This window comes from Bordetella hinzii LMG 13501 (assembly GCF_001548475.1).
GTDB lineage: Bacteria > Pseudomonadota > Gammaproteobacteria > Burkholderiales > Burkholderiaceae_B > Bordetella > Bordetella hinzii.
Genome location: NZ_LRUJ01000018.1, coordinates 1 through 56585 on the forward strand (window position 1 = coordinate 1; position 56585 = coordinate 56585).

The 56585-nt window shown below is 65.4% G+C and carries 54 protein-coding genes and 1 tRNA gene (1 of these 55 running past the window's edge); 33 read left to right on the top strand and 22 right to left on the bottom strand.

Features of this window, described 5'->3' with window-relative positions; all coding sequences use genetic code 11:
- The first annotated feature begins 85 nt into the window (after nt 1–85).
- The 5 genes from AXA74_RS13140 (at nt 86) to AXA74_RS24185 (ending at nt 5365) form a co-directional block, all read left to right on the top strand.
- Nucleotides 86–170: transfer RNA gene (locus AXA74_RS13140), tRNA-Leu, on the top strand.
- A gap of 134 nt (nt 171–304) precedes the next feature.
- Nucleotides 305–1432, top strand: coding sequence for a site-specific integrase (locus AXA74_RS13145; protein ID WP_032979503.1), 1128 nt, complete (start codon nt 305–307; stop codon nt 1430–1432).
- 61 nt (nt 1433–1493) lie between these two features.
- Nucleotides 1494–2120, top strand: coding sequence for a hypothetical protein (locus AXA74_RS24390; protein WP_012416083.1), 627 nt, complete (start codon nt 1494–1496; stop codon nt 2118–2120).
- Between the two features lie 249 nt (nt 2121–2369).
- On the top strand, nt 2370–4322 hold the full coding sequence (locus tag AXA74_RS13155) for an ATP-dependent nuclease (protein ID WP_032979504.1): 1953 nt from the start codon (nt 2370–2372) through the stop codon (nt 4320–4322).
- 272 nt (nt 4323–4594) lie between these two features.
- The gene (locus tag AXA74_RS24185; protein ID WP_126623653.1) at nt 4595–5365 is read left to right on the top strand and encodes a hypothetical protein; all 771 of its coding nucleotides are present in this window, start codon (nt 4595–4597) and stop codon (nt 5363–5365) included.
- A gap of 316 nt (nt 5366–5681) precedes the next feature.
- On the opposite strand, the gene AXA74_RS13165 is transcribed toward AXA74_RS24185, so the two are convergent.
- Both AXA74_RS13165 and AXA74_RS24190 read right to left on the bottom strand, forming a co-directional pair.
- The gene (locus AXA74_RS13165) at nt 5682–6056 is read right to left on the bottom strand and encodes a metallophosphoesterase family protein (protein ID WP_060833213.1); all 375 of its coding nucleotides are present in this window, start codon (nt 6054–6056) and stop codon (nt 5682–5684) included.
- Nucleotides 6008–6214: a metallophosphoesterase gene (locus tag AXA74_RS24190; RefSeq protein ID WP_157993221.1), complete on the bottom strand. Its 207-nt coding sequence runs from the start codon at nt 6212–6214 to the stop codon at nt 6008–6010. The genes AXA74_RS13165 and AXA74_RS24190 overlap by 49 nt, the downstream gene beginning before the upstream one ends.
- 112 nt (nt 6215–6326) lie before the next feature.
- On the opposite strand from AXA74_RS24190, the gene AXA74_RS23930 reads away from it, so the two are divergent.
- From AXA74_RS23930 to AXA74_RS24200, 5 genes are all read left to right on the top strand, one after another.
- Nucleotides 6327–6614 carry a hypothetical protein gene (locus tag AXA74_RS23930; RefSeq protein WP_223850483.1) on the top strand — a complete coding sequence of 96 codons (288 nt, stop codon included), beginning with the start codon at nt 6327–6329 and terminating at the stop codon, nt 6612–6614.
- A gap of 651 nt (nt 6615–7265) precedes the next feature.
- On the top strand, nt 7266–7499 hold the full coding sequence (locus AXA74_RS23935) for an antitoxin VbhA family protein (protein ID WP_052097482.1): 234 nt from the start codon (nt 7266–7268) through the stop codon (nt 7497–7499).
- Nucleotides 7500–7601: 102 nt separating this feature from the next.
- Complete coding sequence (locus AXA74_RS23940) at nt 7602–8504, top strand: ParA family protein (protein ID WP_081093939.1); 903 nt, start codon at nt 7602–7604, stop codon at nt 8502–8504.
- Nucleotides 8501–8962 (top strand): hypothetical protein, encoded by a 462-nt coding sequence (locus tag AXA74_RS24195; RefSeq protein ID WP_126623651.1) that lies wholly within the window; start codon nt 8501–8503, stop codon nt 8960–8962. Before AXA74_RS23940 ends, AXA74_RS24195 begins: the two co-directional genes overlap by 4 nt.
- 6 nt (nt 8963–8968) lie before the next feature.
- Nucleotides 8969–9661, top strand: a complete 693-nt coding sequence (locus AXA74_RS24200; protein ID WP_126623650.1) for a hypothetical protein — start codon at nt 8969–8971, stop codon at nt 9659–9661.
- A gap of 419 nt (nt 9662–10080) precedes the next feature.
- On the opposite strand, the gene AXA74_RS13170 is transcribed toward AXA74_RS24200, so the two are convergent.
- On the bottom strand, nt 10081–11304 hold the full coding sequence (locus tag AXA74_RS13170; protein ID WP_032979507.1) for a glycosyltransferase: 1224 nt from the start codon (nt 11302–11304) through the stop codon (nt 10081–10083).
- 65 nt (nt 11305–11369) lie between these two features.
- Here AXA74_RS13170 and AXA74_RS13175 point away from each other — a divergent pair, with 65 nt between their 5' ends.
- Nucleotides 11370–11984, top strand: a complete 615-nt coding sequence (locus AXA74_RS13175) for a TetR/AcrR family transcriptional regulator (protein WP_032979508.1) — start codon at nt 11370–11372, stop codon at nt 11982–11984.
- Here AXA74_RS13175 and AXA74_RS13180 read toward each other — a convergent pair.
- From AXA74_RS13180 to AXA74_RS13215, 8 genes are all read right to left on the bottom strand, one after another.
- Nucleotides 11967–13919, bottom strand: a complete 1953-nt coding sequence (locus tag AXA74_RS13180) for a sigma-54-dependent Fis family transcriptional regulator (RefSeq protein WP_032979509.1) — start codon at nt 13917–13919, stop codon at nt 11967–11969. The genes AXA74_RS13175 and AXA74_RS13180 overlap by 18 nt on opposite strands.
- A 152-nt stretch (nt 13920–14071) precedes the next feature.
- Nucleotides 14072–15646: a GMC family oxidoreductase gene (locus AXA74_RS13185; protein WP_032979510.1), complete on the bottom strand. Its 1575-nt coding sequence runs from the start codon at nt 15644–15646 to the stop codon at nt 14072–14074.
- A gap of 37 nt (nt 15647–15683) precedes the next feature.
- The gene (locus AXA74_RS13190; RefSeq protein ID WP_197700140.1) at nt 15684–16268 is read right to left on the bottom strand and encodes a twin-arginine translocation signal domain-containing protein; all 585 of its coding nucleotides are present in this window, start codon (nt 16266–16268) and stop codon (nt 15684–15686) included.
- Nucleotides 16269–16345: 77 nt separating this feature from the next.
- Complete coding sequence (locus AXA74_RS13195) at nt 16346–17050, bottom strand: lipoate--protein ligase family protein (RefSeq protein ID WP_029578043.1); 705 nt, start codon at nt 17048–17050, stop codon at nt 16346–16348.
- On the bottom strand, nt 17047–17736 hold the full coding sequence (locus AXA74_RS13200) for a 2-oxo acid dehydrogenase subunit E2 (RefSeq protein ID WP_029578042.1): 690 nt from the start codon (nt 17734–17736) through the stop codon (nt 17047–17049). Before AXA74_RS13200 ends, AXA74_RS13195 begins: the two co-directional genes overlap by 4 nt.
- A 4-nt stretch (nt 17737–17740) precedes the next feature.
- Complete coding sequence (locus tag AXA74_RS13205) at nt 17741–17986, bottom strand: lipoyl domain-containing protein (RefSeq protein ID WP_032958390.1); 246 nt, start codon at nt 17984–17986, stop codon at nt 17741–17743.
- A gap of 1 nt (nt 17987) precedes the next feature.
- Entirely contained in the window at nt 17988–19013 is a 1026-nt protein-coding gene (locus tag AXA74_RS13210) for an alpha-ketoacid dehydrogenase subunit beta (protein ID WP_230586898.1), read from the bottom strand.
- A 69-nt stretch (nt 19014–19082) separates the two neighbouring features.
- Nucleotides 19083–20090, bottom strand: coding sequence for a thiamine pyrophosphate-dependent dehydrogenase E1 component subunit alpha (locus AXA74_RS13215; protein WP_029578039.1), 1008 nt, complete (start codon nt 20088–20090; stop codon nt 19083–19085).
- 508 nt (nt 20091–20598) lie between these two features.
- Between AXA74_RS13215 and AXA74_RS13220 the strand changes: the two genes are divergently transcribed.
- Nucleotides 20599–21585 (top strand): Bug family tripartite tricarboxylate transporter substrate binding protein, encoded by a 987-nt coding sequence (locus tag AXA74_RS13220; RefSeq protein WP_029578038.1) that lies wholly within the window; start codon nt 20599–20601, stop codon nt 21583–21585.
- A 4-nt stretch (nt 21586–21589) separates the two neighbouring features.
- On the opposite strand, the gene AXA74_RS13225 is transcribed toward AXA74_RS13220, so the two are convergent.
- The gene (locus AXA74_RS13225) at nt 21590–22528 is read right to left on the bottom strand and encodes a LysR family transcriptional regulator (protein ID WP_029578037.1); all 939 of its coding nucleotides are present in this window, start codon (nt 22526–22528) and stop codon (nt 21590–21592) included.
- Nucleotides 22529–22661: 133 nt separating this feature from the next.
- Between AXA74_RS13225 and AXA74_RS13230 the strand changes: the two genes are divergently transcribed.
- From AXA74_RS13230 to gspN, 12 genes are all read left to right on the top strand, one after another.
- Nucleotides 22662–23453, top strand: a complete 792-nt coding sequence (locus AXA74_RS13230) for a class II aldolase/adducin family protein (RefSeq protein ID WP_029578036.1) — start codon at nt 22662–22664, stop codon at nt 23451–23453.
- A gap of 5 nt (nt 23454–23458) precedes the next feature.
- Entirely contained in the window at nt 23459–24445 is a 987-nt protein-coding gene (locus AXA74_RS13235) for a D-2-hydroxyacid dehydrogenase (RefSeq protein ID WP_032979533.1), read from the top strand.
- A 19-nt stretch (nt 24446–24464) separates the two neighbouring features.
- Nucleotides 24465–25667 (top strand): aspartate transaminase, encoded by a 1203-nt coding sequence (locus AXA74_RS13240; RefSeq protein ID WP_032958394.1) that lies wholly within the window; start codon nt 24465–24467, stop codon nt 25665–25667.
- 91 nt (nt 25668–25758) lie between these two features.
- A complete protein-coding gene (locus AXA74_RS13245) occupies nt 25759–26196 on the top strand; it encodes a type II secretion system protein N (protein ID WP_032958396.1) in 438 nt (145 codons plus the stop codon).
- 109 nt (nt 26197–26305) lie between these two features.
- The gene (gspG, locus tag AXA74_RS13250) at nt 26306–26731 is read left to right on the top strand and encodes a type II secretion system major pseudopilin GspG (protein ID WP_029578032.1); all 426 of its coding nucleotides are present in this window, start codon (nt 26306–26308) and stop codon (nt 26729–26731) included.
- The gene (gene gspH, locus AXA74_RS13255; protein WP_312026064.1) at nt 26700–27191 is read left to right on the top strand and encodes a type II secretion system minor pseudopilin GspH; all 492 of its coding nucleotides are present in this window, start codon (nt 26700–26702) and stop codon (nt 27189–27191) included. Before gspG ends, gspH begins: the two co-directional genes overlap by 32 nt.
- The gene (gspI, locus tag AXA74_RS13260; RefSeq protein WP_029578030.1) at nt 27178–27561 is read left to right on the top strand and encodes a type II secretion system minor pseudopilin GspI; all 384 of its coding nucleotides are present in this window, start codon (nt 27178–27180) and stop codon (nt 27559–27561) included. The genes gspH and gspI overlap by 14 nt, the downstream gene beginning before the upstream one ends.
- Nucleotides 27558–28160: a prepilin-type N-terminal cleavage/methylation domain-containing protein gene (locus AXA74_RS13265; protein ID WP_032979511.1), complete on the top strand. Its 603-nt coding sequence runs from the start codon at nt 27558–27560 to the stop codon at nt 28158–28160. Before gspI ends, AXA74_RS13265 begins: the two co-directional genes overlap by 4 nt.
- Nucleotides 28157–29071 (top strand): type II secretion system minor pseudopilin GspK, encoded by a 915-nt coding sequence (gspK, locus tag AXA74_RS13270; protein ID WP_029578028.1) that lies wholly within the window; start codon nt 28157–28159, stop codon nt 29069–29071. The genes AXA74_RS13265 and gspK overlap by 4 nt, the downstream gene beginning before the upstream one ends.
- Nucleotides 29068–30045: a type II secretion system protein GspL gene (gene gspL / locus AXA74_RS13275; protein ID WP_032979512.1), complete on the top strand. Its 978-nt coding sequence runs from the start codon at nt 29068–29070 to the stop codon at nt 30043–30045. The genes gspK and gspL overlap by 4 nt, the downstream gene beginning before the upstream one ends.
- A complete protein-coding gene (gene gspM / locus AXA74_RS13280; RefSeq protein WP_032964228.1) occupies nt 30042–30602 on the top strand; it encodes a type II secretion system protein GspM in 561 nt (186 codons plus the stop codon). The genes gspL and gspM overlap by 4 nt, the downstream gene beginning before the upstream one ends.
- A gap of 1 nt (nt 30603) precedes the next feature.
- Nucleotides 30604–31380 (top strand): type II secretion system protein N, encoded by a 777-nt coding sequence (gene gspN / locus AXA74_RS13285; protein ID WP_029578025.1) that lies wholly within the window; start codon nt 30604–30606, stop codon nt 31378–31380.
- 15 nt (nt 31381–31395) lie between these two features.
- Here gspN and AXA74_RS13290 read toward each other — a convergent pair whose 3' ends face one another.
- From AXA74_RS13290 to gspD, 3 genes are all read right to left on the bottom strand, one after another.
- Nucleotides 31396–31956, bottom strand: coding sequence for a fimbrial protein (locus AXA74_RS13290; protein ID WP_048940441.1), 561 nt, complete (start codon nt 31954–31956; stop codon nt 31396–31398).
- A 235-nt stretch (nt 31957–32191) separates the two neighbouring features.
- Nucleotides 32192–33616 carry a type II secretion system ATPase GspE gene (gspE, locus tag AXA74_RS13295; protein ID WP_032979513.1) on the bottom strand — a complete coding sequence of 475 codons (1425 nt, stop codon included), beginning with the start codon at nt 33614–33616 and terminating at the stop codon, nt 32192–32194.
- Complete coding sequence (gene gspD, locus AXA74_RS13300; protein WP_032964274.1) at nt 33613–36204, bottom strand: type II secretion system secretin GspD; 2592 nt, start codon at nt 36202–36204, stop codon at nt 33613–33615. Before gspD ends, gspE begins: the two co-directional genes overlap by 4 nt.
- 137 nt (nt 36205–36341) lie before the next feature.
- On the opposite strand from gspD, the gene gspF reads away from it, so the two are divergent.
- The 4 genes from gspF (at nt 36342) to AXA74_RS13315 (ending at nt 41023) form a co-directional block, all read left to right on the top strand.
- Complete coding sequence (gspF, locus tag AXA74_RS13305) at nt 36342–37535, top strand: type II secretion system inner membrane protein GspF (RefSeq protein WP_029578021.1); 1194 nt, start codon at nt 36342–36344, stop codon at nt 37533–37535.
- 4 nt (nt 37536–37539) lie between these two features.
- Entirely contained in the window at nt 37540–38184 is a 645-nt protein-coding gene (locus tag AXA74_RS13310; RefSeq protein WP_032979514.1) for a prepilin peptidase, read from the top strand.
- 937 nt (nt 38185–39121) lie between these two features.
- On the top strand, nt 39122–39802 hold the full coding sequence (locus AXA74_RS24205; RefSeq protein ID WP_126623647.1) for a hypothetical protein: 681 nt from the start codon (nt 39122–39124) through the stop codon (nt 39800–39802).
- Nucleotides 39803–39805: 3 nt separating this feature from the next.
- A complete protein-coding gene (locus AXA74_RS13315; protein WP_029578019.1) occupies nt 39806–41023 on the top strand; it encodes an MFS transporter in 1218 nt (405 codons plus the stop codon).
- Here AXA74_RS13315 and kch read toward each other — a convergent pair whose 3' ends face one another.
- From kch to AXA74_RS13350, 7 genes are all read right to left on the bottom strand, one after another.
- Nucleotides 41024–42190 carry a voltage-gated potassium channel protein gene (gene kch / locus AXA74_RS13320; RefSeq protein ID WP_048939743.1) on the bottom strand — a complete coding sequence of 389 codons (1167 nt, stop codon included), beginning with the start codon at nt 42188–42190 and terminating at the stop codon, nt 41024–41026.
- Nucleotides 42191–42272: 82 nt separating this feature from the next.
- Nucleotides 42273–44627, bottom strand: a complete 2355-nt coding sequence (locus tag AXA74_RS13325) for a TonB-dependent siderophore receptor (protein WP_048939742.1) — start codon at nt 44625–44627, stop codon at nt 42273–42275.
- Between the two features lie 94 nt (nt 44628–44721).
- Nucleotides 44722–45675, bottom strand: a complete 954-nt coding sequence (locus tag AXA74_RS13330) for a FecR domain-containing protein (RefSeq protein ID WP_029578016.1) — start codon at nt 45673–45675, stop codon at nt 44722–44724.
- Nucleotides 45672–46172 carry a sigma-70 family RNA polymerase sigma factor gene (locus AXA74_RS13335; protein ID WP_029578015.1) on the bottom strand — a complete coding sequence of 167 codons (501 nt, stop codon included), beginning with the start codon at nt 46170–46172 and terminating at the stop codon, nt 45672–45674. Before AXA74_RS13335 ends, AXA74_RS13330 begins: the two co-directional genes overlap by 4 nt.
- A gap of 99 nt (nt 46173–46271) precedes the next feature.
- Nucleotides 46272–47039 carry a phytanoyl-CoA dioxygenase family protein gene (locus tag AXA74_RS13340; RefSeq protein WP_032979515.1) on the bottom strand — a complete coding sequence of 256 codons (768 nt, stop codon included), beginning with the start codon at nt 47037–47039 and terminating at the stop codon, nt 46272–46274.
- An 80-nt stretch (nt 47040–47119) separates the two neighbouring features.
- Nucleotides 47120–48229, bottom strand: a complete 1110-nt coding sequence (locus tag AXA74_RS13345; RefSeq protein ID WP_029578013.1) for an AI-2E family transporter — start codon at nt 48227–48229, stop codon at nt 47120–47122.
- 91 nt (nt 48230–48320) lie between these two features.
- Complete coding sequence (locus tag AXA74_RS13350) at nt 48321–49346, bottom strand: LysR family transcriptional regulator (protein WP_029578012.1); 1026 nt, start codon at nt 49344–49346, stop codon at nt 48321–48323.
- Between the two features lie 246 nt (nt 49347–49592).
- Between AXA74_RS13350 and AXA74_RS13355 the strand changes: the two genes are divergently transcribed.
- The 5 genes from AXA74_RS13355 to AXA74_RS13375 all read left to right on the top strand — a co-directional run.
- On the top strand, nt 49593–50780 hold the full coding sequence (locus tag AXA74_RS13355) for an efflux RND transporter periplasmic adaptor subunit (protein ID WP_029578011.1): 1188 nt from the start codon (nt 49593–49595) through the stop codon (nt 50778–50780).
- Between the two features lie 25 nt (nt 50781–50805).
- On the top strand, nt 50806–53991 hold the full coding sequence (locus tag AXA74_RS13360; protein ID WP_029578010.1) for an efflux RND transporter permease subunit: 3186 nt from the start codon (nt 50806–50808) through the stop codon (nt 53989–53991).
- A gap of 14 nt (nt 53992–54005) precedes the next feature.
- Nucleotides 54006–55484: an efflux transporter outer membrane subunit gene (locus AXA74_RS13365; protein WP_032958410.1), complete on the top strand. Its 1479-nt coding sequence runs from the start codon at nt 54006–54008 to the stop codon at nt 55482–55484.
- A 51-nt stretch (nt 55485–55535) separates the two neighbouring features.
- A complete protein-coding gene (gene thpR / locus AXA74_RS13370) occupies nt 55536–56066 on the top strand; it encodes an RNA 2',3'-cyclic phosphodiesterase (RefSeq protein ID WP_032979516.1) in 531 nt (176 codons plus the stop codon).
- A 63-nt stretch (nt 56067–56129) separates the two neighbouring features.
- Nucleotides 56130–56585: the 5' portion of a 5'-3'-deoxyribonucleotidase gene (locus tag AXA74_RS13375; RefSeq protein ID WP_029578007.1), read on the top strand. Its footprint extends 105 nt past the window's final position; the window shows 456 of its 561 coding nt (coding positions 1–456); the start codon lies at nt 56130–56132; its stop codon lies off the right edge, out of view.

Genomic DNA, 56585 nt, shown 5'->3' on the forward strand with positions numbered 1-56585 from the left:
CCCGCCTGGCAAACTCGCCCGGATCACGTATAATGGCGGACTTTCTTGCCAGCCTGCCCTGAACCCTCAGGACAGCGCATCCCCCGCCCGGGTGGTGAAATTGGTAGACGCAGGGGACTCAAAATCCCCCGCCGCAAGGCGTGCCGGTTCGATTCCGGCCCCGGGCACCATCTCCAAATCTTCTGCTAATTCAAGCCATTAGAAGATTTCGCAGTACAAGCCCCGCACCGGGGGATTTTCCTAAAATTGTGGTCAGGTACAGTTTCGGTACAGTGATGCGGCGCTAGCCCCATACGGAGTACTCATGGCTACGATTGTTAAGACGTCCTCGGGCACTTGGAAAGCCCTCATTCGCAAGACCGGCTGGCCGGCCACGGCCAAGACGTTCCGCACCAAGCGGGACGCCGAAGACTGGGCGCGTCGTACCGAAGACGAGATGGTACGCGGCGTATACATCCAGCGGGCGCCGGCCGAGCGCATGACCGTCGAAGCGGCGCTGACCCGCTACCTCAAGGAAGTCACGCCCACCAAACGGGCCTCGACCCAAGCCGGCGAACACAAGAAGGCGCAGGTCATCATCCGCCATCTTGGCAAGTACTCGCTGGCCGCCCTGAACGCCGAGATCGTGGCGCAGTTCCGTGACATGCGACTGGCCGGCGACCCGGACAAGAATGGCAAGCTACGGCCTCGTAGTAACAACACGGTACGCTTGGAACTGGCCCTGTTGGGCCACCTGTTCACCGTCGCGATCAAGGAATGGGGCATCGGCCTGCCCTTCAATCCCGTATCCAACATTCGCCGCCCCGCCCCCGGCTCGGGCCGCAACCGGCGATTGACGCACGAAGAACAGACCCGCCTGCTGCAAGCCGTCGATAAGCACTCGAACCCGATGTTCGGATGGATCGTCCGCATTGCCGTCCAGACCGGCATGCGACTGTCGGAGATTGCGACGCTGCGCATACGGCAAGTGGACATCGAGCGGCGCGTCGTTCGACTGGAGCACACCAAGAACTCTTCACCTCGCACCGTCCCACTGACTGCCGAGGCAGCGCGCGTGTTCACCGAGGCACTTGCCAACCCCTTGCGACCTGCCGAAACCGAACTGGTGTTCTTCGGCGAACCCGGCCGGGATGGCATACGACGCCCCTACCTGTTCGACAAGGCATGGACCGATGCCAAGCGAGCAGCGGGCCTTGAAGACTTCCGCTTTCACGACCTGCGACACGAGGCTGTCAGCCGGTTCGTAGAAGCCGGCTTGAGCGATCAGGAGGTGTCGGCCATCAGCGGCCACAAGTCGATGCAGATGCTCAAGCGCTATATGCACCTGCGGGCCGAAGACCTGGTGCAGAAGCTGGACCGCCTCGCGCAGCGAGCGCCGTCCACTTCTAAACAACGTAGTGAGACCGACTCCCAAACAGAGAACAACGCATAATCGCTCCATCGCGTTGCCATAATGAATAACCGATTGTCTTAACCTACGGAGGAAGCTAGTTTTGCATACCGCTATCAAGATCGTCGCCATCAGCAGCCTTGCCCTTACCCTTGCCGCGTGCGGGAGCGCCAAAGACGCCAACAAGAGCAACTTCAGCAAGGCCATACAGGCATACCTGGATACTCAAAAGGGCCTGTGCGCTGCGATTCCTGCAAAGGGCTTGCCGTTCACCCTGGCGAATCAAGACATGCTGGGCGGTCAAAGCAAGAAGCGCGCCGACGCGCTGGTCGATGCCGGGCTGCTGACGAAGCGAGACACCGAAGTCAAAGCCATGTTTGGCAACAAGATGGAGCCGGCCACCGAGTACCAAATCACTGACACCGGCAAGAAATTCCTCGTCGCCAATGGTGCCAACACGATGGCTGGACAAGACGCCTTCTGCACCGGCAAGTACACCGTTGTGGAAGTGAGCAACTTCACTGAACCCAGCGACATGATGGGCGTAAAGCTGTCGCAAGTGAACTACCGCTACAAGGTAGAAGGTGCAGATGACTGGGCCAAATCGGAAAGCATGCGTGCCAATTACAAGAATTTTGCGGAACAGACGCAGGGAGATATACAGGGTAAGGCGGCTGTCATCCTGACCAACGATGGATGGATGCACGAGCGTCTATTCAAGCGTGGATAAACCACCCTGAGTCAGTTCCAAAACAAAAAGGCCTTTCACCTATGAGTGAAGGGCCTTTTCTTTGGTTCTACGCCGATCTACGCGGTGTCGGGGTCGCAGAACGACCCGAAAGAGACTTCACTACTCGTATCTCGTTGCCGCGGCGTCTTCCTCCTCCCTAGAAGCGTTCTCGCTGGTTAAATACAGTGAATGCAAGTTGCCTGCTGAATCAGATAATATATTCAGTAACAACTCTGCGAGGAGGCCGACTTGAAGCTCACGAAAGCGCATATAACGAACTTCCGAAGCGTTCTAGACACAGGCGAATTCACGCTATCTGGTGTGACCTGCTTGGTGGGCAAGAATGAATCAGGGAAAACAACCGTTCTCCAAGCACTCGAACGCATCAATCCGGTCGATGCATCAAAGAAGAAATTCGACAAAGATCTTGAGTATCCGCGTGGCTACTTAGCAGAGTACGAAGCGCGTCATCCATCGGATGAGGCAACAGTCATAACCACGACCTGGACGCTGGATTCGGACGATGTCGCGGCGGTGGAGGCTGAATTAGGTGAGGGTTGCCTTAAATCCCACGAAATCGTCGTCTACAAGAAGTACGGTGAGGACGCCACGAGCTGGACCGTTCCGCTTGACGAACCTCAGATCGTTATCTCTCTCCTTACACGGTTCGGGGTTAAGGCGGCTGAGAAGAAGCAGCTTTCCGTCCCGACGGTTACCGACCTCGTTGCCAAGATCGCGGCACTTGAAGAAGCGTCGGACGAGGCCAAGGCAGCTGCAGCCGAGGTTGAAAAGTTCAGAAAGGGTAGCGCCGTCCTCAAGGCCATTGATGTCCTCTATGTACGAATGCCTGAGTTCCTCTACTTCTCCAGCTATGACCGCATGGACGGTCGTGTCCAGCTTGAGGCACTAGAGACAGCGAGAGCCAATAAGACACTCAATGCTGGGCAGCAAATCTTCCAAGACTTTCTCGACTTTGCCGGGACAAGCGCACAGGAGCTGCAAAGCGCTACTACATTCGAGAAGCTCAAGGCGAAGGTGGAGGCGGCCTCAATATCAATCTCGAAGCAGGTTTTCGCCTACTGGTCTCAAAACAAGAACCTGAAGGTCGAATTTACCCTTGAGGCGGGCAGGAGTGGTGACCCAGCGCCGTTCAATTCCGGCCATGTCATGCATACACGCATTCGAAACAAGTTGCATGACATGACTGTCCCATTCGATGACCGAAGCGCCGGCTTCACCTGGTTCTTCTCGTTCCTAGTTAAATTTTCCCAGGTCCAGAAGCGCCAGGGAAACGTGGTCATCCTTCTTGATGAGCCAGGATTGAATCTCCATGCTAAGGCCCAGAGTGACCTGCTTCGGTATTTCAAGGAGAAGCTGGAGCCCAAGCACCAAGTCATTTACACGACGCATTCCCCGTTCATGGTACCAACAGATAACATCATGTCGGTGAGAACGGTTGAGGATGTTGTCGTTTATCGTCAAGGAGAAGAGCCGGAGGTATTCGGGACCAAGGTTGGTGATGAGGTCCTAAGCACTGACCGCGATACGCTGTTCCCTCTTCAGGGTGCGCTTGGTTATGAATTGAGCCAATCACTGTTCGTCGGCGAACACACCCTGCTCGTGGAAGGGCCTTCGGACGTTTTGTACCTTCAGGCATTCTCCAATGCGCTGAAAGCCCTTGGTCGCGAGCACCTTGACCCACGGTGGACGCTTTGCCCCGCTGGTGGAGTAGATAAGGTCTGGGCCTTTGTTTCACTGTTCGGCGGCAACAAGCTGCACGTCGCAGCACTCATCGACTACGCGAACGGACAGAAGAACAACGTTGAGAAGTTGCGCAAGAGCCAGCTGCTGCGCGACGGGCACGTACTCCTGGCAACTGATTTCTGCAACCAAGCCGAGGCCGACACCGAAGACTTGCTGGGCGAGGAGCTCTTCTTGGAGCTCGTAAATAGTGCGTATTCGTTGCCCGAGGCGCAGAAACTGGTAGCTGGCTCGTTACCAGCTGGCCCAGGTGCGAACCTGCGGGTCGTGCCCAAAGTCGAAGCTGCTATGAGGCTGGTGCCGCTCGCTCAAGAGTTTGACCACTTCCAGCAAGCATCGTGGTTGATTCAGAACCCGAACGTGCTGGATGCCAAGCGGCACGCCATGGCCTTTGACACCTTCAACCATTTGTTCGTTGCTCTCAACAAATTGTTGACGTGAGAGGACGATAAGCCGGTTGGCGGTTAGGTCGGTTGAGAACCGCAGACCTGTCGCCCTCAACTTTCGCTTCTGGCCGCGAGCCGACCTTGTCGAAAGACCGAGGACGGCCCATCGCCGACATTCACCAGATGTATTTCCACAGGCCACCGAATCCGATTGAGAACCGGCTTGTTGACCTAGCCGGCGCACACTAAGATCCAGCCGTATCACAGCGCGGCGCGCCATGGGCGGTGCGTTGTAGGTAAGGTCGGATTAATTAAAGGGTAACAATCATGTCAACCATTTCGATCGCGGAAGCTATCCTAGAGCATTGGGGGGCAACGGTTGAATCAATACCGACTTCGCAGAAGGAGGAGTCGGACTGGCTAGCAGTTCTAGATGGATTCCGCCTTTTGATCGAAGAGAAGACGAAGCTGGAGAATCCAGAGAGCGCGGCAGCTCGGATGGCATCAATACAGAGCGGTCAAGTTTACGGTTCGACTACTCCTCTAAGCCCCAACAATCGCGTCTCAGGAATCATCGGAAAAGCCGCAAAGCAGTTGAGATCCACAGGCGCAGATGTACAGCACGACGCTCGCGTCATTTGGTTCACATCGGTTGGGTTTGACCGGGAGACTAAGGACCATCAGGCTTACAGCACGCTATACGGAGCAACAAAGACATTCGACGTAGACCGGAGATCTTCGCTTCAGGATTGCTTCTTCTTTTACAACAGCGAGTTCTTCCGGCATCAGGACATTGATGGTGCTTATCTGGTGGTAGCAGACCAAGACACTGCCACGGTTCGCCTCTGCCTCAACCCTTTCTCAACTCGCTGGACGAGTCTGCGTGATAGCCCGTTTGCTAAAAGGTTAGTCACGGGCCTCGTTGATCCCGTCGCTCAGGAGGCTGCGGCCGAGGCGATGCTCGTAGATGGTCCTGTAGATCGCCGAGACAGTGGGGCTGTGTTGAGTTACTTGCGCGCTAAATACGGCATCCAAAAGCTGATGAATATGGATATGAACATGGCGTCGGCTGTGGTTGCGGTACCACATGAGCATTAGCAATTCACTCGGGCCGACGCTGCTTCGCGGCGAGGCTTAGTTGAGGCGCGACCCGTGTCCGCTCCTGGCCGAATTCGGCTGTATGTCTTTATCAGAGAATCATCCCCGCCTACGCAGTGACCGAATGACGCGCACGATCATTAGGTCCTCGCGCTGGCTGCTACTGCGCAATCTCAAGAAAACGTCACGCGAGAAACCTTCCCCGGAAATCGGCGATGAACCTCTTCTTTTTTGCCCTATCTAATCACTTCTCTCATCTGCCCGTTTGGCGGGCCTTTAAGGGCTGCGCCATGTATTCAGAGGCAGGAGAATGGAATTAGCGCGGCCACGACTTAAGCGTATGCAAGTCCAGCAACGTAAACCTCCCCGCATCCTGCCATCCACCTGTATCGATGTAGTAAACGTTGCCAAGCTGTGCAGGCTGACGCAGCGTCATATGTCCATGGACCACCGCACGTACATTGCGGACAGGCTGGGAATACTGCATTCGATAGCGATCTACGGACCATAGGCAGGCGTCCTCATCCTCCGGGCTGAAAGTAGCGCCATGAATGGCCTGCCAATCGTCATAGGGGAAGTCGGCGTGAACCATACCCACTACACCACTCGGCGTTTCCACCTCGATAGCCAGCGGCAAGGCACTCAAGCAGGCCGCAATGCGTTCACGAACCTCACCAGCACAGGCATCCAACCATCCGCCGCCGTGGACGCGATGATCGACGTCCGGAATCGGATTGCACGTCGCCACGTCATCAGGTCGTGGTTCCCACAGATCGCGTGAAACCACGGGCGCTCCAACCATTTCAGAACATCGGCTGACTCAGGACCTCGGTCCACAAGGTCCCCCACGGAAAACAATCGTCCTTTTCTGGCGAGAACTTTACGGCAGCCAGCGCGGCCTCAAGCCGACCAAACAACGGACAACCTCATCAGTTCGTTTGTGCGAATCTTTGTTCTTGCCTTGATCATCTTCTTCGCGCAGGAAAAAAATGGTTTAAGCGCGAGACGGGCTGGTGGCATCGCCTTTGACGCTGTGAGATTCAGGAGCATGGCGCAGGGTATTGGCAACGTGGTGAATCCTAAGACGACTCGCCGCGATATGCAGTCGGGCATGATGGTTACTGCTGGCCGAACCAACCACATGATTGCAGGCAACACCATGTGGAATCCAGCCTATCGGCAACACGTCTTGCATAATATGGGCAAGAACTGGGGACCGGCAACGGGCGGCTCCGTCAACGGCAAGTGATGTGCATGTTGCGTCCGCATCGGCCTCGCCATCAGCGAGGCCTTTTCATTTATGGCCGCACATATCTCCGCGCTACGCTTGGGCAACCCCTTCGGTTGCATCCCGCGTCCGTTCTTGCCGGACTGGCCGCGGGGGCAGGCCCAGCGGCTTCGCCTTGTTCCTCCCCCCGGCCGACAGGCTGCATAGCTTCCAGAGGCATCAAGGGTAAAGGCTTCGCCCGGAATCCTCACCCGTTCCCTGCGCTGCGCTTCGGGCTGCGGCTTCCGGTCCCGCCCTTGACGCCTCTTCCTGCCAAACGGCGTCAGTAGCGGTGCTGTCAAGCGGATGACGGGTCAAGGGGTTGGTGCGGCCCGCAGCCCACAGGGCGAGGACACGGCCCCTTGACGCGGCAGGAGCGCCCCAACGCTATGCCCGGGGGCAGGAGTTCCGGGCCAAAGGCCCGCAACCCCTGCTCCCGAGGCTCCCGCCGGCGAGGGTGGAGAGTCCAGAGAGGCAAAGCCTCTTTGGAAACTACGGCTAATACGCAGCCGATATTGGCGTCCATAGCAGGTAAAACAAGACACTCAGCGCACCACCTCTGTGGCTACGTGTACCTAAACCAAATTACCCATACTTCTTGTAAGATCGAGTTACCTACGGCAAGGAGACACCATGGCTGGCAAGGGTAAATGCAGGCAACAGCCCCGCAAAACCATATCGGATACCGAACGCAGCCGCCGGCAATCGGCGGTTAACTATGCGCGGGCCTCCGTCGGTCTAGAAGGTTTCTCGCTCAGTGAAGCAGATGAGGCCCACGCTCAGCGTTTCGTCGATGGTCAGATAAGCCTGCAAGAGTTTGTGCAGCCGCGCGCTGACGCATTAGCACTCCCAAAGTCTTCGTCATGACGAAGAAATTAAGGATTTGGGGACTAGTGCAGGATAGGCTGTCGCCGGTTTTTGTCTTACCGCTATTAATAACCAATAATTTTCTTTTTTTTAATACCATTCATGCGCACAGGAGAGAACATTGGCAACAAAACAAAAAACAAGGCATGTCCAGTGGTTGCGGTTTTAAACATGAAGGGAGGCGTTGGAAAAACCACAATCTCTTCCCATGTTTTCCGTCATCTTTATTCTCACTTAAAGAAGCGCGTATTGTTGATAGACTTTGACCCGCAGTTCAATCTCACACAAGCAGTAATCGCACAGACGAGATATGAAGCGCTCAAAGCCGCAGGAACTACAATCTTCAGTGTGTTAGAAGACAATAATTCACCATCCATATTCAAAATCAGCAATAACCTTGGCCCATCACCTCCGCTGGATCAAGTGGCGGTCAAGCTGCGCGGATTCTCCAATACCACCCCAGAAATAAATCTGATGCTTATTCCTGGAGATTTTGACTTAGTTAAATATTCAATGATTGGCGACGGAAAAATTTTGGAGCCGGTTAAAAAGAGATTCCTTTCATTTATTGAAAAAACCCGTCTTGAACGAGATTTAATTTGTATAGACTGCAACCCGAGCAGTTCTTTCATGACCATATGCGCTCTCCAAGCTGCTACGCACGTACTGGTTCCTGTACGACCTGATCGGTATTCAATGCTAGGTCTAAAAATGCTCAGCCGTTTTATTTCCGATCTGCCGCAGATTGCAAAAAAACCTGAATTAATCGTGTTGCTTAATGGCGTCAAATCATCGGACTATGATCCCACTGTCGAAAACGCGCTGCGCAGCGATCCAGATTTCGGTCCTATAACGCTAGCCAACAGCCTGAATATTTCAAAAGTTCTAGAGGCCACTGCAAGCTACACGGGCTTCGCCACTGATAGAAAAGGACAGGGCTGGCGAGTGACGCCACGCATAACGGCAATTGTTAATGAACTTGGCGCAGCACTGGGATTGAAATGAAAAATTCTTACATCAATATATGCCGTCTTATTGCCTCATCGGGCTACTCAACAAATGAAATCTTTGAGTTCTTAGATGAACTTATTATCAAAGATCCTAGCGCAGCGATGAAGGATATTCACTCAATAAGAAAGACACTTCAAAATTTAGAACTAAGAAATTTTTACGACATACCTAGAAGTCAATTTCACTCTGCTCACAGCGACACAATAACCAAAATCGAGCATCTTCTTATTGATGAAGCTGGCATACCAAAATTTGTCGCTATCCAACTAATTACTGAGGAAATAAAACTAAGACATCCAAATATTGATATTCCACCTGAATCCAGAAAAGGATTTCGATATTGGATCCAAAGGCTAACCTCATATATACCTGAAAAAGAGCTACTTCACATTGCAATGAACATACGAAATCGCTCCGTTCATGATTCACCATCCGATTGGCGGCTGAAATAGATTGCTATGCACCAAGAACAAACCAGAGATCTTCGCACGGCAACAAATGATTTTTCCGTGGCGCATGGCGCACGCATATCGAGCGCTATTGAAGAAAATTCAACACTATTAGTTAGCTGGTTATCTTATTTGAATGCCTTCCATCGGACACAAGTCGCCGATTCTTTGCTCGATGCCGTTAGCTCATCAATCAGGGAAGTTGCAGGAGTCGCATCACTGGGGTTAGGAAGACACGCTCTATTTTCTCTTCGAAGCCAAATAGACCTACTACTGGCGTGGCTTTATTTTAAGGATCATGCTATTGAATGGCAGCATGTGAACCAAACTGCAGATGGATTTAAACTTAAAAAAGATATATTGCAATACCTGGAACAACATGTTCCGAGGTTCTCTCACCGCATGGGAATTTTACGGGAAATTGCCTCACGCAAGGAAAGTGACCCGTACAAATTCCTTTCTGCACACGTACACTCACAAAGCGACCCAGTATTGCCGGTCATAAAAAACTTAAAAGACCTTGTTTATCCGGAGAGGGTATGCGCGGAATCCGCATTAGTCGCATATGAGGTCGCAGAGTATATTAATGACATTCTTCTATCTTTTTACCTTTCAAGTTGGGCTTCATTTCCATCCAACATTAAATCCGCATTGAACCTTAGATTCCAATCCCCGGCTCAAAGAGAATCTTTTTTTTCCTAGATTTAGCCATAAAAACCGATGAAGCCCAATATTCATAGACCTCTACAGCATACTTCATCGATCTGTACTGTACCGAAATTTCGGTACAGTACAGGTACAGCGACCAGTTTTCATCATTTCGGTTAAAATACGCTAACCTACTGATTTAAAACTGGTTTTACTATTTCAACCTACGCTAGAATTCGCGCCATTTCCCTGTAGAAACACTGTAAATTACCGACTCAAAATCCCCCCACCACAAATCGTGCCGTTTCGCCTCCAGCCACGAGCACTCTCCGCAAAACTCAGGCATTCCGCAGCGCCCATGGGCGCGCGATTCCGTCTTGCTTGCCCCCCGCCGTTTTTCATCCCGCCCTTCCCGGCACAAATACCGCAGGCGGTAGATCCCTCTCCCAGCAATACCGCTTCAACGACGCGATTCATCTCGCTGCACACGCAGCAAGCCACTTCTCCATCCGCTCCACCGCCACCGCCAAGCCGTTTTCCCGGGCCATGGCCTGGCCCAGCTGGGCCGCGCGGGCGTTGACCGCGGGCTGTTCCACGAAGGCGATTGCCTGGGCCAGGGCCTTGGCGTGCAGGCGTTGGGGGGAGACGGCGGGCGCGGCGACGCCCAGCCGGTGCAGGCGATCGGCCCAGAAGGCCTGGTCTCCGGCGAAGGGCAGGATGATGGAGGGCCGGCCGGCGCTTGCGGCGGTGTGCGAGGTGCCGGAGCCGCCGTGATGGATGATGGCGGCCATTTTGGGGAATAGCCAGTCGTGGGGGGTGGCGTCGATGCGCAGGATGTTGGGCGGCAGTGTCATCGTGCCCATGTCGCTCCATCCGGGCCAGACGACGGCGCGGCGGCCGTCCAGGGCTTGGATGACGGTCTGGAGCATGCGCGGCAGGTCGATGCCGGTCATGCTGCCAAAACCCACGTAGATGGGCGCAGGGCCCGCGTCGAGAAACTGTGTCAGTTCGGCCGGGGGGATGAAGCCGCTGTCCGGCGGCGGGGTCCATTGGCCGCAGAGGACGGCGTTGTCGGGCCAGTCCCGGGGCGTCGGCAGGAGGGTGGGCGAGATGCCGTAGAGCATGGGGTGGGTGGTCCAGAGCTTGTCCCTGGGCGGCAGGCCGAGCACGTCGGCCCTGGCGCGATTGAGGGCTTTGCGCAGGCCGAGCCAGAGGAGTTGGTTCGTGAGCCGCAGGCTGGCCCGGTTGAGCGGGGCGGGGACCCGGGCCGGGGCAAGAAAGGGCGAGGGGAATTCGTTGGAGGGCGTGAGGGGGATCATGCCGGCGCCGATGGCCGGGATCGCGAGGCGTTCGGCCACGGATAGTCCCACGAAGCCGGCCAGCCCTGATACGAGGATTGCGTCGCAACCCTGGGCGGTTTCCAGGGCCTGGGCCATCCATGCCGCGCTCTGTGCATTGGTCAGTTCCACGAGCGCCTTGGCGGTGCCGCGCGCGCCTGATTGGCCCCAGCGGGTGAAGAGTGTCCGGATATCCCCGGACAGGGGCCGGACGGGAACCGACAGCCGGCGCGCCGATCCCAGGGAGCGGGCTTCGCCCAGGAGGATGGTTTCATGGCCGGCCTGGATCAAGGCGTGGCTCAGCGCGATCAGCGGGCGGGTATCCCCTTCGGTGCCGTATGTCAGGACGACGATTTTCATGGGTGTCCGAGACAAAAGTAAACGTCGTATACTTTAGCACGCCATTCGCTATTCCCATACCGAGCATGCCCCGCCAGTTTTCCCGACCCGACCGCCGCGCGGATCTCCCCGCCCATATCCTGCGGGTGGCCCAGCGTCTTTTTCAGTCACAGGGCTATGCCGCGGTGACGATGGAAGAGATCGCCGGCCAGGCCGCTGTCTCCAAACGCACGCTGTACAAGTACTTCCCGGCCAAGGAAGCGCTGTTGGAGCGGGTGCTGGAGGAGGCGTTGGCAAGCGACCTCGCACAACAGGATTTCCGGCTTGATGGCCAAGCCGGTTTCCAGGAGGGCGTGCGGCATTTGCTGCACGGTTCCGCGCAGTGGTGCGAGCAGCACAGCGACTACTTGCTGCCCTATATCCGGCACAAGTTCGCCACTTTCGATCCAGGCGCCGCGGCCGGGCAGGACCAGGGGCTGCTGCCCGTCTGGCGCGGGTTGATCGCCGCCGCGCAGCAGGGCGGAGAGCTTCGCCCCGACCGCCCCGCCGAGCAGCTGGCAAGCTATTTGCATTACCTCTATCTGGGCGCCCTGATGCGCTGGCTCACCGAGCCCGGCCTGGACCTGCGCCAGGAGTTCGATATGGTGCTGGCCCTGTTCATCGATGGCGCGGGGCGCTCCCCCCTATTGCGGGCGGGATGAGGGCGCGATGCCCAGTTTTTCCATGCGCCGGTAGACTGTGGCGCGCGCCAGGCCAAGTTCCTTGGCCACGGAGGGCACGTGCCATCGGTGCCGGTGCAGCAGCGCCAGCAATGGCCCGGCCTCGCCGCTGGCTTCGCCGGCAGGCGGTGCCTCGGCGGCGCCCCGCGGCGCCGGGGCGCCGCCGCCGGCGACGTGCTCGAACAGCTCGGGCGGCAACGTCTCCAGGGTCAGGTTTCCATCGTCGCTCATCGCCAAGGCGAAACGCAGCATGTTGCGCAACTGGCGCACATTGCCGGGCCACGCATAGCCCAGCAGCGCCTGGCGCGCCGCGCCGTCGAAGCATGGCGTCACGCCCAGTTCGCGCGCTTCCTGGCCGGCGATCAGGTCGAGCAGGTAGTCGCGGTCTTCGCGGTCACGCAAGGCGGGCAGATGCAGCGTGGCGCCGCTGAGGCGGTAATACAGGTCTTCGCGGAAGGTGCCCTGCGCAATCAGCTGGCGCAGGTCCCGATGCGAAGCCGCCACCACCCGCAAATCGACCGGCGTGGGCCGTTGCGCGCCCAGCGGCACCACTTCGCATTCGGAGAGCACGCGCAGCAGCCTGCTTTGCAGGTGTATGGGCATGTCGCCGATCTCGTCCAGGAACAGCGTGCCGCCGTCGGCCTGCAGGATCAGCCCGCGCTGGCCCTTGGCGCGCGCGCCCGTGAATGTGCCGGCCACGTAGCCGAAGAGCTCGCTTTCGATCAGCGTCTCGGGGATGGCCGCGCAGTTGACGGCCACGAACGGCCGCTCGCGCCGCGGGCCCGCCACGTGGATCGCCTTGGCCAGCATTTCCTTGCCCGTGCCTGTCTCGCCGTGCACGATGATATTGACCGGCTTGCTGGCCAGCCGCTGGGCCTGGCCGATCAGGCGCTGCATGGCCGGGTCGTGCCCAGCCAGCACCCGCAGCGCCTCGTGCGGCGGGGCCGGCAGCTCGGCCGGCGCGCGCGCCGCGGGTCTGCGCACGCGCGGCGCGATGGCATTGACGAAATAGGTCTGGCCGCTGTGCGTGCGCAGTGTCGAGCGCTCGGCGGACGGCGGCATGTGCACCGCTTGCAGGATCTCGTCCAGCGCGGCGTCGAAAATGGCGGTCAGGGGCTGTCCGGTGCACGCGCTCCCGTCGCCGCCGGGCGCCAGCGTGCAGCGGGCATTGCGGTTCATGCCCGCCACCACGCCGTCGGCATCGAAAGCCAGCAGGATATCGTTGGGGATATCGACCAGCGACCCGGCCAGGCCCAGGCGCAGTATCCAGTAGCCGCCGAAGTAGCTCAGGAAATTGGAGTTCTCGATCATCTGCGCATACATGGCGGTGATCTGCAAGGCCAGGTGCTGGCTTTCCCGGGGGCCGCCGGCCTTGAGCGATGAGACGTCCAGCACCCCCATGAACCCGCCGGTGGGATCGAAGAGCGGCGCGCTGTTGCAGGTCAGGGCGATGTGCGATGCATCGAAGTGGTCGGTGCGGTGGCAGGTGACGGCCGCCTGCTCGACGATACAGGTGCCCACGCCGCAGGTGCCGGCGCGCAGTTCGCTCCAGTCGGCGCCCAGGTATAGCCCGGCGCGCTTGAGGTCGTTGTGCATGGCATCGTTGCCGATGAAATCCACCGCCACGCCATCGGCGTCGGTCAGCAGCAGCACGTATCCCAGCGAGGACACGCGCTTGTACAGCTGCTCCATGCCGATGCGGGCCACTCCGAGGAAGCCCTCGATCTGGTCCTGGTGCTCGCGCAGCTCGTGCGCTTCGAGAATGCGCGGCGGTTCCGGATGGGCGGGGTCCATGCCGTAGTCGTGCACGCAACGCAGCCAAGAGCGCTCGATCTCGTTGGCCGCGACGGCCTGCCCGCCGGCACTGGCGAGCGTGATGATGCGTTCGATGTGTTCGCGCTGTTCGCTTCGCAGCATGCTTGTCTCCCAGGCCGCGCGCCGCTTCCCGAACCGGGCCCGCTCTTGCGCGGCGGGCCTCTTGTCGTACCGGGCCGATGATACACCAGGCGACCGCGGGCGACGCCGGCGGCGGCGCGTGGCCGCCATCCGTCCCCGCGCCGGCCCGCGCGTCAGATTTCCCGGCGCTGCATCGCGTCGGCAATGTACTTGGCTTGCCGGATGGCCAGCGCGACGATGGTCAAGGTGGGGTTGGCGGCCGAGCTGGACGTGAACTGGCTGCCATCCGACACGAACAGGTTCTTGATGTCGTGTGCCTGGCCCCATTTGTTCACCACGCCGTCGGACGCCTTGGCGCTCATGCGGTTGGTGCCCATGTTGTGGCTGGCCGGATAGGCCGGCATGTCGATCACCCGGGTGGCGCCCACCGCTTCGGACAGCGCCCGGAACTGCTTGAGGCCGTGCGCGGCGATTGCCTTGTCATTGTCGTGATAGGTCTTGGTCACGATGGGCACAGGCAATCCGTACTGGTCTTTTTCGGTGGGATGCAGCGTGATGCTGTTCTCCTCGCGGGCCAGGTCTTCGCCGCACACCCAGATGGCGGTCATGCGGTCGTAGTGGTCCAGCGCCGATGTCAGGTCGCGCCCCCAGCCGCCCGGCTTGATGAAGGCCGCCGTGTAGGGAAAGCCCAGCGCCAATCCTTCGAGGTAATAGCCGCCGGCAAACCCGCGTTGGGTGTTGAGCGCCGCCTCGTCGGCCACCACCGCGCCGATGTCAAAGCCGCGGTTCATATAGACCGGCCCCTTGTGGATCGCGATGGCGGCGGCCGTGGCGTGGTTCATGTAGTTGCGCCCGACCTGGCCCGAACTGTTGGCCAGGCCCTGCGGGAACAGGCTCGATGCCGAGTTCAGCAGCAGGCGCGGCGACTCGATGGAGTTGCCCGCCACACAGACGATGCGGGCGCGCTGCAGCTGCTGCTTGCCGCTGCCGTCCACGTACAGCACCCCGGAGGCCTTGCCGTCCTTGTCGTGCTCGATCTTCAGCACCATGCATTCGGGCCGCAGCTCCGCGTTGCCGGTGGCCAGCGCCTTGGGCACCTCGGTATAGAGCGTCGACCATTTCGCGCCGATTTTGCAGCCCTGCATGCAGAAGCCGATCTGCATGCACGCCGGCCGTCCGTCGTAGGGCGCGGAGTTGGTGGCGGCCGGCCGCACAATGTTCTTGTAGCCGATGCGCCGCGCGCCTTCGGCCACCACCTTGGCGTGGTTGTTGTAGGGCAGCGGCGGCTGGCCGCTGGCCGCCGTCCCGGCCACCCCGATCTTCTTCTCAGCCAGGTCGTAGAAGGGCGCGAGCTCGGCCAGCGTGATGGGCCAGTCCAGCACATTCGCGCCATCGATGGCGCCATAGGTGGTGCGCGTATGGAACTCGTGTTCCTGGAAGCGCAGCGCCACGCCCGACCAGTGCACAGTCGAGCCGCCGACCGCCTTGACGATCCAGGCGGGCAGGTTGGGATAGGTCTTGGTGTGGTGCCAGCCGCCCGCCGAAATGCGCTTGTCCAGCCAGGAGATCTTCTTGAACATGGCCCACTCGTCATTGACGAAGTCGGCCTGGGTGAAGTGCTTTCCGGCTTCCAGTATGACGACTTTCACGCCGCGCTGGGCCAGCTCGTTGCCCAGGGTGGCGCCTCCCGCCCCGGATCCGATGATGACCACGACGTTGCCGTCGTCATGCGCGAATTTGGTATCCATATCTGCCTTCCTCCTGTCGTATTGCCTGGCCGGTGGCTCAGAGCCAGTCGATATCGTCAAAGCCACGGGTCAGGTAGCCGCCCTTCTGCCAGGACGATCCCTCATACCCGAAGAAAGGCCAGATATCCTTGTTGTCGTACAGGCTGGTGACCAGGTCGCCGCGGACCTTCTGGAAGAACGGCGTGTCCTGGATCTCCACCAGCAGCGCGACGCGGTCCATTTCCGACGGGACGGCCGCGTACGCCGACTTGAAGCGCTGGCGCGCCTGCCGGTCCAGGCCGTCGATGCCCTCGCGGATGAGCGCCTTCAGCGCGGCGTCCTGGCCCGCCTGGGCCTCGTAGGGACGAATCGCCGCGGCGTAGTACTTGTCGCTCAATTTGTCGTGCGGAAAGACGTCGCGCGCGACCTGCAGCAAAGTGGCCGCGGTATCGGGCCCCAGCTGCGCGAAATCAGCCGTCAGCGCCGCGCGGGCCGACTGGGCCAGCACCTCGGACGCGCCCAGGCTGGCCACCAGCGCCGCGCCGGACCCCACCAGGAAGTTGCGGCGGCTGACCGGCACGCGCACCACGCGCATCCCGACGGCCGGGCCACGGTTGCCCCGCGGGACGTTCTCGTTGTCCATGTCTGTCTCCTCGATTGATTGATCCGTTTCCGGATGAGGGTTTTTCTTGCCGGCACGGGCCGCATGCCGGCGAACGTTCAAAGCGGCCCCAGCAGGTCGAGCAATGCCAGCGACAGGCGCTCGGCCAGGACTTCCATCAACACGGGCGCTCCCAACTGCTCTTCGCACGACGTCGTCAGGCGCGCCAGCCGCCGCGCGTCTTCGGCGGGCTGCCCCAGCGCGTCGCACAGCACTTGCCACGCTGGCGCGGACACCAGCGTGCCCGACGCCAGCAGCACGCCCTGTTTGCGCCTGACCTGGGCCAGGCCGACGATCTTGCGGCCGCCCACGGCCACCTCCCAGGGTGACAACCCGCCGAAGCAGGCCCACGGCACGTCGCCGGTGGCATCATGGCGGCGCACCGCCTCGGGCGACAGCGCATGGGCGTCTATGCCCAGGTCGCGCAGCAGCCCTGCATGCAACACGCCCAGCCAACGATAGCTGGCCACCACGCCGGTGCCCAGCAGGGGGTGGTCGGGCGGCAGCAGGATGGAGGCGCTGAGCATCCACGGGCCCGTCAGCACCGCCCCGCCGCCGGCGCCGCGCACCACCAGGTCGTCGGCGCCCGGCAGCCGGCCGCCCTGGGCCAGGGCATACTGCCTGCGCCCCAACACCACCCCTGGCCCGGCGTAGCGCCACAACTGCAGGGAGGGACGCGCGACAGGGCGGGCCAGGCACGCCTCGTTCCAGGCCTGTTCCTGTACGCAGCTCGTCACCTGGCAAGCGGACAGGACGGCGCTCATCGCAGCCCCTCCAGTGTTTCCAGGCGCTGCTTCAGCGCCGAGAGGAAACACGCGGCGGGATAGCCGTCGACGGCGCGGTGATCGAACACCAGGTGCAAGCCCATCATGGGCGCCATGCCCAGCAAGCCGTCCTCGCCGGCCACGGGCAGGTGGCGCACCCGGGTCACCCCCAGGATGGCGACCTGCGGCGCGTTGATGATGGGCGTGAAGCTGTCGATCGCCGTCATACCCAGGTTGCTGACCGTGAACGTACCGCGCTGATAGCTGCCGGCCGTCAGCGCGCCGGCGCGTGCGCCCTCGGCCAGGTGACGTGCCTGCTCGGCCAGCTGCGCCACCGACAGGCGGTCGGCCTGGCGGATCACCGGCACCATCAGCCCGTCGTCCAGGCTGACGGCCAGGCCGAGGTTGATGTCGGCCTGCAGCGCCACCGCATTGCCCTGCACGAGGGCATTCATGCGCGGGTGCTCGCGCAGGGTCAGCGCCAGGGCCTTCAGCAGGTAGGGCGTGACCGACCACTTCCGTCCGGCGGCCGCCTCGTCGCGGCGATGCTCCTGCAACAGCGTGACATCGGCGGTGGCATGGTGGGCCACCCGCGGAATCTCCCAGCCCGCCGTCATGCCGCGCGCGATGGCGCCGCGCATGCCCGACAGCGGAATGACGCCGGCCTGCGGCTCGGGGCTGCTCATGGCGCTACTCCGAGATCCGGGCCAGCACAGCGTCGCGGCCGAAGTTCGCTTCGGCGGCCACGTCCAGGCTGGCCACGACGCCCGCCACGGGCGCCACGATGTCGTGCGTGGTCTTGACCAGTTCGGCCACTCCCAGCACCTGTCCGGCCTCGACCCGGTCGCCCGCCCGCACTCGCCATTCCTGCAGCAGGGCTTCAGTCCCTTCTTCGGTGTCGGCCCAGGCGGCATCATCCAGATAAACATCGGCCATATCAGTTCTCCGTCGTGGTGAGGGCGGGGTGCGTGGCTCCGAACACCAGCGCGCGCGCCGCCCGCGCGATCGCATCGACCTGCGGAATGGCAAACTGCTCGAGGGGCCGGCTGAAGGGAATGGGCACGTCAGGCACCGCCAGCCTGCGCACGGGCGCCTTCAGGGACACGATGTCCAGGCTCTCGGCCACGATGGCGGCGATCTCGCCGGACAGGCCGAAGCTCAGATAATCTTCGTCGACGATCAGCAACCGGCCCGTCTTGGCCACCGAGCGCAGCACGGCCTGTTTGTCCAGCGGCACAAGGGTGCGCAGGTCGACGATCTCGGCGCTGATCCCGTGGGCCTGCAGCTGCTCCGCAGCCACCAGCGACTTCTGCACCATCTGGCTCAGGGTCACGATCGTCAGGTCGGCGCCTTCACGCACCACGGCGGCCTCGCCGAACGGCAGCGTGTATGCTTCGGCGGGCACATGCGTGGTGCTGCCCTCGAAGTAGGACATCCAGGTCAGGCCCATGATGCCCTTGTGATACAAGAACACCACCGGGTTGTCGTCGCGGATGGCCTGGATCATCAAACCCTTGGCGTCGTAAGCATTGGACGGCACCACCACCTTCAGCCCCGGGACGTGGGCGAAGATGGAGTACAGGCATTGCGAGTGCTGTGCCGCGTCGTTGTACCCGCCGCCGATGCCGGTCGTGATCACCAGCGGCACTTTCACCGCACCGCCCGACATATAGGTGTTCTTGGCGATGTGGTTGTAGATCTGGTCGAAACACACGCCGAAGAAATCGACAAACATCAGTTCCGAAATGGGCCGCAGGCCTTCGGCCGCCGCGCCCAGCGCCGCGCCCATGAACGCCGTTTCCGAAATGGGCGTGTCCATGACGCGGTCCTTGCCGAACCGGTCGAGCAGGCCCGTCGTCGCGCTGAAGATGCCGCCGTATTTGCCGATGTCCTCGCCCATGACAAAAACCCGCTCGTCGCGCTCCATCTCCTGGCCGATCGCCTCCGATATGGCCTGCGCCATGGTGAGTCTGCGGGCTGTTCCTGTATGGCTCATTGCTGTCTCCGGTGTGGTGGGTCTTGGCGCGCCGGCTCAGGCGAACACGTTTTCCAGGGCCGCCTCGGGCCGCGGATAGGGGCTGTTGCGGGCGAAGACGTAGGCCGCCTGGATGCGCTCGCTCACGGCCGCGCGCAGGGCCAGGTCGGCCGCCTCGTCCAGCACGCCGTCGGCGCGCAGCCGCGCGCCCAGCAAGTCGATGGGATCGCGCGCGCGCAATTGCCGGGCTTCGTCCTTGGGCCGGTAGGTCTCCGGGTCGCCCTGGAAGTGACCCAGGTAACGGTCGGTCTTCACTTCGATCAGCGTCGGCCCGTCGCCGCGCCGCGCGCGCGCCACCGCCACGCCGGCGGCCTCGAACACGCGCACCGGATCGTTGGTGTCCACCAGCACGCCGGGGATGCCATAGCCCGGCGCCCGCAGGTCGTTGGACGGCACCGCCGTAGACTCGGACTTTTCCACCGAAATGCCGTACTTGTTGTCCTCGACGATGAACAGCACCGGCAGTTTCCACAGCGCCGCCAGGTTCAGCGCCTCGTGGAAAGCTCCCTGGTTGGCCGCGCCTTCGCCGAAGAAGGCCACCGCCACCCAGTCGCGGCCCAGCTTGCGGGCCGCCAGTGCCGCGCCGCAGGCCTGCGGCGCGCCCGCGCCGACGATGCCGCTGCAGGAAAACTTCGTCGGCGGATGGAACAGGTGCATGTGCCCGCCCTTGCCTTTGCCCAGCCCGGTTTTCTTGCCGAATATCTCGGCCGTCATTTCATCGAGCGGCACCCCCTTGGCGATCGCGAAGTGGTGCGGCCGGTGCGCCCCCACCACGGTGTCGTCCGGCGTGAGATGCGCGCACACGCCAACGGCCACCGGCTCCTGCCCGGCCGCCAGGTGCATCTCGCCCGGGACCGGCCCGGCGCCGATGTCGAAGGCCAGGCCCTTCTGGATCTTGGGCGGCAGCTTGCCCTCCAGATACACCTTGGCCATGGTCTCTTCGTACTCGCGTATCTCGACCATCTTTTCGTACATCCATAGCAACTGCGATCTGCTCGGTGTCATCGCCGTGTCTCCTCGTGTCGTGTCGGTCATCGGTATGGCAAGCAGCCGATACTGTCCTGGCACAGACGCAACATCCGTGCCAAGTTCCCGGCAAGGCGCGAAGGCTTGCGGAAAACCACTGGAAAATGAAGGAGATGGGAGATCCGGACAGCCCGGCCTGGCCGCCGCCGGACCGCAGTGAAGCGGGCGGGCCGCCCCGTTGTCGCGTGGCCGGCCGCGACGATTGTCGCGCGCGCCGCGCGACAATCGTCGCAGCGGCGAGGCGCGATGAGCGCGGACGCGCCATGCCAGCCTCCGGAGGCTCTGCCAGGCCCCATCGCCGCGTCCTGAATCGCCCCAGGCAAAGTAGGGCTCATGATCAAACGGCGCACTGACAAGGTGGCGACGGCGGGAATTATCTTCGCCATTGATAAATCCGCCGAAATTTCTCGTTTGTCTTTATTTATAGGCCTTCCTACTATCAGCCCTCGAAACATAAAACTGTCTAACTGGCTGACAAGGGGCAAGTGTGAAGACCATAAGAAAAACGGCGCGCGCGCGTCTGGGCGCGGCGCTGATCGGGGTACTGGGGCTGGCTGGCGTGGCCCAGGCGGCGGACTATCCTAGCGGGCCGATCACGATGATCATCCCGTTTTCGGCGGGGGGATCCACCGATGTGATCGGCCGGCTGCTGGGCGAGCGGCTGTCGGCGGCCTTGAAGCAGCCCGTGGTGGTGGAGAACCGGGGCGGCGCCGGGGGCAATATCGGCGCGGCGATGGTGGCCAAGGCCGCGCCCGATGGGCAGACCATGCTGTTCGGCACGACGGGGGTGTTCTCGATGAACGAGGCGCTCTATAGCAATCCGGGTTATGCCATCGGCAAGGACCTGCTGCCGGTGGTCTACACGGCCTCGATCAGCAATGTGCTCATCGTGAACAACAATCTGCCGGTCAAGACGGCGCAGGACTTGTTGAAGCTGGTGAAGGACCATCCTGGCAAGTACACCTTTGCGTCGTCCGGCGCGGGCAGTTCGACGCATATGTCGGGCGAGCTGTTCAAGAGCATGGGCGGCGTTGACATCATGCACGTGCCTTACCGCGGCAGCGGCCAGGCGCTGGTGGACCTGATGGGCGGCCAGGTGGATATGATTTTCGACAATGCCCCGTCTTCGGTGCCGCTGGTGAAAACAGGCAAGGTGCGCGCGCTGGCCGTCACCAGCAAGGGCCGCCTGGCGGCGCTGCCGGACACGCCGTCGATCAGCGAGTCGGTGCTGCCCGGGTATGAGTCCCTGTCGTGGACGGGTATCGCGGTGCCGGCCGGCACGCCGCCGGCGGTGGTGCAGCGCCTGAACACGGAGTTCAACAACATCCTGCGGCAGCCCGAGGTGCAGGCCAAGCTGGCCGAGCTGGGCGCGCAGGCGACGGGCGGTTCGCAAGCGGACTTCGAGCAGCACATCGCCAGCGAACGCGCCAAGTGGTCGAAGATCATCGTCGAGGCGAAGATCCCCAAGCAATAGGGCTTCAGGGCTTGGCCAGCACCCTCACCCCGTCGGGGACGGGGGTGTTGTGCAAGGTGCGCAGCAGGTATTGCACCAGGAGTTCCGAGCCGGGCGACAGCGAGCGCAGCTTGCGGGTCACCAGCGATACCTGCCGGGTGAGCACGGGCGCGCCCAGCGGCCGGAACACCAGGTCCTGCCCGCCGATGCGGGCCGCGGCCAGCGCGGGCAGGACGGAATAGCCGCCCGCGTGGCGCAGCACCGCCGACAGGGACGAGGTGTTGGAAACCTCGCTGCCGCCGCCGGCCATGAGGTCCTGGCGCGGCGCGTGCTGGCGCAGGAAGGCGCCGATGCCGGTGTCGGCGGTAAAGCCGACATAACCGTCCGCCTCGAGATCGGCCCAGTTCAGGGCGCGCCGGCCACGGGCATAGCGATGCTGGCCATGGCACAGCAGGCCGAAGCGGTCTTCGAACAGCGGCGTGTAGATGAGTTCGTCCAGCGGGTGGTGGGGGCTGGCGAAGGCGAAGTCCACCTCGCCCTGGATCACCATGCGCTCGACCTGTTCGGATGCCGCGTCGTAGAGCGACACGGTGATGTCGGGATAGTCGCGCTTGAGTTCGCCCATGGCGCGCGCCAGGAAGTACTGGGTGACCGAGGCCGCCGCGGCGATGCGGACATGGCCGCGGCGGCCCTGCGATAGCGACTCCAGGTCAGCCACGGCGCTGTCGAACTGCCTGAGGATGTGCTCGGCCTGAGCCTCGAAGCGCTCGGCTTCGGCGGTGAGGTTGACGCGGCGCGTGCTGCGGTCAAAGAGCTTGAAGCCGATTTCTTCTTCGAATTGCTGGATGGTGGCCGTGAGCGCCGACTGGGTGAGAAACAGATCCTTGGCGGCGACGGTGAACGAGCCGGTCTTGGCCACGGCGACAAAAGCGCGGAAATGCCGCAGCGACAGGTTACGGTTCATGGGCGCCCTTCCAGTTATCGGAAAACCATAATAATAGAAAAATTTTTATCATTTGTAGACATTAATGTGCCCTCCTAGAATGGCCCGGTCGATGCGCCATGCGCATGCCATTCACCCGCAAGGAGAAGTCCAGATGACCCCGCGCCCCGGCGTGCTGAACCTGCCGTCCATGAAAGAACGCTGCACTGCCCAGGAATGGGAGGCCCGCGTCAACCTCGCGGCCTGCTATCGCCTGATCGACCTCTACGGCATGTCGGACATGATGGCCAACCATATTTCTTCGCATGTGCCCGGGGAGGAAGGCGCTTTTCTGATCAATCCCTACGGCATGATGTACGAGGAGATCACGGCCTCCTGCCTGATCAAGGTGGACCTGGACGGCAATATCCTGTCCTCGCCGGATTTCGGGGAGTTGAAGTACGGCGTGAACAAGGCCGGCTATGTCATCCATAGCGCCGTGCATGCGGCCCGTCCCGAGATCGGCTGCGTCATCCACACCCACAGCTGGGCCTCGATGGCGGTGTCCGCCCTGGAATGCGGCCTGTTGCCCATCACCCAGACCTCGATGCGCTTCCTGCGCATCGGCTATCACGACTTCGAGGGCGTGGTGCTCAAGACCGATGAGCAGGCGTCCATCGTGCGCGACCTGGGCGACAACGAGGCCTTGCTGCTGCGCAACCATGGCGCGCTGGTGGTGGGCCGCAGCGTGGGCGAGGCCTTCAACTGGATGCACCGCCTGGAGCTGGCCTGCCGCACCCAGCTGGCCGCGATGGCCGCCAACTCGCCCTTGCGCGACGTGCCCGCCGAGGTCCTGCGCGAAACCTGGAACAACTACCAGCCCGGCACCCGCCGCCCCTATGGCGTCATGGAGTGGCCGGCGCTGCTGCGCAAGCTCGACCGCCTGGATCCGGGCTTTCGGGATTGATGTCCATGCGCCATCCCCGAAGCATCAAGTTGCTGATCTCGGCCACGGCCCGCGAGCGCCTGGGCGTGGGCCTGGACCAGGCCTTGGACGGCCTGCCCTGCGAGATCCTCACGCCCGCCGATACGCCGGCCTCGGCGCCCGGCGGCGCGGACATCGCCTATTGCTCGCGCGATATCACCGGCCTGTCGACCAAGCATGACGTCAAGCCGCCGCTGGAAGCTTTTTATGCCAGCCTGCGCGCTTCGCCCGCCTTGCAATGGGTGCACTTCCATTCGGCCGGGGCCGACCGGCCCATTTTTGCCGAACTGGCCGGGCGCCGGGTGCGCGCGACGACCTCGCCCGGCGCCAACGCGGAGGTGGTCGCCCAGACCGCCCTGGCCGGCCTGCTGATGCTCGCCCGCCATTTCCCCCTGATGCTGGCCCAGCAGCGCGAACGGCGCTGGACGTCGCTGGTGGCCACCGGCATGCCCGCCGACCTCGCGGGCCAGACGGCCCTGGTGGCCGGCTGGGGCCCGATCGGGCAGCGCATCGCCGCGTTCTTGAGGATGCTGGGCCTGAAGGTCATCGTGGCCCGCAGCACGGCCACCCCGGTCGACGGCGAGACCGAAACCCTGGCCTTCGAAGCCCTGCCCTCCCATGCCGGCCGGCTGGACTGGCTGATCCTGGCCTGCCCGCTGACCGAGCGCACCCGCCATTGGATAGACGCCAGGGTGCTGGGCGCCATGAAACCGTCGGCGCGCCTCATCAATGTGGCGCGCGGCGAGATCGTCGACGAAACCGCCCTGGTCGAGGCCCTGGCGCAGCGGCGCCTGGCCGGCGCCTATCTGGACGTCTTCGCGCACGAACCCCTGGCCGCGGACAGCCCGCTCTGGGCCCTGGACAACGTCATTGTCACGCCGCACGCGGCGGGCCATTCCGACGGCAACGAGCACCGCGTCGACGGCATCTTCCTGGACCACCTGCGCGCCTGGGCCTTGGCCGCGCGCGCCTGAACCTTCACGACGGAACCCCATGGATATCATCGCTTCCCGTATTCACCGCATCAAACCCTCTCCCAGCTCGATGGCCGGCCAGCGCGCCCGCGAGCTGGCCAAGTCGGGGCGCGACATCATCGCGCTGACCGCCGGCGAACCCGATTTCGACACGCCCGAACACATCTGCCAGGCCGCCGCGCGCGCCATGGCGCAATCGCGCACCAAGTACACCGACGTGGGCGGCACGCCCGAGCTCAAGGCCGCCATCCGCGCCAAGTTCAAGCGCGAGAACGAGCTGGACTACGACAGCAGCGAAGTCATCGCCTGCACCGGCGGCAAGCAGGTCATCTTCAATGCGCTGATGAGCACGGTGGAGGCCGGCGTGGAGGTCATCGTGCCGGCCCCTTATTGGGTGTCTTACCCGGACATCGTGCTGCTGGCCGGCGGCACGCCGGTGGTCGTGCCCTGCCCGGCCGACAACGGCTTCAAGCTGCGGCCCGAGGACCTCGAACGGGCCATCACTCCCAAGACGCGCTGGCTCATCCTCAACGCGCCCAACAATCCCAGCGGCGCGGTCTACAGCCGCGACGAACTGCTGGGCCTGGCCGCCGTGCTGGCGCGCCATCCCCATGTCTGGGTGATGACCGATGATATGTACGAGCATGTGCTCTATGACGGGCGCCGCTATTACACGATGGCCCAGGTCGCGCCCGAACTGAAATCGCGCACCCTGACGGTCAACGGCGTCTCGAAGGCCTATGCCATGACGGGCTGGCGCATCGGCTATGGCGCGGGCCCGGCCGCGCTTATCAAGGCCATGACCAAGCTGCAATCGCAGTCCACCTCCAACCCCTCCTCCATCAGCCAGGCCGCGGCCGCCGAAGCCCTGGCCGGCCCGCAGGACTTCATCGCCCAGCGCTGCGCCGTCTTCCAGGACCGCCGCGACAAGGTGGTGGCCGCGCTCACCGCCATCCCCGGCATCCGCTGCCACCTGCCGGAAGGGGCGTTCTATGTCTATCCCTCCTGCGCCGCGCTGCTGGGCAAGACCACGCCGCAAGGCAAGGTGCTGCGCACCGACGAAGACTTCGTGCTCTACCTGCTCGACGAGGTCAACCTCGCGGTGCTGCAGGGTGACGCCTACGGCATGTCGCCCTACTTCCGGATTTCCTTTGCCGCGAGCATGGATTTGCTGGAGCAGGGCATCTCCCGCATCGCGCAGGCGGTCGGGCGCCTGCGCTGAACGCGGCGGCAGCGGGGCGCCATCGGCCATCATCAAGCTGCAACATCGGCGTGCTTAGCTCTCGGTATCTGTCTCTTGCCGCCGAAGTGTCATGCGTCTTGCCCTTGCTTCCGTTTCCGCTCCCGGCGCCGTCCGGGTCCTGGCCGCCTGCGCCTGTGCCTGCGCCGTGGGGGTCTGGGGGGTGATCCTGCTGGCCCCCGCGCCGGCCGCCATGCCCGCGCCCCTGGCGGCGGCGCCCGCGCCGGCGCCCGACAACCAGCCGGTGGCGCGCTGGTTCGGCAAGGACGAAGCCTTGACGACCGAGGTGAAGATCCTCGGGGTGATCGCCGCGGGCCCGGCCGGCGCGGCGGTGCTCAGCATAGACGGCGGGCCGCCGGCCGCCTATCGCGCCGGCCAGGCGCTGCCGGGCGCCCTGGTGCTACGCGATATCGGCGCCGACACCGTGGTGCTGGACCAGCGCGGGCGCGAGCTGCGGCTGCGCGCGCCCCTCCAGGCGCCGGCGCCGGCCGGCCTCATCACAGTCCATTAGGGGCGCCGGCGCAACGTTTTGGCGCGAATCCCGCGCCGGCGGGCCAACCTTAATATTTCTGTACTATTTCATTTCGATAATCGGGCTTTCCCCTGAAAACCGAGATATCGTGCAGCACCGTACCCCTCTTTATTACCAGCGCGGCCTGACCCTGATCGAGATGCTGGTGGTGATGGTCATCATCGGCGTCCTGGCCGCCCTCATCGTGCCGCGGGTGCTGGACCGCCCCGAACAGGCCCGCCGCGTCGCCGCCCGCCAGGACATCGCCGGCATCATGCAGGCGCTCAAGCTCTATCGCCTGGACAACGGCCGCTATCCGGCGACGGCCCAGGGCCTGCGCGCGCTGGCCGAGAAACCCGATGGCGTGCCGGGCTGGCGCGGCTACCTGGACAAGCTGCCCATCGATCCCTGGGGCCACCCCTATCAATACCTCAACCCGGGTGCCAAGGGCGAGGTCGACGTCTTCTCCTTCGGCGCGGACAACAAGCCGGGCGGCGAGGGCAATGATGCGGACATCGGCTCCTGGGATCTCTGAGCGCGGCTTCACCCTGCTGGAGATGCTGGTGGTGCTGGTCATCATCGGCATGACGGCGGGCCTGGTGACGCTGTCGCTGCGCCCGTCCGGCGATCCGCTGCGCGAAGACGCGCAACGGCTGGCCGACGCCTTCAGGGTGGCCCAGGGCGAAGCCCGCAGCGACGGCCGCGTCATCCGCTGGCGAGGCGGCGACGGCGGCTGGTCTTTCGAGCGCGACGGCCGCGCCGGCACGCTGACCGCGCAAGATGACCGTGTCCCGCCACCCGATGATTTCGCCGGCGACGCCCAGCTTCGGCCCATGCGCTTCGCGGCCGCGCCGGTGCTGCTGCGGCTGGACCCGGACCGCCCGCTGCTCTTCAACACGGAATGGGTGGCCTCGCCCTTTGTGCTTACGCTGCAGGCCGCCGGCCGGCAGGTGGTGCTGCGGCGCGACGAGGCAGGCAACTATGACGTGCAATAGCGCGGACAGGCGACAGGCGGGCTTTACACTCATCGAGGTGCTGGTGGCCCTGGCCATCATCGCCGTGGCCCTGACGGCCGCCCTGCGCGCCACCGGCCTCATGGCTTCCAACCACCGCGCCCTGCACGATAAGGCGCTGGCGCTGTTGTCGGCCCAGAACGCCATTGCCCTGTTGCGGCTGCAGCCCGGCCTGCCGCGCGCCGGCACGCAATCCGATGCCTGCCCGCAAGGCGGCCTGAGCCTGCGCTGCGATCTGACCATCTCCAATACCATGAATCGCAGCTTCCGCCAGGTCAACGTCAAGGTGTATGGCGCCGACGGCCCCGGGGCGCTGATCCAGCTCGACGGCATGATCTCCGGCCTGCGATGAACACCCGCCACCCACTCCGCCGCCAACAGGGTTTCACCCTGATCGAAGTGCTGGTCGCCATCTCGCTGATGGCGCTGGTGAGTGTGATCGCCTGGCGCGGACTGCAACATGTCGCCGATGCGCGCAGCCGCATCCAGTCGCAATCGGCCGACACCGACCAGGTGATACGCGGCCTGGGCCAGCTGGCCCGCGACCTGGAGCTGGCCTATACCGGCCCGGCCTTCGACCCGCCAGCCAGCGACGCCGTGGCGCTCACCACGGGCATACGCCTGAGCGCGCGGCAGCTGGGCCGGCCCGTGCTGGACATCGTGCGTCCCGATCCGGACGGCGCGGGCCTGTGGCAGCGCGTGCAGTGGCGCGTGGACGCCCAGGGGCTGTGGCGCGCCGCGGGCTCGCCCGCCGCGCGCATGCCGCTGCCCCTGCCGGACCGCGGCGCCCTGCTGCTGCCCGGCGTCACCGCCATGAGCCTGCGGGCCTGGTTGCCGAATGCGGGCTGGACCCCGGCGACCCGTCCGCCGGGCGCCGCGCCGCAAGGGCTGGAGCTAGCGGTCGAGCGGGGCCCGCGGCAACGCTATACCCGCGTGGTGGAGCTGCCATGAATCCCATGGAACGGCAGCGCGGCACCGCCATCATCATGGCCCTGATCGTGGTCACGGTGGTCGCGGCCCTGGCCACCAGCCTCTTTCAGCGCCAGACCGCCAGCACGCGGCAATTCGAAAACGCCCTGGCCCGCGCCCAGGCGCGCGAGCTGCTGGCCGGCGGAACCGACTGGGCCCGCCTCATCCTGCGCGAGCATGGCCGCCAGGAGACGCTCACCACGCTGCAGCAGGTCTGGGCCACGCCGGTGCTGGATACACGCATCGAGCGCCCCGGCGACGACCGGGTGGCTGTGTTCACTGGCCGTATCGAGGACGAACAGGGCAAGTTCAACCTCTATGGGCTGGCGCGCGGCGGCGTTCCCCAGCCCGAGGCCTTGCAGGCCCTGGCGCGCCTGCTGCAGCTGCAACAGCTGCCCGAGGGCCTGGCCGACACCCTGCTGCAGGCGGTGTTGGCGGCGCAGGCGCCGGCCGCCGGCGAGCAGACCGCCCTGGCCCAGGCGCCGCTGCCGCGCGGCATGGCCGAGCTGGCCGACCGGCTGGGCCTGCGGGCGCCGGTGCGCGCCGCGCTCATGCGCACGATGACGCTGCTGCCGGCCAGCACCAGCGTCAACATCAACACCGCGCCCGCCGAGGTGATCGCGGCCCTGGTGCCCGACTTGTCGCTGTCGCAGGCGCGCGCGCTGGCCGGCGAACGCGACCGCGGCAATTGGTTCAACAACAGCGGCGACTTCGCCAATCGCCTTGCCGCCTACGGCGTGCAGGCCACGCCGCCCGGCGTGGCCACGACCAGCGGCTGGTTCATGGCCAGCGGCACGCTGGTCTATGAGCGCGCCCGCGTCGGCATGCAGGCCTTGCTGCACAGCGCGCCGCCCGCCGTCCCCCAGACCACCTGGATAAGAGAACTGCCATGAAGAACATGCTGCGCATCGCCCTGCCTCCTTTGGCGATGCTGCATCCCCATACGCTGCTGCCCTACGCCTGGTATGACCGGCGCGGCCAGCTGGCGCGCCAGGGGCAAGACACGGCGCGGGCGCTCGCCACGTCTTTCCGTGGCGCGCCCGCCGAGGCCGTGCTGCACCCGGAAGATGCCATCGCCGCCGAGATCGCCGTGCCCGCCCTGGGCCGGGCCCGCCATGCGGCCGTGGTACGCGGGGCCCTGGAGCCGCTGGTGCTGGGCGACCTGGATGAGCTGTCCATCGGTTATTCCGCCAGCGACGGCCAGGGGCGGGTGGCGGTGGCCTGGGCGCCCCGCCCGGCGATCGAACGGGCCTGCGCCCTTCTGGCCCAGCAGGGCATGCGCCTGCGCGCCCTCGTGCCCGCGCAGGCGCTAGGCGGCGACGAAGCGCTGCTGGCCGAAGCCGACCCGCGCTGGCGCGCGCCCTCGCCCGGCTGGTCGCTGCAGCTGCCGCGCCAGGCCGCCGGCCACGCTTCGCGCTGGCGCGCGCCGCTGCGCCTGGCCGGCGCGGCGGCCGTGCTGTGGCTGCTGGGCCTGAATCTCTACGCCGGCCGGCTTGACGCCGAGGCGCGCGCGCTGCGTGAGCGCATGACGCAGCGCGTGCAGCAGGCCTTCGGCCTGCCGGTGGTCATCGACCCCTTGCGCCAGGCGCAGCAGGGCTTGCAGGCTGCCCGCGGCGCCCAGGCCAGCGGCGACGACTTCCTGGCGCTGGCACGCGACGCGGCGCGGCTGCTGCCCGTCGCGGATGACAACATCAAGCAACTGAGCTACGCCGACCAGGCCCTCACGCTGCAACTGCTGGCTGAAGACGAGGCGGCGCGCCAGCTGGCCGCCACGCCCAAACTATTGCAGCAGGCCGCCGCGCTGGGGCTGCAGCTGGAGCAGCAGGACAAGAAACCGATCTGGCGCATCACGCGCAAACAACCATGAACCCCTTGATAGACCGCTGGCGCCGACTGCGCCGGCAAACCGATCCGTTGCTCGCCCCGCTGCGCCAGCGCCATGCCGCGCTGAGCCCGCGCGACCAGCGCCTGCTGCGCCTCATGACCGCGGTGCTGGGCGCGGCCGGCCTGTTCCTGTTCTTTATCGAACCGCCGCTGGACACGCTCTCGCGGCTGCGCGCCGAGCTGCCCGCGCTGCGCGTGCAGGCCGCGGCCGTGGACGACTTGGCCGCGCAGGCCGGCGCCCTGTCCCGGCGCGCCCGCGCGCGCGCCGTCATGCCGCAAGAGCAGGAATTGCGCGGCAGCCTGGCGCGCGCCGGCCTGCCGCCCGGGCGCTGGACGCTGGCGCCCGAGGACGGCGGTTATCTGCTGACCGTGGACGATGTGCCGGCGCAAAGCCTGCTGGACTGGCTGGAGAACAGCGCCCAGGATTGGGGCCTGACGGCGCGGCAGGCCGAACTCATCCGGGCCACCAATCCCCATGGCCGGCCTTTGCCCGGCATGGTCCACGGCAAGCTGCGGCTGGCGCCGCGGCAGGGAGACTGAGATGCGCCGATGGCAACGCCTGCTGACGGGCGCCGGCCTGGCGGCCTGCGCCGCCGTGGCCGGCCTGAGCGTCATGCCGGCACGCTGGCTGCTGGCGGTCCTGCCCGCCGATGCCCTGGTCAGCCTGGCCGACGCGCAAGGCACGCTCTGGGAGGGCCAGGCCTGGGTCGCGCTGGGCGCGCCGCAGCAGCGCCGCCTGCTGCCCGAACCGGTGCAATGGCGCTGGCGCTGGGCCAGCCTGGACCTGGAGGCCCGCCACCCCTGGCTGCAAGGCCCGCTGATCATCACGCCCAGGCCGGACGGCTTGAGGCTGGGCGCGCAAAGCCTGCGCGCGCCGGCCACGACGCTGGCCGCGCTCGGCGCGCCCTGGAATACGCTCAGCCCGGGCGGCATGCTGGACCTGCGCTGGCAAGCCCTCAATACCGCGTCCCCGCCCGCCGGGCCCGTGGCCCAGTTGCGCTGGCAGGACGCGAGCACGGCGCTCTCCCCGCTGCCCCGGATAGGCGACTATGTCATGCGGGTGGAGGGCACGGGCGGCAAAGGCTTCCGCCTGGCGCTGGCCACCGAGGCCGGCGTGCTGCAGGTCGACGGCCAGGGCAGCGCGGACGGCAAGGGCCTGCGCTTCTCGGGCCGGGCCACCTACGCGCCCGGCGCCGAACCGGCCCAGCGCCGCGCGCTGGACAGCCTGCTCGCGGCCCTGGGGCCGCGCCAGGGCGATGTGGTGATCTTCGGCAACGTTCCGGCGCCCGCGGCGCTGGCGCGTCGCGGCCCGCCCTGAGACCGCCTGGCGTCATCAGGGATAGACGATGGAGTACTGCACATAGGTCTCCAGCTTGCCGGCCGTCACCGCCTCGGCGGAGGTCCTGACATAGCGCGCCAGATAGCGCAGCGTCGCGGACTGGTCGGTCACGGCCACGTCCTGGGTGGCCTGGGATGCGGCGTCCGCGCCCATCTTGATGGGACTGCCGTTCGGGTTGGCCAGCTGGATCTGCACGTTGCTGAACACCGTGGCGCCCGTGCGATCCGGAATGGACGCCTCGGCCACCGTCTTCGCGGCCGCCGTGGTGTAGGCGATGAGGTTGCCGGTGCCATAGTCGGTGGTCGCGCCCGGCTCGAAATAGGCCTTGACCTTGTTGTTATTGAGCGCCGCGGGGCAGTCTGTCAGCTTGATCTCGAACAAGGTCGCGCCGGCTGTGTCATGGACGTTCTTGATGGCCGAGGCGCTGATCTTGGGCAGGTTGACGATCAGATTGTAGGGGGGATCCACATTGTTGATCTTGCAGGTCTGGTCGGTGATCTCGCCATTGATGGTGATGGTGCCGTCGGCGGCATGGGCGGGCGGCATGCCCATCATGCCCGCCACGGCCAGCGAGGCGGCGGCGATCCTCACGCATTCAATTGCGGATTGCGGATTGCGGATTGCGGATTGCGGATTGCGGATTTCATTTTCTGGCTTCCGGGACAACGCCAGCAGTGTGCCGCGTCGGCCCTGTGGGACGCAGCGCGACATCATGTGGCGCGCATCCTTGCCGTCCCCGGCCGCCTGGCGTCCGCCGGGCCAGGCCGAAGCCATAGAATCAGACCGGCACTCAGTCTTCGCGGGTCACGCGCAACACTTCCTCGGCCGAGCTCTGGCCGGCATCCACCCAGCGCTGGCCATCTTCGCGCATGCTGCGCAGCCCCGCCGCCACGGCGGCCGCCCGCAAGGCGCGTTCGTCGCGTCCGTCATGGATAAGCGCGCGCGCCGCGTCATCGACGATAAATAGTTCATGGATGCCGGAGCGCCCGCTATAGCCGCTGTGATTGCAGCTGGGGCAGCCCACGGCGCGATAACGGCCGCTGCCCGGTTCGGCGAGTGTCTTGCACGCCGGGCAGAGCCGGCGCACCAGCCGCTGCGCCAGCACGCCCAGCAACGAGGACGCCAGCAGAAAGGGCTCCACGCCCATGTCCACCAGGCGCGTCACGGCCGACACAGAATCATTGGTGTGCAGCGTCGCCAACACCAAGTGGCCGGTCAGGGAGGCCTGCACCGCGATCTGGGCGGTCTCCAGGTCGCGGATTTCTCCGATCATGATCACGTCGGGATCCTGACGCAGGATGGCGCGCAAGGCCAGCGCGAAGGTCATGTCGATCTTGGCATTGACCTGCGTCTGGCCCACCCCTGGCAGGTCGTACTCGATGGGGTCTTCCACGGTCAGGATATTGCTGGTGGCCGCGTCCAGGCGGCTGAGCGCGGCATACAGCGTCGTGGTCTTGCCGCTGCCGGTGGGGCCGGTCACCAGCACGATGCCATGCGGCTGGCGGATCAGGGTGTCCAGCTGGGCCAGCACGAGGGGGCTCATGCCCAGGCGCTCGAGCTGCAGCCGGCCGGCCTCCTTGTCCAGCAGGCGCAGCACGGCGCGCTCGCCATGGCCGGTGGGCAGGGTCGAGACCCGCACATCGATGGGCCGCCCGCCCACGCGCAGCGCGATACGGCCGTCCTGGGGCAGGCGTTTCTCGGCGATATCCAGGTGCGCCATGATCTTGATGCGCGAGATCAATGCGGCATGCAGCGCCTTGCGCGGCGTGACCACATCGCGCAAGGTGCCGTCCACCCGGAAGCGCACGGCGGAATGGGTCTCGAAAGGCTCGATATGGATATCGCTGGCGTTGTCGCGCGCGGCCTGCGCGAACAGCGCATTGATCATGCGGATGACGGGCGCGTCGTCCTGGGCTTCGAGCAGGTCCGCCACCTCGGGGATATCCTGCAGCAGGCGGTCCAGGTCGATCTCGTTCTCGGCCACGCCCATGACCGAGGCCGCGTCCTCGCCGTGCGTATAGCTGGCGGTCAGCACACTCTCCAGGGTCTGGTCATCGACCTCGTTGAGCACGACCTCGCCATGACGGCGGCGCACCTCGCGCACCGCCCAGGACGGCGTGCGCGGGCTGACGGTCAGCTGCGCCTGGCCGCCGCGCAGGCTCAGCACGGCGCGCTGCGCGCGCGCCCAGGCGTAGGGCAGCGGGTGGACGCTCATAGGCTGCTGACCACCTGGGCCGGATAGCCCAGCTCGCGCAGCAGCGTGGTGGCGGTCTGTACCGTGCCCGGGTCGCTGGCGACCTGGCTGCGCACCACATACCCCATGCCGCCGGGGCCGACCTGCACATAGGCCGACAGGCCGCTGGCCTGCACACGCCGGGCGATCACATCAGCGTCGCGCTGCTCCTTCACGGAGGCGAACTGCAGCACCGTGCCATCGTTCTCGACCGTCGAATCCAGGTTGGACGGGTCGATGGCCACGCTCACGCCCACGGGCATGTTCACGCGGATGGGTTCATCGGCCGAGACCGGACGCGGCGCCGGCAGCTGGCGCACCGCCGACGATGTCACCGTGGGCGGCGGCGCGCGGCGCAGGGTGTTGGCCACCTGCCCCGGCCGCATGTCATAGAGGTTATTGGACACTGGCGCGCGCGCGCCGGGACCGGCGAGCTGCGGCGCGGGCATGTCGGGCAACAGCCAATGGGCATCGGGCTGCGCGCCGGCCTGCTGGCGACGCATATAGTCGTAGCGGTCCATGGTGAGCGAGGCCGCGCGCTGGGAGTCGCGCACGACATAGGGCCGCAAAAAGACCATCAGGTTGGTTTTGGTGCGCTTGCGCGTGTCATAGCGGAACAGCGCGCCCAGGACGGGGATGGACGACAGGCCGGGCACCCCGTTGGTCCCTTGCGACACGCTGTCCTCCAGCAGGCCGCCCAGCACGATGATCTGCCCGTCTTCGACCAGCACGCTGGTGTCGATGGCGCGCTTGTTGGTCACCACGCCCGACACTGTCGTCGAGCTGTTCTCGTCGATACTGCTGACTTCCTGGTAGATGTCCAGCTTGACCGCGCCGCCCTCCGAAATCTGCGGCCGGATATTGAGCTTCAGGCCCACGTCCTCGCGCTCTATCGTCTGGAAGGGATTGCTGCTGCCGTTGCTGCCCGAGGTGACATACTGGCCGGTCACGAAGGGCACGGTCTTGCCCACGAGAATACTGGCGGACTGGTTGTCCAGCGTCAGCAGGTTGGGCGTGGACAGGATGTTGGCGTCGCCGCTTTTCTGCATGGCGCGCGCCAGCACGCCGAGGTTGATCACCTTGTTGCCCAGCACATCCACCGTGCCCTTGACCACGCCCAGGCTCAGGCCATTGCCCAGCACGTCGAGCGAGGTCGGCCCGGTGGCGCCGCCCAGGCCGCTGCCGCCCAGGTTGGTGCCGCCCACAAAGCTCGAACCGCTGCTGTTGATGTTGCCCGCGCCCGTCATCCACTGGATGCCGAATTCATCCGACTTGTCCTGCGACACCTCGACGATCAGGCTTTCCACCAGCACCTGGGCGCGGCGCTGGTCCAGCTGGTCGATCACAGTGCGAAGATTGCGGTAGAGCGGCTCGGGCGCCGAGATAATCAGCGAGTTGGTGGTCGGATCGGCCTGCACCGTCGCCCCGCCCGCGCTGAAAGACACCGGCTGGCTGCTCACCTCCTCGCGCGCGATGCGCTCGTTGTTGCCGCTGCCCAGGCCATTGGCGCCCGAGCCGCCGGCACCGCCGCCGCTGCTGCTGGCGGCGGTGCGCGTGGCCTGCCCGCCGAACCCGACGCCGGCCGCGCCGCGCGAGGCGCCGCTGTTCTGGCCGCCGCCGCTGGCGCCAGCCTGGTTGCCGGCCTGCCCGGCCAGCAGGCCGCCCAGCACCTCGGCGATGCGGGTCGCCTGGGCATTGCGCATATAGACCACGTGCAGATTGCTGTCGACCGCCTGCTGGGCGTCGAGCTTGGCGATCAGCTCGCGCGCCAGCCGCGTGCGGCCCGGGCTGCCGGAACGCACCAGCACGCTGTTGCTGCGCGGATCGGCCACCACGGTCACGCGCTGGGTCGGATCGTTGCTCTGCGTATCGAGCAGCTGCGAGGCCAGGGCGGCGATATCGGCGGCGATGCCGCCCTTGAGCGGCACGACATCGGTGGAGATGGCGCTGGGCACATCGATGCGCGCGATCACCTCGGCGATGCGGTCCAGGTTGTCGGCGTAGTCGGTGACCACCAGCGTGTTGTTGCCGGGATAGGCGTTGACCGGGTTGTTGGGCGGCACCATGGGACGCAGCACCGGCACCAGGTTGGCGGCGTTTTCATAGCGCAGCGGAAACACCCGCGTCATCATCTGGCCGCTGGCCGTGCCGCGCAGGAAATCCGACACCGGCACCGGGCCGCCGGGCGCGCGCGCCGCGCCGGCGACCGGGCTGCCCTGCAGCTTGGCGTCGGCCTCCGGCACCACGCGCATGATGTCGCCCACCTCCACCATGGAAAAACCCTGCAGGCGCAGCGAACCGCTGAGCATGGCCAGCGCCTGTTCGCGGCTCACCGGCCTGTCCGACACCAGCGTGATCTTGCCCTTGACGCGCGGATCGATCAGGAAATCCTGCTCGGTGAACAAGGAAATCGCGCGCACGACGGCCGGAATGTCTGTCTCGACGAAGTTCAGGCTCACTTTGCCGTCCTGGGCGTGGCGCGCGCTCTCGGCGCTCGGCTGCGCTTGCGCATTGACGGGATGGGCGGCGGCCAACACCACGGCGAGGCCGACTGACAGAAAGGAACGCATGACGATTATGGGCACCGAGGCCTGTGACAAGTGCGGCGCAACGCGCCTGAGAGCGGCGAGTATGACGATGCAATACTACGGTCATATTTCAGCGCCAATCTGACGGCCTCGCAGTCCTTGCATTACTGGCAGATGACATGCCCTCCTTTCGCTACGAGGCCAGCGACGCCCTGGGCAAGATCGTGCGCGGCACCGTGGAGGCCGATACCGAACGCAGCGCCCGCAACCAGCTGCGCGGCCGCGGCCTCTTCCCGATCTCGACCGCGCGCGCCGGCCAGGACAGCGTGCTGCGCGCGCGCCTCACCGACGCCGACCTGGCCTGGCTGACGCGGCAACTGGCCAGCCTGCTGGCCGCCCGCCTGCCCCTGGACGCCGCGCTGTCCGTCACCCTCGAACAAGCAGAAAAACGCCACATCGCCAGCGTGCTCTCCGGCGTGCGCGACGACGTGCGCGCCGGCCACCGGCTCTCCGCCGCCCTGGCCTCGCGCCCGCGCGACTTCCCGGAGATCTATCGCGCGCTCATCGGCGCCGGGGAAGAATCCGGCGACCTGTCGCAAGTCATGGAGCGGCTGGCCGGCTACATCGAAGAACGCAACGCCCTGCGCAGCAAGGTGCTCACCGCCTTCATCTATCCGGTCGTGGTGGCCGCGGTCTCGGTGCTGATCGTCATCTTCCTGCTGGGTTATGTCGTGCCCCAGGTGGTCACCGCCTTCAGCCAGGCCAAGCAGCAACTGCCCCTGCTGACCCGCGTCATGCTGGCGCTCTCGGATTACGTGCGCGAGTGGGGCTGGCTCACCGGGCTGGCCATCGCCTGCGCCATCGCCCTGTGGCGCTACAGCCTGCGCCTGCCCGCCGCGCGCGCGGCCTGGCATGGCCGCCTCTTGCGCCTGCCCATGATGGGCCGCTTCGTGCTGGGCGTGAACGCGGCGCGCTTTGCCTCCACGCTGGCCATCCTGGCCGGCAGCGGCGTGCCCATCCTCGCGGCCCTGGAGGCCGCCCGCCGCACCCTGACCAACGACGTGCTGCGCGCCGCCGTGCAGCAGGCCGCCGGAGACGTCGGCAAAGGCGCCTCGCTGTCCGGCGCGCTGGCCACCCGCAAGGTCTTCCCGCCGCTGCTCATCCACCTCGTGGCCAGCGGCGAGAAAACCGGCCGCCTGCCCGAACTGCTCGATCAATGCGCGCACAACCTGTCGCGCGACCTGGAGCGGCGCGCCCTGGCCATGACCGCCTTGCTGGAACCCGCGCTCATCCTGGTCATGGGCGGCTTCGTGCTGCTCATCGTGCTGGCCGTGATGATGCCCATCCTCGATATGAACCAGCTCATCCGCTGACGCCATGACCCTGCCGCTCTATCTGGCCGCCCTCCTGGGCGGCGCGCTGGCCGGCCAGCTTGCCTGGCTGGCCGCCGAGCGCCTGCCCAGCCACGTCCTGCGGCAGTGGCCGCAAGCCGAAGCGGCCATGATGGCCAGCGCCCCGGCGCCGCGCCCGGCCCTCTTCATCGCCGCGGCCTGCGCCTTGGCCCTGGCCTGCGGCGCGCGCTACGGCTGGACCGCCCTGTCGGCCTGGACGCTGCTGCTCGCCCTGGGCCTGCTCGTGCTCTGGGATATCGACCGCCGCACCACTCTCCTGCCCGACCTGCTGACGCTGCCCCTGTTATGGGCCGGCCTGATCGCCAACCTCGACGCGGGCCTGGTGCCCCTGCGCCTGGCCGTGCTGGGCGCCGCGCTGGGCTATCTGCTGCCCTGGCTGGCCGTGCAGGGATTCCGCCTGCTGCGCGGCCACGATGGCATGGGCGGCGGCGACCTCAAGCTCATGGCCGCCCTGGGAGGATGGTTCGGCGCGCTGCGCCTGCTGGACATCGTGCTGGCCGCCTGCGGCCTGGCCATCGCCTGGATGCTGGCGCGGCGGCGGACAGGCCCCATGCCCTTCGGCCCCTTCCTGGCCGCCGCCGGCCTGGCCGCGCTTTTCCTGCCGGGCTGATCAGGCGCGCTTGTCGTTCGTGAACAGGCTGGCGACGAAGCATCGCGTGGAAAGATAAAAACCAGCCGAGATAACCTAGATCAGAGCGGTATGTCACGTCTAAAAAAGAGGCGTGGGCACACTAGTCATGCCCGCTTGACAACCTACATCAAGGAAAGATCATGAACCAAGTCTCGTCTGAAAGTTACAGCCATGCTCATGGCTATGATCAAAAGAACAAAGCCATTTCACGAATTTGTAGGAACAACTTCGAAATTGGTTACCTAGATCAGGCAGAACTCGAGGGCTGCCGTTTAACTAACAAACCGTTCTATGCATCCAAGTGCGGTGTTGAGCTGGTCCTATGCTCTTCTGACGTCATCGCCTTCTACTAGCCTCCAAAACAACAGACGCCAATTTCCACAAGATGGTGCCGCAGGAGACAAAAGATGAATGACATCACCCTAGTTACGGCGCATGGGAGACAGAACATCCCGTGCCGCGAAGACCAGAGAATTATTGACGCATTGATCGAAAACCAAATTCCATGGTCGGCCATATCGCTGTATCAGATGCCCCGTCTAGGTGGACCTTATGTAGCCACGACGGGTCTCGACAAAAAATATCCGAGTTCCCACCCGACGTCGACATATACGCCTTTTATCAAAGGAACGTTGACCCCTTCATATTTCGTATCTCAGATTTAGCCATTTCCGATTCACTAGACGGTGCTGAGACAACAACGGAGTTCCTGTACCGCAACAGCATCGATCCCTCCGAAGGCTGCCATGTATTGAAGAAATTCTCCGCGGAAGAATGCAGGGCTGCAGTTAGATCCTCCGTCCATCGAACGCTATCAGCGCATCTCCAAGACGGAGACAAAATTGTAGTTGGAGTGAGTGGTGGTGGCGATAGCAATGCACTCTTACACGCCCTATCGACGTTCACAAACTTTCGCTTGGACGTACATCCCGTCATCCTGAAGGGCTTACCTGAATGGGATTCAGGTGTCGCCCGTGCACATGAGCTCTGTGAAGCCTATGGCTATAACTTGACAGTTATCGAAGAATGCGAAATACGGAAAGTTCTTGCTCTTTCATCGCACGCAACGAGTCTTCCATCGCATTTTTCTCACCATTACCCCGAAGAAGATTTTGAGTTCTTCGGGGTATATCTGATTGGCACAGCATTAGTTCACGCTGCCTCGAGCATCGGAGCAAAATATGTATGCAAAGGCGCAAACCTCGAGGACTTGTTAGGCGATAGTCTCTACATGCTCATGAATGGGATCAACCCTAGAACACTTCCCGTGTACAGATATCGGGACAAGCTAATGATCACGCCTCTTTGGCTTCTTCCTAAGAAGATAATTGACGTTTGTTTCCCCGAGCAAGCTCTGACGAATTATCGAGAACGTCATGCATGCACCGCCACTGGCAGGAGCCTGGCGTATCAGATTTCATACTCAATTTTGTCGCAATACCCGCAAGTGGGAGAGAAGATTCTAAAAGGGATGACACGCTACGGGGAGCAGCTTCCCGAGCCTACGGAGTTTGATACCGCACTGGGATTCGAGGTGTTCTCTACAGCTACGTTTCCCTCTCGTCAACGTGCTATTCGAATGCTGCAATACCGGTGAATCATGACGCTCCATGAGGAGTCGACTTTTGGCTCTGAACACTCCACCATCGCCGCGGCCATTCTTTCTAGCAGTGCCAGCAGCGTCGCCAATCTGGGGTTGATCGCCTACGCGACCCTGGCGTTCGGCGCGGCCGGCGCCACGGCCACGGTGTTCGGCAGCCTGTTGGCGGTGGCGGTGGCCGGGCCCTTGTCAGGTCTGCTCTCCTTTCACCCGCGCACCCTGGTCCTGTTCACTGAGGGATGCAAGGCCGGCATGCTGCCGATAGCGGTGGCGGCCGGGCTCTCCGACCTGACGGCGCTGGCAAGCGTCGCCTTTCTCTGGCACCTGGCCGAAGGCGTAGGCGCCGCCCAGCGATGGCATTGCCTGTTCAGCCTGTTTCCGCGCACCACGGGCCGGCCCGCGTTTCTCGATCGGCTACAGCATGGCGAAGCCGCCGTCTCCGTCATGGTCCCGCTGGCCTCCGGCTTGGTGTTCGCCTATGGCGGCGGCCTGCATGCCATCGCCGTCCTCAGCGCGCTACTGGCTTTACTGGCCACGGCGCTATGGCGGCGGCTACCCGCCAACCGGATCACTTATCTCCCCGCAAGAAGGGACCCGTGGGCAGGCTACCGCATCCTGTCCAGGACCCGGGGGCTGATCCTCATGAACATGGCCCGTATCGTCAGCGGCCTGGCCATTCCGGTATGGGCGATCTACTTGCCCCTGCTACTGCAACACCAGTTCGGCGCCCGCTTTCCTATTGCACAAGGCGCGATATCCGCCCTGTCCGCTGCCGCCATGCTGACAAGCGGGATGGCCCTCCGCAGGCTCGCTCCCGCGCTGCACGACCATCCCGAGCTGTCCAGGAGATTGGCGCTGGGCGCCTTGGCCTGCATGGGATCGGGCTTCGGCCTGGCGGCGGTTTTCCCGGGCCTCGTCATGCCGGCCCTGCTCCTCATTGCCCTGGCATTCGGCGTATTTCTGCCCAATATCCGCAGCGCCCTGATAACGCTGGGCCAGCGCATAACCCCCGCTGAATCCATCGGCGTGGTGGTGGCGGCGGGCGACAGCATCAGCCGCCTGGCGGCGGCGGCATTGTCCATGCTGTTCGGTGTGCTGCTCAACGCCCTGGCGCCTGGCGCCGGACAGGCCTGGCTGGTCTTCACCTGCTATCTATTGGCCATGTCGGGCGTGCTTATGATCCCGTCCTTGACCGGCGCACCCGAGCGGCGCGGCTGATCAGGCGCGCTTGTCGTTCGTGAACAGGCTGGCGACGAAGTCCTGGTCGATCTTCTGCCCGCTCAGGGTGCGCGCCAGCAGTTCGCCGACCAGCTGCTGCAGCGAGAAGACGATGTCGGGCTGCACGCGCCTGAGTTTGGCCAGGTGTTCGGGCGTGTTGGCGACGGCCACCGTCTTGGTGGCCGGCCCGCCGACATCCTTGGCGGCCAGCACGATGAAGGCGTTCTCGGCGTCGTCGCTGCGCAAGGCCAGCACATAGCGCGCCTTGGGCGCGCCCGCCTCCAGCAGGACGGCCGAGGTCGTTGCGTCGCCCACGATGAGGTCGGCATCCTCGGGATAGCCGTGAGGCACGTTCTCGGGCACGATGACCGTGACCGGATAGCCGTGCTCGCGCAGCACGGGATAGACCGCGGCGGCCAGGGACGAGGCGCCGGCCAGGATGATGTGATCGTGACGCATGGCGTGTGCAATCCTGCCTTTGATGAGTCGCTTGACGTTGCCGCCGATCACCGGACCGGCGATCGCGCTGATGGACGTGGCAAACACGGTAATGCCCAGGATGATGATGGACAGCGTGAAATAGCGCGCGGCGTTGGTATGCGGGACGATATCGCCGAAACCCACGGTGGACATGGTCACCACCGAGAAGTACACCGCGGCCGGCATGCCCTCGATGGGCGGGCCGAACTCCCGGCCCAGGTACAGGCTGCCGAAGATGGCATAGCCCAGCAATGAACAGATGGCGATGACAGCGAAAAGGCTGCCGGCCGCCAGGCTGGCGCGGCCGAACACCGGCCAGGCCGCCAAGAGCAGCACGAAGACCAGCAGATTGTAGATTTCCAGCAGATGCCCGGCGCTGCCCATGAAACCCAGCACGCCGATCAGCACCAGCATCAGCAGCGAAAACGCCCAGGCGATCCGGGCCCGCAGCAACAGGCCGGGCGCCATGCAGACCAGGCCCAGCCCGAGCAGCGCGCGCGGCGCATCGAGCAGGCCCACCGCGTCGATGGCATCGCGCCAGGTGTCGAACCCCGAAAGGAAAGCGAAATCGGGCCGGCCGGCGTGGTCGAAAACGGAGACCAGATGCAGGTAGCCGCTGAAGGCGACCGCGATCGCCAGCAGCAGGTGGACGGAGCGCGCGAGCAGGGAAGACAGCTTGGCGGGCATGGACGGAAAGCGGGTGGCCAGGGCTGCTTGAGTGTATCAGTGCCGGCCCAGGCCCCGCAGGCGTCGGACGCCCGGCCGGCGATCAGAACCGGTACTTCACCCGCCCGATCACCGAACGCCGGTTGCCCGGGTAGCAGTCCGTCAGGTCCGAGCACGTGGCCAGGTAGTCCTTGTCGAACAGATTGGTGGCGTTGACCGAGAAGGTGAGCTGCTTGTCATAGGTGTACGACAAGCCGGCATCGACCAGGGTATGGGAGTCGATCTTCAGGGTATTGCGGTTATCGCCATAGGTCGAGCCCACATAGCGCACGCCCGCCCCGATCGACAGGCCGGCCAGCGCGCTGTCGCCGAAGGTGTAGTTCAGCCAGCCCGAGGCGCTGTGCTCGGGCACCAGGGAGGGCCGCTTGCCCTTGGAGCCGTCGTTGGCCTGGGTGATCTCCGCGTCGAGATAGGTATAGGAGCCGGTGAAGTCCCAGCCCGCGCCCAGGCTGAACTTGCCTTCGAGTTCCACCCCGCGCGATCGCACCTCGCCGGCGGCGATGGCGAACCCCGGGTTGCTCAGGTCGTTGGTGAGCACATTGGTCTTGCGGATGTCGAAGACGGCGAGGGTGTAGAGGGCGCGGCTGCCCACGGGCTGGTACTTGATACCCGCCTCCCATTGGCGTCCCTGCGAGGGCGCGAACGTGTCGCCGGCGGCCGAGGTGCCGGCATTGGGCAGGAAGGACTGCGAATAGCTGACATAGGGCGCCAGGCCGTTGGCGAAGACATAGTTCAGGCCGACGCGGCCGCTGAAGTGCTCGCCGTCCTGCCGGCTGTCCTTGCCGGTCAGGCGGTTTTCGAGTTTCTGTTCGTACCAGTCATAGCGGCCGCCCAGCGTCAGCATCCAGCGCTCGGCGATCTTGACCTGGTCCTGCAGGTAGAGCCCGGTCTGGTAGTTGCGCTCCAGGCCATCGTAGATGGGCGTGGTGGGCGTGGGCACCGGGACGCCATAGACGGGGTCGTAGGGATTGAGCGCCGGCGCCGGGCCGGTGTCGCGGCGGGCGTCGGCGTGCACCCGGCTGTAGTCCAGGCCCACCAGCACCGTGTGCGCCAGCGGCCCGGTCCGGAAATCGGCCTGCAGCTGGTTGTCCAGCGCCAGGTTGGCCATGGTCTCTTCGAAGCGGCGCGCCACGCGCTGGATGCCGGTGGGCCCGATGCTGGAGAGCAGGATGTTGTCCAGGATGGCGTTCACCTGTCCGTAGCGCAGGCTTTGGCGCGCCTGGAAGGTGTCGTTGAAACGATGCTCGAACTGATAGCCGATGGACTTCTGGTCCTGGTCGAAGCGGTTGAAGTCCGGATCGCCATTGCGCAGGCGGGTGGGCTTGCCATTGATGGTCACCGTGCCGATAGTGCCGCCGCTGCGGTCTCGCAGATAGTCCGCCATCAGGGTAAAGCGCGTATCAGCCGAAGGCGCCCAGGTGATGGACGGCGCGGCGTAGAGGCGGTCATCGCCGATGCGATCGCCGTTGGGATAGGTGAATTGCGTGTTGGCATCGCGCGCCACGCCGATCAGGCGGTACATCAGCGTGCCGTCCTGGTTGATGGGCCCGGTCAGGTCGACGGCGGCCTGCTTGCGCTGGAAACTGCCATATTCCAGCTCCACTTCGTATTGCGGCGTGGCCTGCGGCAGCTTGCTGACGCGGTTGATGATGCCGCCCGCATCGCCCTGGCCATAGAGCACCGACGATGGCCCGCGCAGCACTTCGATGCGCTCGAGCGCATAGGGCTCGGAGCGGAACAAGGTATAGCCCGAACCGCCCTGGCGCAGGCCGTCCTTGTAGTCGCTGGAGGACTGCGCATTGAAGCCCCGTATCATCACCCAGTCGAAACCCTTGGGGTCGATGCCGTAGGTCTCGACGGTCACCCCCGGCACATAGCGCAGCACCTCGGTGACGCTTTGCGCGTTCTGGGCTTCCATCTGGCTGCGCGTGACCACGGAGATCGATTGCGGCACATCCAGGATGGCGGTTTCGGTCTTGCTGCCGGCCCGGCTGGTCTCGGCCACATAGCTGTTGTCGGCGGCGCTGGCGCCGCTGACGCTGACCGGCGCCAGCGTCGTCACTTCGCGGGCTGGCGCGCGGCGCAGCACATAGCCGGCGCCCTGGGGCACCGCCGCCAGGCCCGAGCCCGACAAGATCGCGGCAAAACCGTCTGCCAGCCCATAGCTGCCGCGCAGGCCGGCGCTCTGGCGGCCCGCGGTCAGCGCGCCGTCTATGGTCAGCATGACGCCGGCATCCTGGGCGTAGCGGTTGAGCACCTGGTCCAGCGAGCCGGCCGCGATGTCATAGCGGCGGAGCTGGGCCGCGGCGGCGGGCTCGGCGGCCTGCACATCGCGGGGCAGCGGCAGGGTGCTGGCCAAGGCCAGGGCCAGCGCGGCGGAAAGGGCGGAGACTTGCATGCGGGACATCCTCTTGGAGCATAACGTTGCGGGTTATGCAGGTATCCCGGACGAGCCGCGCAAAGTGCTACGGTGGATCGCCACGATGTTGTAACTAAACCGGGCCGACGCTGACCCAATAGCGTGTCAGGCGCGAAATACGCAGCGGCAAGGCCGTCTGCAGGGCCGCCAGGATGCGGTCGGTGTCGCCCAGCGGATAGACGCCCGAGACAATCAGGCTGGCCACTTCGGGTTCGCAGCGCAAGAGGCCCGGCCGGTGGCGCGCCACCTCGGCCAGGAAATCCTCCAGGCGCATGCGGTCGGCCACCAGCAGCCCCTGCACCCAGGAGGCGGGCCGGGCGGGCCCGGGCCGCCCCGCGCCGCCGGCATCGAAGACCGCGCCCTCGCCGGCCTCCAGGCGCATGGCCTGGCCCGCGCCGGGGCGGATTTCCACGGCGCCCTCGAACACCTGGACCGACACCTGGCGCGGCTGGCGCCAGACGCTGTAGCGCGTGCCCAGCGCGCGCACCTCGCCCAGGTCCGTGCGCACCAGGAAGGGCCGCCCCGCCGCCGCGGGCGCGTGCCCGGTCTCGATGTAGATTTCGCCGCGGCGCAAGAGGATGCGCCGCGCGCCGGCGTCGTAATCGACGTCGATGGCGCTGTCGGAGTTCAAGGTGATGCGCGTGCCGTCATCGAGCGCGATCTCGCGCCGCTGGCCGACCGCGCTGCGGTAGGCCGCGGTATAGACCGGTATCTCGCGCCAGGCCAGGCGCGCCGCGCCCACGCCGGCGCCCGCGGCCAGCGCCAGCCCCATCAGGCGCAAGGCCTTGCGCCGGGCGCGCTGGCGGCCGCTGACGGCCAGCGCGCGCATTGCCGGCGCGGGCACCACGTCCAGCAGGCGGGTGTCCATATGCTGCAGGCGCTGCCAGGCGCGCTCGTGGTCGGGATGCGCGCCGCGCCAGCGGCGCAGGGCGGCCTGTTCCGCCTCGCTGGCCTCGCCCGACCACATCAGCACCAGCCACTGCAGGCCCTGCGCGAGCACGGTCTTGGGAATGTCGGCGGCGCTCACAGCCACTCCAGGCAGGCCTGGGCGGCGCGCAGCATATGCTTGCGCACCAGGGCCACGGAAATCCCCAGCCGTTGCGCGATGGCGGAATAGGTCAGCCCTTCGAAGCGCGACAGGAGGAAGGCCTCGCGGGCCTTGGCCGGCAGGCTGTCCAGCGCGGTGTCGATGGCGGCCAGGGTCTGCAGGGCCTGGGCCCGCGCCTCGGCCGAAGGCATGTGGCCTTCGGGCAATTGCGCCAGCGCATCCAGGTAGGCGCGCTCCAGCGCGCGACGGCGATGCAGATCGATCACCAGGCCGCGCGCGATCTGCATCAGGAAGGCGCGGTCCTGGCCCTCGGCCGGCAGGCGGCCGCTGACCATCAGCCGCTCATAGGCGTCATGCGACAGGTCGGCCGCGTCGTGCGCGCAGCCCAGGCGGCGGCGCAGCCACGAGACAAGCCAACCATGATGGTTCCGATACAGCGCATCCAAAGAGGGATGCGGCTGGTTGATCGCCGACACGCGCCCACCGCCTTGCAGACTGGAAAGGCAGTAATGATAATGGTTATCAATTAAATGGCCTAGCCGCGGGCGGCGGGGTGTGGCGATTTTGCAGCAGGATCAGCCCAGGGGGACGCCCGGACGCGAGGCCGAGCGGCTGCCGGGCAGCGGATGGCAGTCCTCGGGATAGTAGGTGTGCACCAGGGAGAGCTTGACCTCCTGGCTGCGGTTCTGCTGCGCCGCGTGCAGGGTGCGGCAATGGAAGAACACCACGTCGCCGGCGGCCAGCTCAGGGCTCACGGCGCGGGCGATCCACGCCTGGTTGGCGGCCAGATCGTCGCGGAAGAACTTCTGCCCGTCGAAGCATTCGGCCTCATAGGCCGCGGCGTGCGAGCCCGGCAGGAAGAACAGCCCGCCATTGGCCGGCGTCTCGGGCCCCAGCGCCAACCAACAGGAGACCAGGTCCTGCTCCGAGAATGACCAGTAGCGGATGTCCTGGTGCCAGCCGGTCAGGCTGCCGTACATCGGGTGCTTGGTCATGATGCAGTTGTGGTGCACCGTGGACAGCACCGGCGAGCGGCCGCCGTAGTAGGCGCGCAGGACTTCGGCCAAGGCCGGCTGCGTGGCCCATTGCCGGAACCGGGGCCCCCGGCCGTAGGCGTCGAGCAGGCGGCGCACGGTCAGGCCGCCGGCGGCGTCGCGCGAGGCCGGCGCGCCGGGGTATTTCAGGTCGGCTTCGTACTCGATGGGGGCAATGGCGTGTTCCAGGTCGTGCAGGGCGGCGGCGCGCAGGGTCTGGACATCGGAAGGCGAGGCAAAGTTGCGGGCGACCACGAAACCCTGTTGGCGCAGGGTCGCGACCAGGTCGGCAACCGAAGGGGTGGGCATTTTTCCTCTCTACGGGCAAAAGTGGCTTACGGTGAAACCGCTGCCGGAGCGGCCTCACGGCAAGCATACTCCTGCCCGGATCAGTCTGCCGGCCCGGGCCCGCGCTCGGCCGGCAGGCCGCGCTCCAGGTCGCGCTCGCGTTCGGTATTGCGCACCCATTCGCGCCAGATCGCCACCAGCAGCGCCATCAGTACCGGGCCGACGAACAGGCCCACGATGCCCATGGTCTTGACCCCGCCCACCAGGCCGAAGAAGGTCGGCAGGAAAGGCAGCTTGACCGGCCCGCCCACCAGCCTGGGGCGCAGGGTCTTGTCCACGATGAACAATTCGACCGTGCCCCAGATGAACAGGCCCAGGCCGGCGACCAGGTGGTTGGAGCCGATGAGGTAGAGCGAAACCAGGGTGAAGGACAGCGGCGCGCCGCCCGGGATCAGGGCCATGAAACCGGTGATCACGCCCAGCAGCACGGGCGAAGGCACGCCGGCGATCCAATAGGCCAGGCCCAGCACCACGCCCTCGCCCAGCGCGATCAGGCACATGCCGGTGACGGTGGAGCTGACGGTGGCCGGCACCACGCGCGAGAATCGCTTCCAGCGCGCCGGCAGCACGCGCTCGCCCAGCACATCCAGCTGCGAGACCATGCGGGTGCCATCCTTGTAGACGAAGAACAGCGTGATCAGCATGAACAGCAGGGTCAGCAGCCACTGGAACACATTGCCGGTGGCCGACAGCGCCATGCGGTAGATATTGCCCAGGTGCTCGCCGCTGACCATCTCCACCAGCGCGCCCAGGGCGTGGGGTTCGCCCAGATAGGTGGACCAATAGACCGACAGCCGCTCGCCCACCACGGGCAGCGAAGAAATCCAGACCGGCACGTCCACGCCGTGCTTGTTGGCGGCCAGCGCCCAGCCGAAGAAGTTGCTGGCTTCCTTGAAGGCATAGGTCAGCGCCAGCGACAGCGGCACGACCAGCACCAGGATGACGGTGCACAGGGCCAGCGTGGCCGCCAGCGCATTGCGCCCCTTGCAGAAGACGACCACCCGCTCGTAGAGCGGCCATGTGGCCAGGCCGATGATGAGCGCCGCCAGGGCGGGAACCAGAAAGCCTGACAGGAAGTAGATTCCCGCCGCCACGACCAGCAGCAACAGCCAACGGGCGATGAGGTAGGCGGGAAAGACAGGCTGCTGCATAGGCGGGGCGGCTCTCTGGTATTGCGGTGAAGACCCTCGCAATATACCTAGTTTTTATGCCCCGTCCCCGACATAAGGGATAGTCCGCAGACTACATGATGAACTCGGGCACCTCCTGGGGAACCCGGCGCCGCGCGGCGTGTTCGCCGGCCGGCAGCAGCGTGGGCTGCTCGATGCCGCAGCTGTACATGCCGGGGTCGTTCTCGTCGCGGCCGGACAAGAGCGGACAGCGCGCAAACAGATCCGCCACCCAGTCGGAAAAGACGCGCACCTTGGGCGAGAGCTGGCGGTTCTGCAGATACAGCAGCGAAATGGGCACGGACTTGGGCTTCCACTGCGGCAGGACCTCGACCAGCTCGCCCGATTGCAGATGGGGCAGCGCCATGTAGCGCGCGGTCTGGATCAGGCCGAAGCCCTGCAGGCCGCAGGTCAGGTGCGCGCCCCAGTCGTTGACCGAGACCACGCTGGGCACGTCCACCAATTGTTCCTTGCCGTCGACCACGAAGGCCCAGGCGAAATTGCGCCCGACGGAGGAAAAGTAATGCACCGCCTGGTGGCGCTGCTCCAGGTCCTGCAAAGACTCGGGCATGCCGCGGCGTTCGAGATAGGATGGCGCGGCGCACGTCAGGGTCTGGAAGGTGCCGATGCGGCGCGCCACCAGGCTGGAATCCTCCAGCTCGCCGCCACGGATGACGCAGTCCACGGCCTCCTGGACCAGGTCCACGCGGCGGTCGCCCATGCCGATCACCAGTTCGACATCCGGGTAGCGGGTGTGGAACTCGCACAAGGCGGGGATCAGGATGAGCTGGCCGATCGAAGCGGGCACATCGATGCGCAAGCGCCCTTGCGGACGCAGGGCTGCGTCCTGGAAGCAGGCCTCGGTCTCCTCGACCTCGGCCAGGATGCGCGTGGCGTGCTTGTAGTACGCGGCGCCGTCGGGCGTGAGGCTGATGCGCCGCGTGGTGCGGTTCAACAGGCGCACGCCCAGGTGGCGCTCCAGGTTCTGGATGATGGTGGTGACCGTTGTGCGGGGCAAGGTCAAGCTGTCCGCCGCCCGCGTGAAACTGTTGGCCTCCACCACGCGGACGAAGACCTGCATGGCTTGGAAACGATCCATGTTCCTGTCCTATCAATGAGTTGTCCGCCAAGGATACCGCGGATTCGGCTGTGATTGTACGCCTGGAACGAACAGTATTGCCGAACCAGCATTGTTTATCCTGATCGTCGAAAAGCTCAGAATCGCCCCATCTGTATCGGCCTGCCGGCTTGTCGCCTGATACCGCAGCGCAGCATTTCCTGCCCCGCGGCCCCCCTCTCCTCCGGCCCGCCCGATCCTTCCCCAATATTTGTTCAAGGAAACACCATGACGCCTTCGCGCCATCGCATTGCAGTCCTGTCGATTGCCGCCGCCCTCCTGGCCGCGGGCGCGGGCTATGCCTTGCTGCCCTCCTCGCCCAATGCGGCCCATGCCCAGGGCCAGCCGGCCGCCGCGCCGGTGGACGTCGCCCCCGCGCTGGGACGCACCATCGTGGATTGGCAACGTTACTCCGGACGCCTGGAAGCGATCGACCGGGTCGACATCCGCCCCCTGGTCTCCGGCACGCTGACCGAGGTCCATTTCCAGGATGGGGCGCTCGTCAAGAAGGGCGATGTGCTGTTCACCATCGACCCGCGCCCCTATGTCGCCGAAGTCGACCGCGCCACCGCCCAGCTGGCCGCGGCCCAGGCGCGCGCGGCCTATACCGCCAGCGACCTGGCGCGCGGCCAGCGCCTGCTGGGCGAGAACGCCATCGCCAAGCGTGACTTCGAGGAAAAGCAGAATGCCGCGCGCGAAGCCGCGGCCAACCTGCAGGCCGCGCGCGCCGCGCTTGAGTCGGCCCGCCTGAACCTGGGCTACACCCGCATTACCGCTCCGGTCGACGGCCGCGTCTCGCGCGCCGAGGTGACGGTGGGCAATGTGGTCAACGCTGGCGCGCAATCGGTGCCGCTCACCACTCTGGTGTCGGTCTCGCGCATGTACGCCTCCTTCGATGTCGATGAACAGACCTTCCTGAAGTACGTCAATCCCTCGCGCACCACCGGCACCGAAGTGCCGGTGCAGCTGGGCCTGGCCAACGAAGACGGTTACTCACGCGAAGGCCAGGTGCAATACGTCGACAACCGCCTGGACACCGCCTCCGGCACCATCCGCGTGCGCGCCGTGTTCGACAACCGCGACGGCAGCCTGGTGCCCGGGCTCTACGCCCGCGTGCGCCTGGGCGGCGGCGCCCCGCGCGAGGCCGTGCTGGTCGACGAGAAGGCCATCGGCACCGACCAGAACAAGCGCTATGTGCTGGTGCTGGACGACCAGAACCACGCCGCCTACCGCGAAGTGACGCTGGGGGCCAACGTGGGCCCCTTGCGCGTGGTCGAGAAGGGCCTGGAAGCGGGCGAACGCATCGTGGTCAACGGGTTGCAACGGGTGCGCCCGGGCGCCGTGGTCGCCCCCAATATCGTGTCCATGGACACGGCGCCGCAGGCCGTCAAGACAGCCTCGGCGGCCCTGCAATAAAGAACAACAAGGCCCGGAGCCTCACATGAATATCTCCAAGTTCTTCATCGACCGGCCCATCTTCGCGGGCGTGCTGTCGGTGCTGATCCTGCTGGGCGGCCTGCTGGCCATGTTCCAGCTGCCGATCGCCGAATATCCGGAAGTCGTGCCGCCTTCGGTGGTGGTGCGCGCCCAATACCCGGGCGCCAACCCCAAGGTCATCGCCGAGACCGTGGCCTCGCCGCTGGAAGAAGCCATCAACGGCGTCGAAGACATGATCTACATGCAGTCGCAGGCCAATAGCGACGGCAACCTCACGCTGACGGTGAACTTCAAGCTGGGCGTGGACCCCGACAAGGCGCAGCAGCTGGTGCAGAACCGGGTCTCGCAAGCCCTGCCGCGCCTGCCGCCCGACGTCCAGCGCCTGGGCGTGACCACGGTCAAGAGCTCGCCCACCCTGACGCTGGTGGTGCACCTGCTCTCGCCCAACGACCGCTACGACATCACCTATCTGCGCAACTACGCCATCATCAACATCAAGGACCGCCTCTCGCGCATCAACGGCGTGGGCGAGGTGACGGTGTGGGGCTCGGGCAACTACTCCATGCGCGTCTGGCTGGACCCGCAGAAAGTCGCCCAGCGCGGCATGACGGCCACCGAAGTGGTCAATGCCATCCGCGAACAGAACGTGCAGGTCGCCGCCGGCGTGATCGGCGCCTCGCCCACTGTGGGCGACGTGCCGCTGCAGCTCAACGTCAATGCGCGCGGCCGCCTGCAGACCGAAGAGGAGTTCCGCGACATCATCCTCAAGACCTCGCCCGACGGCGGGGTGACGCTGCTGGGCGACGTGGCCCGCGTGGAGCTCGATGCCCAGGAATACGGGCTGCGCTCGCTGCTGGACAACAAGTCCGCCGTGGGCATGGGCATCATGCAATCGCCGGGCTCCAATGCGCTGGACGTCGCCACCCATGTGCGCAACGCCATGAAGGAGCTCTCGCAGGACTTCCCGCCGGGCGTGGAATACCGCATCGAATATGACCCCACGCAGTTCGTGCGCTCCAGCATCGAGGCCGTGATCCACACCCTGCTCGAAGCCATCGCGCTGGTGGTGCTGGTGGTCATTCTCTTCCTGCAGACCTGGCGCGCCTCCATCATTCCGCTGCTGGCGGTGCCGGTATCCATCATCGGCACCTTCTCGCTGCTCTTGATGTTCGGCTATTCCATCAACGCCCTGTCGCTGTTCGGCATGGTGCTGGCCATCGGCATCGTGGTCGACGACGCCATCGTGGTGGTGGAGAACGTCGAGCGCAATATCGAGGCCGGGCTGACGCCGCGCGAGGCCACCTACCGCGCCATGCGCGAGGTGAGCGGACCCATCATCGCCATCGCCCTGACGCTGTGCGCGGTGTTCGTGCCGCTGGCCTTCATGACCGGGCTGTCGGGCCAGTTCTACAAGCAGTTCGCCATGACCATCGCCATCTCGACGGTGATCTCGGCCTTCAACTCGCTCACGCTGTCGCCGGCCCTCTCGGCCTTGCTGCTGCGCAGCCACCACGACAAGCCCGACTGGCTCACCCGCCAGATGAACCGCTTCCTGGGCCGCTTCTTCGCCGCCTTCAACCGCATGTTCGGACGCGCCTCCGAGCGCTACGCCGTCAACGTGCAGGGCGTCATCCGGCACAAGAGCAAGGCGCTGGGCGCGTACGTCGTCCTGCTGGCGCTGACGGCGGGGATCTCCTACCTGGTGCCCGGCGGCTTCGTGCCCGCCCAGGACAAGCAATACCTGATCGGCTTTGCCCAACTGCCCAATGGCGCCTCGCTGGACCGCACCGACGCGGTGATCCGCCGCATGTCGGACATCGCGCTGGCCGAGCCCGGCGTGCAAAGCGCCATCGCCTTCCCGGGCCTGTCGATCAACGGCTTTACCAACAGCTCCAGCGCCGGCATCGTGTTCGTCACGCTCAAGCCCTTTGCCGAGCGCAAGTCGGCGGCGCTGTCGGGCAACGCGATCGCGGCCAGCCTGAACCAGAAGTTCGGCGTCATCAAGGACTCTTTCGTGGCCGTCTTCCCGCCGCCGCCGGTGCTTGGCCTGGGCACGCTGGGCGGCTTCAAGCTGCAGATCGAGGACCGGGGCGCAATGGGCTATGCCGAACTGGACCGCGCCGCGCAGGCCTTCCTCGCCCGCGCCGCGCAGACCCCCGAGCTGGGCCCGTCCTTCTCCAGCTACCAGATCAACGTCCCGCAGCTGGACGTGGACCTGGACCGCGTCAAGGCCAAGCAGCTGGGCGTGCCCGTGACCGAAGTCTTCGACACCATGCAGATCTATCTGGGCTCCATGTATGTCAATGACTTCAACCGTTTCGGCCGCGTCTTCCAGGTGCGGGCCCAGGCCGACGCGCCCTTCCGCGCCCATCCGGACGACATCCTGCAGCTCAAGACCCGCAACGCCGCCGGCGACATGGTGCCGCTGTCGTCGCTGGTGACGCTCAAGCAGACCTTCGGTCCGGAGATGGTGGTCCGCTACAACGGCTACACCGCCGCCGACATCAATGGCGGCCCCGCGCCGGGCTATTCCACCAACCAGGCCCAGGCCGCGGCCGAGCGCATCGCCGCCGAGGTGCTGCCGCGCGGCATGAAGATGGAGTGGACCGACCTGACCTACCAGCAGATCCTGGCCGGCAATGCCGGGCTATGGGTCTTCCCCATCTCCGTGCTGCTGGTCTTCCTGGTGCTGGCCGCCCTCTACGAGAGCCTGACCCTGCCGCTGGCCGTGATCCTGATCGTGCCCATGAGCATCCTGGCGGCGCTGACCGGCGTCTGGCTCACCGGCGGCGACAACAACATCTTCACGCAGATCGGTTTCATGGTGCTGGTGGGGCTGTCGGCCAAGAACGCGATCCTGATCGTGGAGTTCGCCCGCGAACTGGAAATGCAGGGCGCCACGCCGCTTGCGGCCGCCATCGAAGCCAGCCGCCTGCGCCTGCGCCCCATCCTGATGACCTCCATCGCCTTCATCATGGGTGTGGTGCCGCTGGTGCTGTCCTCGGGCGCCGGCGCCGAAATGCGCCATGCCATGGGCGTGGCGGTGTTCTTCGGCATGCTGGGCGTGACGCTGTTCGGCCTGTTCCTGACGCCGGTCTTCTACGTGGCCCTGCGCACCCTGAGCAAGCGCAAGCTGCACTCGGCCTCGCACCATGAAGCGCCGGTGACCGCGCCCCACCTCGAACATTGAGCCCGGAAACTATCATGACAACACGCATTGCTCGCATATCCGGCCTGCTCGCCGCGCTCCTGGTGCTGGCAGGCTGCGCGGTGGGCCCCGACTACCAGAAACCCGCCGCCGCCACACCCGCCCAGTACAAGGAGGCCGCGCCTGTCCTGGCCGCGCACGAAACCGGCAACTGGAAGCCCGCCCAGCCCTCGGAAGAGGCGCTGCGCGGCGAATGGTGGAAAGTCTTCGGCGACCCCGGGCTGAACGCCCTGCAGGAAGAGGCCCTGGCCGCCAACCAGAATCTCAAGGCCGCCGCCGCCCGCCTGGAACAGGCCCGCGCCTTGCAGCGCGACGCCCGCTCGGATTTCTTCCCCAAGGTGGACGCCGGCTTCGGCCCGACGCGCCAGCGGCCCTCGCCCGCCTCCCAGGGGCTGCCCGACAACGCCTCGACCAGCCCGTCCACGCTGTGGCGCGCGCAGGCCAGCGTCGCCTATGAGGCCGACCTCTTCGGCCGCGTCGCCAACACGGTGGACGCCGCCACGGCCGACGCCCAGCAGAGCGAGGCGCTCTACCGCTCCGTGCTGCTGGCCTTGCAGGCCGACGTGGCCTCCACCTACTTCCTGGTGCGCGAGCGCGACGCCGAATCGCAGCTCTACCGCCAGACGGTGGCCCTGCGCGAAGAAACCCTGCAGCTCATCCAGCGCCGCTTCGACGCCGGCGATATCAGCGAACTGGACCTGGCGCGCGCCAAGTCGGAACTGGCCCAGGCGCAGTCCGAGGCGCTGGGCGTGGACCGCCAGCGCGCCACGGCCGAACACGCGCTGGCCGTGCTGCTGGGCAAGACGCCGGCCGAATTCACCATGCCGCCGCAGCCGCTGGCGCCCGTGGCCATCGCCGTGCCCGCCGGGCTGCCCTCGGCCTTGCTGGAGCGCCGCCCCGACATCGCCGCGGCCGAACGCGCCATGGCCGCGGCCAATGCGCGGGTCGGCGTGGCCAAGGCGGCTTTCTTCCCGCGCCTGGATATCACCGGCGCGCTGGGCTATGAGTCCTCGGAGCTGAGCAATCTCTTCCACTGGTCATCGCGCACCTTCCTGCTCGGTCCGCTGGTGGGCGCGGCCCTGTCGCTGCCCATCTTCGACGGCGGGCGCCGCCAGGCCGGCGTAGACCGCGCCCGCGCGGTCTACGAGGAAGACGTGGCGCAATACCGCCAGACGGTGCTCACCGCCTTCCGCGAGGTCGAGGACAACCTGGCCAATCTGCGCATCCTGGGCGACCAGACGCGCGCCCAGGGCGAGGCGGTCGACGCCTCGGCCCGCGCCGCGCGCATCTCGCATGCCCAGTACCGCGAAGGATCCATCAGTTACCTGGACGTGATCGAGGCCGACCGCACCGTCCTGGCGCAGCGCCGCATCTCGGTCCAGCTCACCGGCGAGCAGGCCCGCTCCACGGTCGAGCTGATCCGCGCCCTGGGCGGCGGCTGGGACCTGCCGCCTGCGGCGGTGGCGGCGCGCTGACACGGGTTTCGCCCTCTTGGGACTCCCCGGCCATCGGGTCATAATCGGCCCATGGCAATCCCAAGTTCCGCCGGGTTCGCCCGGCTTTTTTTCGCCTTGTGGCCCAGCGCGGCGCTGGCCGGCCAGCTCGCGGCCTGGGCCCGGCACGCCCAGCCGCATTGCGGCGGGCGCGTCATGCGCACCGACACCCTGCATCTCACCCTGGCCTTTCTCGGCCCGGCCAGCCCGGCGCAAACCCGGCAGCTCATCGGCTACACCCGCCAAAGCCGCATCGCGCCGGGCGGGATCCGCATTGCCTGCTATGGCAGCTTCAAGCGGCCACGCATCGTCTGGGCCGGCCCAGAGGGCGGGCACGAGGCGCTGGCCGCCCTGCACGAACAGATCTGGCGCGACATCGCGCCCCTGGGCTGGGCCAAGGAAGAATCGGGCTTTACGCCCCACGTCACGCTGCTGCGCAACGCCGGCAGTTTCGATCCGCCCCCTCCACCCGGCGCGCTGGACTGGCCCTATGCGCATTTCTGCCTCATGGCCTCCGAGCCTGGCGGCCAGTCCCGCTACCGCGAACTGGCGCGCAGCGGCTGACCCCAAGGGCCGGCCCCCAAGGCCGCGTGGCACAATCCGCCAACCCCACTCCCTTCCGACATCATGTTGATCCTGCTCGATCAAGACGGCGTGCTGGCCGACTTCGAACACGCCTTCATCGACGCCTGGCGCCGGCGCCATCCCGACATCGCGCCTGTCGCCTTCGACGATCGCCGCTCCTTCCATATCCTGGAAGACTACCCCCCGGCGCTGCGCGCCCAGGCCGAGGCCATCTATACCGAACCGGGATTCATCCGCAACCTGCCGCCGGTCCCGGGCGCCCTGGAGGCCGTCGGCGAACTGATGGCGCTGGGCATGGAAGTCCGCTTCTGCAGCTCGCCCCTGCGCCAGTATGACAACTGCGTGCTCGAGAAGTACCAATGGATAGAACGGCACTTCGGGCGCGCGGCGACCGAGCGCCTCATCCTGACGCGCGACAAGACCCTGGTGCAGGGCGACCTGCTGATCGATGACCGCCCCCGCATCGAAGGCGCGGCGCGCCCGCGGTGGCAGCATGTC

Excerpts from the sequence above, each read along its gene's own strand:
- AXA74_RS13145 (WP_032979503.1), top strand. The coding sequence starts at position 305 with ATGGCTACGATTGTTAAGACGTCCTCGGGCACTTGGAAAGCCCTCATT.
- AXA74_RS24185 (WP_126623653.1), top strand. The coding sequence starts at position 4,595 with ATGTCAACCATTTCGATCGCGGAAGCTATCCTAGAGCATTGGGGGGCA.
- AXA74_RS23935 (WP_052097482.1), top strand. The coding sequence starts at position 7,266 with ATGGCTGGCAAGGGTAAATGCAGGCAACAGCCCCGCAAAACCATATCG.
- AXA74_RS23940 (WP_081093939.1), top strand. The coding sequence starts at position 7,602 with ATGCGCACAGGAGAGAACATTGGCAACAAAACAAAAAACAAGGCATGT.
- AXA74_RS24195 (WP_126623651.1), top strand. The coding sequence starts at position 8,501 with ATGAAAAATTCTTACATCAATATATGCCGTCTTATTGCCTCATCGGGC.
- AXA74_RS24200 (WP_126623650.1), top strand. The coding sequence starts at position 8,969 with ATGCACCAAGAACAAACCAGAGATCTTCGCACGGCAACAAATGATTTT.
- AXA74_RS13170 (WP_032979507.1), bottom strand. The coding sequence starts at position 11,304 with ATGAAAATCGTCGTCCTGACATACGGCACCGAAGGGGATACCCGCCCG.
- AXA74_RS13175 (WP_032979508.1), top strand. The coding sequence starts at position 11,370 with ATGCCCCGCCAGTTTTCCCGACCCGACCGCCGCGCGGATCTCCCCGCC.
- AXA74_RS13180 (WP_032979509.1), bottom strand. The coding sequence starts at position 13,919 with ATGCTGCGAAGCGAACAGCGCGAACACATCGAACGCATCATCACGCTC.
- AXA74_RS13185 (WP_032979510.1), bottom strand. The coding sequence starts at position 15,646 with ATGGATACCAAATTCGCGCATGACGACGGCAACGTCGTGGTCATCATC.
- AXA74_RS13190 (WP_197700140.1), bottom strand. The coding sequence starts at position 16,268 with ATGGACAACGAGAACGTCCCGCGGGGCAACCGTGGCCCGGCCGTCGGG.
- AXA74_RS13195 (WP_029578043.1), bottom strand. The coding sequence starts at position 17,050 with ATGAGCGCCGTCCTGTCCGCTTGCCAGGTGACGAGCTGCGTACAGGAA.
- AXA74_RS13200 (WP_029578042.1), bottom strand. The coding sequence starts at position 17,736 with ATGAGCAGCCCCGAGCCGCAGGCCGGCGTCATTCCGCTGTCGGGCATG.
- AXA74_RS13205 (WP_032958390.1), bottom strand. The coding sequence starts at position 17,986 with ATGGCCGATGTTTATCTGGATGATGCCGCCTGGGCCGACACCGAAGAA.
- AXA74_RS13210 (WP_230586898.1), bottom strand. The coding sequence starts at position 19,013 with ATGGCGCAGGCCATATCGGAGGCGATCGGCCAGGAGATGGAGCGCGAC.
- AXA74_RS13215 (WP_029578039.1), bottom strand. The coding sequence starts at position 20,090 with ATGACACCGAGCAGATCGCAGTTGCTATGGATGTACGAAAAGATGGTC.
- AXA74_RS13225 (WP_029578037.1), bottom strand. The coding sequence starts at position 22,528 with ATGAACCGTAACCTGTCGCTGCGGCATTTCCGCGCTTTTGTCGCCGTG.
- AXA74_RS13230 (WP_029578036.1), top strand. The coding sequence starts at position 22,662 with ATGACCCCGCGCCCCGGCGTGCTGAACCTGCCGTCCATGAAAGAACGC.
- AXA74_RS13235 (WP_032979533.1), top strand. The coding sequence starts at position 23,459 with ATGCGCCATCCCCGAAGCATCAAGTTGCTGATCTCGGCCACGGCCCGC.
- AXA74_RS13240 (WP_032958394.1), top strand. The coding sequence starts at position 24,465 with ATGGATATCATCGCTTCCCGTATTCACCGCATCAAACCCTCTCCCAGC.
- AXA74_RS13245 (WP_032958396.1), top strand. The coding sequence starts at position 25,759 with ATGCGTCTTGCCCTTGCTTCCGTTTCCGCTCCCGGCGCCGTCCGGGTC.
- gspH (WP_312026064.1), top strand. The coding sequence starts at position 26,700 with ATGATGCGGACATCGGCTCCTGGGATCTCTGAGCGCGGCTTCACCCTG.
- gspI (WP_029578030.1), top strand. The coding sequence starts at position 27,178 with ATGACGTGCAATAGCGCGGACAGGCGACAGGCGGGCTTTACACTCATC.
- AXA74_RS13265 (WP_032979511.1), top strand. The coding sequence starts at position 27,558 with ATGAACACCCGCCACCCACTCCGCCGCCAACAGGGTTTCACCCTGATC.
- gspK (WP_029578028.1), top strand. The coding sequence starts at position 28,157 with ATGAATCCCATGGAACGGCAGCGCGGCACCGCCATCATCATGGCCCTG.
- gspL (WP_032979512.1), top strand. The coding sequence starts at position 29,068 with ATGAAGAACATGCTGCGCATCGCCCTGCCTCCTTTGGCGATGCTGCAT.
- gspM (WP_032964228.1), top strand. The coding sequence starts at position 30,042 with ATGAACCCCTTGATAGACCGCTGGCGCCGACTGCGCCGGCAAACCGAT.
- gspN (WP_029578025.1), top strand. The coding sequence starts at position 30,604 with ATGCGCCGATGGCAACGCCTGCTGACGGGCGCCGGCCTGGCGGCCTGC.
- AXA74_RS13290 (WP_048940441.1), bottom strand. The coding sequence starts at position 31,956 with ATGATGGGCATGCCGCCCGCCCATGCCGCCGACGGCACCATCACCATC.
- gspE (WP_032979513.1), bottom strand. The coding sequence starts at position 33,616 with ATGAGCGTCCACCCGCTGCCCTACGCCTGGGCGCGCGCGCAGCGCGCC.
- gspD (WP_032964274.1), bottom strand. The coding sequence starts at position 36,204 with ATGCGTTCCTTTCTGTCAGTCGGCCTCGCCGTGGTGTTGGCCGCCGCC.
- gspF (WP_029578021.1), top strand. The coding sequence starts at position 36,342 with ATGCCCTCCTTTCGCTACGAGGCCAGCGACGCCCTGGGCAAGATCGTG.
- AXA74_RS13310 (WP_032979514.1), top strand. The coding sequence starts at position 37,540 with ATGACCCTGCCGCTCTATCTGGCCGCCCTCCTGGGCGGCGCGCTGGCC.
- AXA74_RS13315 (WP_029578019.1), top strand. The coding sequence starts at position 39,806 with ATGACGCTCCATGAGGAGTCGACTTTTGGCTCTGAACACTCCACCATC.
- kch (WP_048939743.1), bottom strand. The coding sequence starts at position 42,190 with ATGCCCGCCAAGCTGTCTTCCCTGCTCGCGCGCTCCGTCCACCTGCTG.
- AXA74_RS13325 (WP_048939742.1), bottom strand. The coding sequence starts at position 44,627 with ATGCAAGTCTCCGCCCTTTCCGCCGCGCTGGCCCTGGCCTTGGCCAGC.
- AXA74_RS13340 (WP_032979515.1), bottom strand. The coding sequence starts at position 47,039 with ATGCCCACCCCTTCGGTTGCCGACCTGGTCGCGACCCTGCGCCAACAG.
- AXA74_RS13345 (WP_029578013.1), bottom strand. The coding sequence starts at position 48,229 with ATGCAGCAGCCTGTCTTTCCCGCCTACCTCATCGCCCGTTGGCTGTTG.
- AXA74_RS13350 (WP_029578012.1), bottom strand. The coding sequence starts at position 49,346 with ATGGATCGTTTCCAAGCCATGCAGGTCTTCGTCCGCGTGGTGGAGGCC.
- AXA74_RS13355 (WP_029578011.1), top strand. The coding sequence starts at position 49,593 with ATGACGCCTTCGCGCCATCGCATTGCAGTCCTGTCGATTGCCGCCGCC.
- AXA74_RS13360 (WP_029578010.1), top strand. The coding sequence starts at position 50,806 with ATGAATATCTCCAAGTTCTTCATCGACCGGCCCATCTTCGCGGGCGTG.
- AXA74_RS13365 (WP_032958410.1), top strand. The coding sequence starts at position 54,006 with ATGACAACACGCATTGCTCGCATATCCGGCCTGCTCGCCGCGCTCCTG.
- thpR (WP_032979516.1), top strand. The coding sequence starts at position 55,536 with ATGGCAATCCCAAGTTCCGCCGGGTTCGCCCGGCTTTTTTTCGCCTTG.